Origin of the sequence: Photobacterium damselae, assembly GCF_003026815.1 — a bacterium.
In the GTDB taxonomy this organism is placed as follows: Bacteria; Pseudomonadota; Gammaproteobacteria; order Enterobacterales; family Vibrionaceae; genus Photobacterium; species Photobacterium damselae.
Genome location: NZ_PYOG01000025.1, coordinates 1 through 57,671 on the forward strand (window position 1 = coordinate 1; position 57,671 = coordinate 57,671).

Genomic DNA, 57,671 nt, shown 5'->3' on the forward strand with positions numbered 1-57,671 from the left:
TATCTCGGTAAACATTGCGGAAGTGGCGAAATTGGTAGACGCACTAGATTTAGGTTCTAGCGCCGCAAGGTGTGAGAGTTCAAGTCTCTCCTTCCGCACCATCTTTCTTTATGTTGTTTCATACAACTTAAAGTAACAATCTGAATACGCGGAAGTGGCGAAATTGGTAGACGCACCAGATTTAGGTTCTGGCGCCGCAAGGTGTGAGAGTTCAAGTCTCTCCTTCCGCACCATTATCTAGATTGTTGAAGAAATCTTAGTTATACTAAGAATTCGTTAGGTCTATCGCCAAGCGGTAAGGCAACGGGTTTTGATCCCGTCATCCCCTGGTTCGAATCCAGGTAGACCTGCCATATTTAAGTTTAACGAGTTATCTCGGTAGACATTGCGGAAGTGGCGAAATTGGTAGACGCACTAGATTTAGGTTCTAGCGCCGCAAGGTGTGAGAGTTCAAGTCTCTCCTTCCGCACCATCTTTTAAAACCCACCTTCTGGTGGGTTTTTTATGACCTGTCGATAATTCGATATGGCATTTATTGTTTAACAGCCTTTATATGATCGTATCTCTCTGGTTGTTAGCCGATGGTGTAAACCCTCGGCTTTTTCTTTATCTCCACTCTCAAATCCAATCTTAATTCTTATCGACCTACACTACCTATTGCTCTGGCTATATTGCACTACTTTAGGCATACAATAACTAGTCACAAAAAAACGGGTGAGCGATCTACCCAAATCATTAGGTATCCCATTCACCCGCTTTAATCGTGCGATTATTTGCCAAGTCTTGCCGTACTAAATGCCCATTGCATACTTAAGTACTTGTTTTTTTACTGGCCCAGCTTTATCAGCAAGTCGTAATCCCACATTTCGCAACAGTTGTAATGGCGGCAATGTGTTACTAAAGACGGTGTAAAATAAATCCATACCTGACTGCATTAATAAATTATCAGGTCGGCGACGACGTTCATAACGTTGATAGGTTGTCGCTTGAGCCCAATTTGCCCCCGCCTTTTCTACTTCATCAAGCAGAACAAGCACATCTTTAAAGCCTAAATTAACCCCCTGACCCGCTAGTGGGTTAATGGTATGAGCCGCATCACCAAGCAAAACAACACCCGATTGTGCGTAACACTGAGCGTGGCGACGAGTCAGAGGGAAAGATCCTCGATTAACAACCGTCACTTTGCCTAACTCAGCAGGGAAATGACGATAAATTTCTTGCTCTAGCTGCTCGGCAGGCATATGACTTAACTTTCGAATACGTTCTGGTGCGTCGTACCAAACTAGTGAGCCTTGATGCCCTGGTAATGGAAGAAAAGATCGTGGTCCTTGAGGCGTAAATTGCTGCCAAGTAATGTCTTGTTGTGCTAATTCAGTTTCAACATGAATCAGCATACAGTGTTGGCGATAATCCCACGCAGTGATCCCGATACCCGCTTGCTGGCGCACAAATGAATTCGCCCCATCAGCACCAATTAGAATCTTCGTTGAGAGTTGCTGCTCGTTATCGAGTAATAATTGGTAACCATTATCGACCGATTGCATCGTAACAATCTTATTTGGACACAATAGCGTTATATTCGGATAAGACTCAAATTGCTGCCATAACGCTAGCTGGATCACTCGATTCTCGACGATGTATCCAAGCCAAGGGACATTAAGCTCATCAGCATGAAAGCGTGTACGGCATTCAGGAGCATCCCACGTTTCTAAGCGCTTAAAAGGACAAACTCGCATGGCCATCACTGTGTCCCAAGCGCCTAACTGCTGTAATAAAGAGATAGAGTTAGGTGAGATTGCAGAGACTCGGAGATCGGCAGGCTGAGAGGAATGAAATGGGACAGGTTGATGACTTTCCACCACCGCCACACGAAAACCTTGTTGAGCTAGCCCTATTGCCGTTGCAGCGCCAACCATGCCGCCACCTGCAACAACAAAATCAAATGGTTCCATACTTTTACCTTTCTGTTATGCTCGGCAAATAAGAAATCTATCTAAAATTTTGAGAACAGACTCAGAATCAATAATAGATAGAATAAATTTTATCTGGTGCTATTTTACGAGAAATTATCGACTAAGGAACCATTTGTCGCATGCTGGATCGCATTAAACGTTATCTTCTCATTTTGCTGCTTAGCCTTCTGATCATTCCTGTTATTCAAATTGCGAGTCTAAAATATATCGATCCTCCATTTTGGGGCTGGCAAATTCACCGCAGCTTATTTCCACCAAAAGGCTATCCGACACATCGACAACACACTTGGGTCGACCTTAATCGAATATCAAAGAATATGCAGCTGGCGGTTATTGCCTCAGAAGATCAACTGTTTCCCTCTCATTATGGTTTTGATATCAATGCTATTTTGACGGTAATTAAACAGACAGGAGCCAATGGTCCCAAACGAGGCGCCAGTACGATTACGCAACAAACCGCTAAAAATGTCTTTTTATTTCCAGCCCACTCAATGATTCGAAAAGCGGTTGAGCTCTATTACGCTATTTGGATGGAAGTTATCTGGGGAAAACAACGTATTTTGGAAATGTATTTAAATGTCATTGAATTTGGTCCTGGTATTTTCGGGGTTGAAGCGGCAAGCCAACACTTTTTCAATACTAAAGCTCGCTATCTAACGGCTCAACAAGCGGCACAATTGGCTGCTGTTCTGCCCAACCCATATAAGTTAAAAGCCAATCCACCTAGTCGCTATGTTCTTGAACGTAGTCGCTGGATTCGCAAACAGATGCGTCAATTATCTATGGCGGCAGTGAACAAACTCAGTCAATAAACGAATACCCACAATTTATTCGGGGTGGTGATGATCTAGTCATAGTCGGCGTAAAGCAGTACAATACGCGGCTTGCTACAGGTCGCGGCCTTCTATGGGCTAAAAATCCTGTAAAATTGGCAATATGAATGCAATGTTAAACCACGATTAGTGAAGAGTTAGAGATGGCAAAGAAACTGCTTATTAAAACCTGGGGCTGCCAGATGAACGAATACGATTCATCAAAGATGGCGGATCTTCTTAATGCGGCTAACGGCTTCGAATTAACAGAAGACCCAGAAGAAGCAGATGTACTACTGCTTAATACCTGCTCTATCCGCGAAAAAGCACAAGAGAAAGTTTTCCACCAGCTTGGTCGTTGGAAAACGCTAAAAGATAAGAAGCCAGGTCTTGTAATTGGTGTGGGCGGCTGTGTGGCAACCCAAGAAGGTGACTCTATTCGCCAACGCGCACCTTATGTTGATGTAATCTTTGGTCCTCAAACCCTACACCGACTACCAGAGATGATTAAGCAGTCGCAATCAACTGAAGCTCCAGTAATGGATATCTCTTTCCCTGAGATTGAGAAGTTTGATAGCCTGCCAGAACCTCGCGCTGAAGGCCCAACAGCATTCGTATCTATTATGGAAGGCTGTTCAAAATACTGTACTTACTGCGTAGTACCATATACTCGTGGTGAAGAAGTTAGCCGTCCTTTAGATGATGTTCTATTTGAAATTGCACAACTTGCAGCACAGGGCGTACGTGAAGTAAACCTACTAGGTCAAAACGTAAACGCATACCGTGGTGCAACTTATGATGGCGAAATCGCAACATTTGCAGAGTTACTACGCCTTGTTGCGGCAATTGATGGTATTGACCGTATTCGTTATACCACAAGCCACCCAATTGAATTTACCGACGATATCATTGAAGTCTACCAAGACACTCCTGAACTAGTAAGCTTCCTACACTTACCAGTACAAAGTGGTTCAGACCGTATTCTAACTATGATGAAGCGTCCGCATACAGCAATTGAATACAAATCAAAAATTCGTAAGCTACGTAAAGCACGTCCTGATATCACTATCAGCTCAGACTTTATCGTAGGTTTCCCAGGTGAATCAGATCAAGACTTCCAAGATACTATGAAGCTGATCCGCGATGTGGATTTTGATATGAGCTTTAGCTTTATCTTCTCACCACGCCCTGGTACACCTGCAGCAGATTACCCATGCGATCTGACTGAAGAAGTGAAGAAAGAGCGTCTATACGAGCTACAGCAGCAAATTAACAGCCAAGCAATGCGTTTCTCTCGTCAAATGCTAGGCACTGAGCAGCGTATTCTTGTTGAAGGTCCATCGAAGAAAAACGTTATGGAGCTTCGCGGTCGTACTGAAAACAACCGTGTAGTAAACTTCGAAGGCTCAGCAGACCTAATCGGTCAATTTGTTGATGTTAAGATTACCGATGTTTTTGCTAACTCACTACGTGGTGAACTGATTCGTACCGAAGCTGAAATGGATCTTCGTGTTGCGATGTCACCAACAGAAGTGATGGAAAAAACACGTAAAGAAGATGATTTGGGTGTTGGCGTATATACACCTTAGTCGTTGCTGCTAACCTAATGTAGCAATAATTAAGTGGTGCCCAAGCAATTTGGGCACCATACGCTTGCCCAACAATTGGTTTTTGATCATAGTTATGAAAAACCCCTTGATGAGAGGCAACCTTGAGTAAGATTATTACAGAAGAACTGACTCTGGAACCCGCTAACAATCAGCGCCTTTCCAGCCTTTGTGGCCCTTTCGACGACAATATCAAACACCTTGAGCGCCGTTTGGGTGTAGAAATAAATCACCGTAGCAATTTATTTACTGTAGTGGGCCAGCCTCATACGGTCGCTGCAACAATCAACATCATAAAAAATCTGTATGTTGATACGGCTCCGGTACATAACAATATTCCAGATATTGAGCCTGATGCCATTCACCTTGCAATTAAAGAATCGGGTGTTTTGGAACAAAACGTGGAATCTTCTATTCCGTACGGTAAAGAAGTTCACATTAAAACTAAAAAAGGCATCATCAAGCCCCGCACACCGAATCAAGCACAATACATTACCAATATGGTCACTCATGACATTACATTTGGTATTGGTCCTGCTGGTACGGGTAAAACCTACTTAGCCGTTGCTGCCGCTGTTGATGCGTTAGAGCGTCAAGAGATTCGCCGTATCTTACTGACTCGTCCTGCGGTAGAAGCGGGAGAAAAGCTTGGCTTCTTACCAGGTGATTTAAGTCAGAAAGTGGACCCTTATTTACGACCACTGTATGACGCCCTGTTTGAGATGCTCGGTTTTGAGCGAGTTGAAAAATTAATTGAACGAAATGTCATTGAAGTTGCCCCATTAGCATATATGCGTGGCCGAACTCTTAATGATGCTTTTATTATTTTGGATGAAAGCCAGAATACGACTGTTGAGCAAATGAAAATGTTCCTAACTCGTATTGGTTTTAATTCAAGAGCCGTTATTACAGGTGATGTGACTCAGATCGACTTACCTCGTGGTGCTCGTTCAGGTCTACGTCATGCAATTGAAGTATTATCGGAAGTTGATGATATAAGCTTTAACTTCTTCCAAGCTAACGATGTTGTCCGTCACCCTGTCGTTGCACGAATCGTACAAGCTTATGAAGTCTGGGAAAGCGAAGATCAAAAACAGCGAAAACTTGCCGAGCAGCGTCGTCGCCAAGAACAAGAAGCCAAGCAAGCAGAGCAATTAGCGGTTGCTATGGCAAATATCCAGAATCCGGCTACTAAGCCAACAGAACCACAACAGAGTAACTAATGGCAATTTATCTCGATTTACAATATGCCACTGAAAGCGAAACAGGCTTACCAACAGAAGCTGATTTTCAATCTTGGTTAGAAGCGGCAATTACTCCGTTCCAAGCCGATGCTGAAGTGACCATACGCTTAGTTGATGAAGCAGAGAGTCACCAACTCAACTTAGAGTATCGAGGCAAAGATCGCCCAACCAATGTGCTATCCTTTCCTTTTGAAGCCCCTCCAGGCATGGAAATGGATCTCCTTGGTGATTTAGTTATTTGTCGTCAAGTCGTTGAACGTGAAGCTCCTGAGCAAAACAAAACGCTCACAGCTCACTGGGCACATATGGTGGTTCATGGTAGCTTGCATCTACTGGGTTATGACCATATTGAAGACGATGAAGCTGAAGAAATGGAAGCATTAGAGACGGAAATCATGGAAAAAATGGGTTTTCCTGATCCTTATGCAGCCGAAAAGCAGTAATATAGCTAACAGCGCCACTTGCCAAGGAGGTGAGTGGCATTTCCGTGGCACAGACCACATACTTTTGAAACTGAATAATGAACGACGATAACACGCAAAATTCTGAAGGTCCGAGTAGAAAATCCTTCTTTGAACGTATTGGCCAACTATTTCAAGGCGAACCACAAAATCGTGAAGAATTAGTTGAAGTATTCCGTGATTCAGAAGAAAACGCTTTAATTGATCACGATACCCGTGACATGCTTGAAGGCGTAATGGAGATTTCTGAAATGCGAGTTCGTGACATCATGATCCCGCGCTCACAGATGATTACCATTGAACGTTCTCAGAAGTTAGAAGATCTAGTAGATCTTATTGTTGATGCTCAACACTCCCGCTACCCAGTTATCAGTGATGATAAAGATCATGTTGAAGGTATTTTACTTGCTAAAGATCTTCTTCGTTATCTCCTTCCTGATAGTGACGCTTTTGATATCGATAAAGTCTTGCGCCCTGCTGTTGTTGTACCAGAGAGCAAGCGTGTGGACCGCCTACTAAAGGAGTTCCGCGAAGAACGTTATCACATGGCGATTGTAGTCGATGAGTTTGGTGGAGTATCGGGTGTTATTACCATTGAAGATATTCTTGAGCAAATCGTTGGTGAAATCGAAGACGAATTTGACGACGATGAAGAGCAAGATATCCGTCAGCTAAGCAAGCATACCTATTCGGTGAAAGCGCTTACTACCATTGAAGACTTCAATGAGCTGTTCCACACCAACTTCAGCGATGAAGAAGTGGACACCATTGGCGGTTTAGTGATGACAAGCTTTGGTCATCTGCCAAGTCGAGGTGAAGTGGTAGAGCTTGATGGTTATGCATTTAAAGTAACAGCTGCTGATAACCGTCGCGTTATTCAATTACAGGTTACTGTACCTAATGATGCGCAATTACCGACAACGTCTGCATAACAAAGAATGACAACAAAAAAACTTAATCTTCTGGGACGGCTGATTGCAGCTGTCCCTGCTGGTGCTCTAGCCACCTTCTCATTTGCGCCTTATAGCCACTGGTATTTGGCCCCTATTTCACTGATTTTATTTTTCCTATTGCTGCAAAAACAAACAATTAAACAGTCAACTTTGATTGGTTTTTTTTGGGGATTAGGAATCTTTGGTACTGGAATCAGCTGGGTTCACGTCAGTATTGATAATTTTGGTGGCATGCCTAAAATTGCCAGCGTGTTCTTAATGACGCTGCTTATTAGTTATCTTGCCCTCTATCCAGCCATCTTTGCTAATCTTTACCACCGATTTTTCCGCCAGAAACCTGTGTTGCAGTTGCTTGTTTCAGGCCCTGTTCTTTGGCTCTTACTCGATTGGTTTAGAGGTTGGTTCTTAACGGGTTTTCCATGGCTGTGGATGGGTTATAGCCAAATTGAAAGCCCCTTAAGAACCATAGCGCCAATTCTTGGAGTAGAAGGCATTACTTTAGCTCTGGTACTGATCAGTGGCGCCATTGTTGCAACTCTGTATTATCGAGCATGGAAAACTCTCCTAATCCCAGTGATTATCGTCGCAAGCTGTCTTGCTCTTAAACCTATCCAGTGGGTTAAGCCAGATCCTTCTCGAACTGTCTCGGTTGCCCTTATCCAAGGTAATATTCCTCAAGAGCTAAAATGGCTACCAAGTCAGCGATGGCCAACCTTGATGAAGTATATGGATCTGACCGAGCAAAACTGGGATGCCGATATTATTATTTGGCCAGAAGCGGCAATTCCGGCCCTAGAAGAGCAGATCCCAACGTTTCTTGAAAATCTGGATAAAACCGCTCGTGAGCATCACACTACGTTATTAACAGGAGTGTTGGATCAAAAAGCTGACGGTGAGTTTTTCAATAATATTCTCACTCTTGGCGTCAATCCGGCAGGCCCTTATAACTACGCAACCGCTCATCGTTATAGCAAACATCACTTACTGCCTTTTGGTGAATTTGTTCCATTTGGTGATTTACTAAGACCGATTGCGCCGTTTTTCAATCTGCCAATGTCATCGTTCAGTCGTGGCGCTTATATTCAACCGAACTTACAAGCCCATGGATTATCGATAGCGCCAGCACTTTGCTACGAAGTTGCTTTTAGTGAACAAGTTAGAGAGAACGTTCATCCTAACACTGAACTGCTGCTGACCTTATCCAATGATGCATGGTTTGGCCGCTCTATCGGTCCATTCCAACATATGGAAATTGCTCAGATGCGCTCGCTGGAATTAGGTAAACCTCTGCTACGTGCAACCAATACGGGTATCACCGCAGTGGTAGATGCAGATGGTAATATCACTAAAAAGATCCCACAGTTTGAGACTGCAGTATTGCGAGATAAAGTGGTCCCGACCTTAGGTACAACGCCTTACGGCCATATGGGTAGCTGGCCTCTCTATGTATATTGCGCCTTAATCAGTGTTATCGCCCTATTGTTTGGCCGAAAATACAGCCAGAAAAAAGCAGCGAAAGTGACAACGGAAGCTGAATAAAATCTGAAAAGGCGAAGTTTAACACTTCGCCTTTTTTATTTGTTATGATAAAAAACAGTATTAAATTGGAATAATGGAGCATTCAACCAGCTCCATAACAGTAAGGAATCGCCCAAATGAAACCAGTTTATCGACTCTTTTCTATGTTATGTGCAGCAGCTCTGTTGTGTATCTCATCACTCTCTCACGCCAGTAGTGACCCAGACACAGAAGCGGCATTAAATAAATTTAAACAAGCGCCGCAAACTTGGCCTTTCTTCCATTCATCATACGGCTATGCGATTTTCCCAAGTGTAGGTAAAGGTGGATTCTGGATTGGTGGAGCATACGGCTCTGGTACGGCCTATCGTGGAAATACCATTACAGGTTATGCCAAATTATACCAAGTCTCGATTGGCCTTCAGTTTGGTGGACAAGCTTACAGCGAAATCATCTTTTTCCAAGATAAACGCGCTTACGACCGTTTTACCAGTGGTAGCTTTGAGTTAGAAGCCCAAGCCTCTGCGGTTGCCATTACAGAAGGCGCTCAAGCCAAAGCGGGAACCACAGGTGTGAACGCAAGTGCTGGTAATGACTATGTTAATGCTAGCTATGTTAATGGCGTTGCTATCTTTACTCTGGCAAAAGGAGGCTTAATGCTAGAAGCCGCTATTGCAGGACAAAAATTTGATTATGAGCCGATTTCAGACATCACTCGAAAAGTAAAAGGTTTAGATGCACCATCGCCTGCAAAAGCTGCAAAACCAACCGCTCCAGTAGAGAAAAAATCGGAAGCTGCTGTGATTGTCGATACGGTAGAAGAGCTTCAATAAGTTATTTCATGTCTAGATAATAAAAAAACAAAAAGTGTAAAAACAAAAAAACGCAGCGAAATCATCGACTGCGTTTTTTATTAACTCTAATCAGAGAACGGTATTTTTCTCAATCGTTATGGCGCCAGTGGCTTACGAGTAAATTCAACGCCACCACATTTGATACAAGGCTCAATACGAGTTACATGAGTAATAACCTGTTTATGACCACATTTTTGGCAAACCAACTCACCTAATCCAATTAGCTCACCGGCTTTATACACGCCATGATGCTCAAGATCGGCGGTTACTTCATGCCATTCAACTTGAGTTTTATCGGTAATATCTGCCAAGCCTTGCCAAATGGATTCAGAAACCAATTTATAGAATGGACTCTCAGCAAAAGGCTCTGAGCTTTTTTCAACGTTATCGGCAAATTCTTTCATATCAGACTTTAGATAAGCTTTAATTAACGCCAACTCATCTTTGGTCATATCACTTGCCGCTTCACCATATTTTTCGGTTACTTCAAGAAACTCTTTGAGCTTTTCGGGGCTATGCTTAAGCGCCTCGGTAGCTTTCTCCAGTAATAGCTCATATTCAGCTTTTTGTTTTGGCATAGCATTTCTCCTTCGGCTATGGGCTGTTACGTTTTCACCGCCATATTTTGTTGTTACGTATGTAATAACATCGATTCACGGCTAAGCATACGATTTTTCGCTGTGAGTAATGCAATCTGAATCTGCCTTTTTGCAATAGAATCGCCATTGACTTAAACAGACCTTCAAATAGCTGGAGCAATGAAAAATCGTGCTACTCGCTTAAGTATCGCTCTAAATTACGACTTATATCCGGTTTATCGCTACAATTAATTGGGTGATTTGCCATCAGCTATTGTTGACACACCTCCCTTTCGCTATTCTATGTCGATTCTAAGTAATGTGTTTGTACTTAACTCACAAAATCCCGGATGTCATCGATGCAAGAACAATATCGTCCACAGGACATTGAACAGAAAGTTCAAGAACATTGGGACAACAACAAAACGTTTGTTGTTAGCGAAGATCCTAATAAAGAAAAATTCTACTGTCTCTCTATGTTCCCGTACCCAAGTGGTCGACTGCACATGGGTCACGTGCGTAACTACACCATCGGTGATGTAATTTCTCGTTACCAGCGCCTACAAGGTAAGAACGTAATGCAACCAATCGGTTGGGATGCATTTGGTCTTCCTGCAGAAAACGCAGCCGTTAAAAATAAGACTGCGCCAGCGCCTTGGACTTACGAAAACATCGAATACATGAAAAACCAGCTTAAACTGCTAGGTTTTGGTTACGATTGGAACCGTGAATTCGCAACATGTACCCCTGAGTACTACCGTTGGGAACAAGAGTTCTTCACTAAGCTGTATGAAAAAGGCCTAGTGTATAAGAAGACCTCTTCTGTGAACTGGTGTCCAAACGACCAAACCGTTCTTGCTAACGAGCAGGTAGAAGATGGTTGTTGCTGGCGTTGTGATACTCCAGTTGAACAAAAAGAGATCCCACAGTGGTTCATTAAGATCACTGAATATGCAGAAGAACTGCTAAACGATCTTGACCAACTAGATGGTTGGCCAGATATGGTAAAAACCATGCAGCGCAACTGGATCGGTCGTTCTGAAGGTGTAGAACTTGAATTTAATGTGGTTGGTCAAGACAAACCACTAGAAGTGTACACAACACGTCCTGATACACTAATGGGTGTAACATTCGTTAGTATCGCAGCAGGTCACCCTCTTGCGGCACAGGCAGCAGAAAACAACCCTGCACTTGCTGATTTCATCCACGAATGTCGTAACAACAAAGTGGCAGAAGCTGATCTTGCGACCATGGAAAAGAAAGGCATGGATACAGGTCTTACGGCTATCCATCCACTAGACGGTCGTGAAGTTCCAGTTTACGTTGCTAACTTCGTACTTATGGATTACGGCACAGGTGCGGTAATGGCGGTTCCTGCTCACGATCAGCGTGACTTTGAATTTGCAACTAAGTACGGCATCGACATCATGGCTGTTATCAAGCCAGAAGATGGTAGCGAGCTAGATATTTCAGAAGCAGCTTACACAGAGAAAGGCATTCTATTTAACTCTGGTGAGTTCGATGGTCTGGATTTCCAAGGCGCATTTGATGCTATTGCAGCGAAACTTGAAGCTGAAAACAAAGGCAAAAAGACTGTTAACTACCGTCTACGTGACTGGGGTGTATCTCGTCAACGTTACTGGGGTGCTCCAATCCCAATGCTAACCACTGAAGATGGCGAAGTACATCCAGTACCTGCTGATCAGCTACCAGTTATCCTACCAGAAGATGTGGTAATGGATGGCGTAACTAGCCCAATCAAAGCAGATAAAGAGTGGGCGAAAACAACGTTTAACGGTGAACCAGCACTACGTGAAACCGATACGTTTGATACCTTCATGGAATCATCTTGGTACTACGCTCGTTACTGTAGTCCACAAGCTGACGATATTCTTGATCCAGAAAAAGCGAACTACTGGCTACCTGTAGATCAGTACATCGGTGGTATCGAGCACGCTTGTATGCACCTACTATACTCTCGCTTCTTCCACAAACTGCTTCGTGATGCAGGTTATGTGACTTCTGACGAACCATTTAAGCAACTACTATGTCAAGGCATGGTACTGGCTGATGCCTTCTTCTACACCAATGAAAAAGGTGGTAAAGAGTGGGTTGCACCAACAGAAGTAACGGTAGAACGTGACGGTAAAGGTCGCATCACTAAAGCTGTAAACACTGAAGGTCGTGAAGTTGAACACTCAGGCATGATTAAGATGTCTAAGTCTAAGAACAACGGTATCGACCCACAAGAGATGGTTGAGAAATACGGCGCAGATACAGTACGTCTATTTATGATGTTCGCCTCACCTGCTGATATGACACTTGAGTGGCAAGAGTCTGGTGTTGAAGGTGCTAACCGCTTCCTAAAACGTGTTTGGAAACTGGTTCACGAACTAACAGCTGACGGTGCAATTGAAGCTCTTGATGTTGCTGCGCTAACAGGCGATCAAAAAGCACTTCGTCGCGATGTTCATAAGACTATTGCTAAAGTAAGTGATGATATTGGCCGTCGTCAAACATTCAACACAGCAATTGCTGCGATCATGGAGCTAATGAACAAGCTAACTAAAGCTTCTCTAGAATCAGCTCAAGATCGCGCTCTAATGGATGAAGCATTAAAAGCTATCGTTCGTATGCTTTACCCTATCACTCCACACGTATGTTTCACTATGTGGGAAGCATTAGGTGAATCAGATATCGACCACGCTGTATGGCCTCAAGCTGACGAAAAAGCATTGGTTGAAGATGAGAAGCTAATCATTGTTCAGGTTAACGGTAAACTACGCGCTAAACTGACCGTTGCAGCAGATGCAACTAAAGAGCAAGTAGAAGATCTAGGTCTTAACGATGAGAACGTAACGAAGTTCACTGATGGTCTAACTGTTCGTAAAGTAATTTACGTACCAGGTAAACTACTGAACATCGTAGCAAACTAATCTTTTAGCTACTGTAATACCCAAATCCCTGCCTAAGTGCGGGGATTTTTTTTATGTGCTCGGTTGGAACTCGCATCTTGAACAGGTTTGGGTATAATCACAACTATACCCCTTTTATACACTATTCATGGAGCTGACTTCAGTGACACGCTATTTCTCAATGAAACAGGCCAGCCGCTTTTTAATGGTAACGCTACTAGCTCTCGCTACGGCTTCTTGTGGTTTTCACCTTCGTGGTAACTATATGCTGCCAGAAGGTATTGCGAAGCTATCACTAACAAGTTTTGACCCATACGGCCAACTGACTCGACAAGTGAAATCTCAATTTAAGATGCACGGTATTCAGCAGGTAACTCCCGCTAAAAACGTACCAAACTTAAATATTGTTAGTGAATCAGATGGCGACCGCACTCTTTCTCTCTATCAAAATAATGGCCGAGCAGAATACGAACTAACTTATAGTGTGAACTACAGTGTATCAATTCCAAATCATGGCGTTGAAAACTTCACCACTCGAGTCACTCGTACTTTCCTTGATAACCCATTAACGGCTCTTGCAAAATCGGTAGAAGAGGACGAATTAAAACAAGTTATGCGTCAACAAGCGGCACAACAAATTATGCGCCAACTTGCTCGCTTAACGGTGACTTTCAATAAGATTGCCGAAGAAGAACACAACGATGCACTTGCTGACACTCTACCTGGTAAATCAAGCGTCACAACCGAGAAACTGTCAGATAAACAAGCTGCTGATACTATGTTCGCTCAGCCGCAATCGCAGTCACTACCACAAATTAATAGTATCTCCGAAGGCACCAACCTAGAATGAGAATCTATCCTGAACAACTGACGCAAACCTTAAATAAAGGCTTGCGTCAGGCCTTCTTATTATTTGGCAATGAGCCGCTACTCAAACTGGAATGCAGTGATGCCATTCGTCAATGTGCTGAGCAACACGGCTTTTTAGAACGACATAGTTTCATCGTTGATAATCAGCTCGATTGGAATCAGGTACTCGACTGCTGCCAAGCGCTCAGCCTTTTTTCCAGTCAGCAACTAATTGAGCTAGATATTCCAGAAACAGGGTTAACGCCAACTCAAACCAAAGCATTGCAGCAAGTTACCGCAGCGTTAAATCCAGATATCTTATTGGTATTAACCGGGCCGCGCTTAAACAAAAAACAAGAAGCGGCAAAATGGTTTAAAGAACTAGAGCCAAATGGTGTTTATATTCCATGTAATACACCAGAAGCAAAGTTCTTACCCCGCTTTATTCAAGGTCGTTGTCAGCAATTGGGACTCAAACCCGATCACGAATCGGTACAATTATTGGCCCAGTGGCACGAAGGTAATTTACTGGCTTTAGCGCAAAGTCTGCAAAAATTAACGTTACTCTACCCAGATGGTGAGTTAACCGTTATTCGATTGCAAGAAGCGTTAAGTCGAAATAATCACTACACCCCGTTTCAGCTAGTAGATGCATTACTTGCAGGTCAAGCCAAGCGTAGTCAGCGTATTTTACGTCAGCTCCAAGGTGAAGGTGTTGAGCCAACAATTTTGCTGCGAACCATTCAGCGTGAACTGACCCAGCTTTACAAAATGCAGGAGCTGGGGAAAAAAGGCACCTCATTGAATGTGATTTTTGAGCAGTTTCGAGTCTGGCAAAATCGTCGTGAAATTTATATTGGTGCATTTCAGCGCTTACCACTAACAACACTTATGCTATTGATAAAACGCCTAAGTTTGCTAGAAATAAAGGTGAAGACCGATTTTGATACCAATCCATGGCCTGAGCTAAGTGCGTTATGTGCTGAAATGTGTGGCATTAAGACGGTTATTTTTCATAACTCATAATGGCGCAGCTAACATTTTTTCATTTTGATGGTCGAAGAGAGAGAAAGCGATAAAATCCCATGAGATTTGCGCCTATTTGACTAGCAGCAGCCATAGAGCGTGATATACTGCGCCGCTCATAATTCCTTGCTTATGATTTAACATAAGCAAACCTAGTAACAACATCCAACTGAGGGAAATCCTTTGCAGGTTCAAGAATTACACGACTTCATCGTAGACAAAGTTGATGACATCAAAGCACAAGATATCGTGACTGTTGACGTACGCGGAAAATCTAGCATCACGGATATGATGGTTATTTGTACGGGTACTTCGAACCGTCACGTTGCATCTATTGCCGATCACGTGAAAAAAGAGTCAAAACTGATCGACTACCCTCCTTTTGGCATTAGCGGCGAAGAAGATGGCGAGTGGGTTATTGTTGATATGGGCAACGTAATGCTGCACGTAATGCAAGAAGACGCACGTCAGCTGTACCAACTGGAGAAACTTTGGGGCTAAGTTACGATGAAGCTTCAATTAATCGCCGTTGGCACCAAAATGCCCAAGTGGGTTGAAGAAGGCTACAAGGAATACAGTCGTCGCTTCCCGAAAGATATGCCACTAGAGCTTGTTGAAATTACAGCAGGTAAACGTGGCAAAAATGCTGATATTGCTCGAATTCTGCAAAAAGAAGGTGAAGCGATGCTGGCTGCTGTACCCAAAGGCAATCGCATTGTAACGCTAGATATCCCAGGTAAACGCTGGGATACCGAGCAACTTGCTGAACAGCTAGAGAGCTGGAAGCTTGATGGTCGTGATGTGTCTATCTTAATCGGTGGACCTGAAGGACTGGCTCCGGCTTGTAAAGCGGCAGCTGATCAGAGCTGGTCTCTATCGCCACTAACTCTGCCTCACCCTCTTGTTCGAGTGGTTATGGCTGAGAGCTTATACCGTGCATGGAGTATCACAGCTAACCATCCGTATCACAGGGAATAAGTCACAATGAGACAAAAGCGAACCCAGATCCGCGATCATCGGGCTGAGTCGGCTCTTTTCTTTCGTCGAGCTCTTGTCTCATTTATCGGCATCGCTGTGCTGGTAGGTGTTCTACTGACTAATCTTTACCATATTCAAGTTCAAGAACACGAAGACTACCAGACACGGTCGAACGATAATCGTATCAAGATCGTTCCAGTTTCCCCTAACCGCGGTTTAATCTACGACCGTAACGGGGTGTTACTGGCAGAAAACCGTCCAGTCTACTCACTCGAAATCACTTCAGAAAAAGTTCCAAACCTTGAAGAAACATTACTGGCACTTCAAGAAATTATGGGCGTAACTGAAGACGATATCACCAAATTCCAAAAAGAGCGCCGTCGTACCCGTCGTTTTAAATCGGTTCCAATTTTAGACCAATTAAACGAAGAGCAAGTGGCACTTTTTTCTGTTAATCAACACCGTTTCCCTGGTGTTGAAGTAAAAGCATACCTAAAACGTCACTATCCATACGGTGATGCGCTTACGCACGTATTAGGTTATGTAGCGAAAATTAATGACCGCGATATTAAACGGTTAGAAAAAGCAGAAAAACTCAGTAATTACAAAGCGACCCGAGACATTGGTAAGCTGGGTATAGAGCGCTATTACGAAGATCAACTGCATGGCACTTCAGGCTATCAAGAAGTTGAAGTCAATAGCCGTGGCCGTGTGATCCGAACCCTTAAATATGTCCCACCCATTCCAGGACAAGATCTTAAGCTCAATATAGACATCGCGCTGCAACTGTATGTGCAAAAATTACTGACCGAGCGCTCTAAAGATCCAGAAACAGGCGAAGAGGTGGTAAAACACAAACGTGGCTCTGTTGTGGTTCTTGATCCAAAAGATGATTCAATCTTAGCCATGGTATCGAGCCCAAGCTACGACCCGAACCTGTTTGTAAAAGGTATTTCAGGGAAAAACTACCGAGAACTGCTCAATAACCCAGATCGCCCACTGGTAAACCGAGTCACTCTTGGTATCTACCCACCAGCATCAACGGTTAAACCTTTGATCGCGGTTGCCGCATTAACAGAAGGGGTTGTGACCACTAAAACCACTCGAAATGACCCGGGTTGGTGGGTGATCCCAAATTCAACCAGTCGTAAATTCCGAGATTGGCTACGTTGGGGTCATGGCTCAGTAAATATCTATAAAGCGATTGAAGAGTCAGTGGATACTTACTTCTATCAAGTAGCTTACGATATGGGTATCGACCGTCTGTCAACTTGGATGAATAAGTTTGGTTATGGCGAATACACAGGTGTTGATATTCACGAAGAGAGTAAAGCCAATATGCCAACTCGTGAGTGGAAACAAGCTCGTTATCGTCAACCTTGGTATCAAGGCGACACCATTCCTGTCGGTATTGGCCAAGGCTATTGGACTGCAACGCCACTACAAATAGCGAAAGCGACATCAGTTTTGGTTAATAATGGTGTCGTTCATCGCCCGCACTTACTGCAAAGTACCATAGAAGATGGCGTTGAAACGAAAACCGAGTTTAAAGATTTCCCACCTATTACAGGGGTAAAACAGTCGACTTGGGATGTCGCCAAAGAAGGTATGCATCGTGTGCTTTACGGTCATCGTGGTACGGCACGTAAAGCCTTCTATCACACTCCATATCAAGCTGGCGGTAAATCAGGTTCAGCTCAGGTATTTGGTCTGGCTGAAAACCAAAAATATAACGCAGATGAGTTAGAAGAGCGCTTGCGTGACCATGCGCTATTTACTGCTTTTGCGCCATTTGAAGATCCGAAAGTTGTGGTTTCTATGGTTTTAGAGAACGCAGGTGGTGGTTCAAGTAATGGTGGTCCGATTGCTCGTAAGATATTTGATCACATGTTATTGGAACCAAGTGCCGTAAATGATCTCTCAAAGACTGAGAATAATAAAACCGCAAGTACTGAGGAGACTCAATGAGTATCATGGCGGAAACGGGTAACAAGCGCACACTAAGTGATCGCTTACATATTGATGTCCCGTTACTTCTAGGACTTTTAACATTAATGGGCTTTGCCCTTGTGATCATGTGGAGTGCCAGTGGCCAAAACTTGCCGATGATGGAACGCCAAGGGATGCGCATTTTGCTCTCTCTTGCCATCATGTTTGCTTTGGCTCAAGTGCCGCCTCGTCATTATGAGGCTTGGGCTCCCTATCTGTTTGGTGTCGGGCTTGTACTCCTTGTCGGGGTACTGGCCTTTGGTGAAGTATCCAAAGGGGCACAACGTTGGTTGAACTTAGGATTTGTTCGCTTTCAGCCATCAGAATTGATCAAACTGGCCGTGCCTTTAATGGTGGCACGATTTATTGGTAACCGACCGCTACCACCGAGTTTTCGAAACTTAGTAATTGCGCTGGTTATGATTTTTGTGCCCACGATTTTGATCGCAAAACAGCCCGATTTAGGCACCTCGATTCTAATTGCCGCATCCGGTATTTTTGTGCTGTTTTTATCAGGCATTAGCTGGCGCATTATTTTAGCGGCCTGTTTACTGCTTGGTGCCTTTGTGCCAATTTTGTGGTTCTTCTTAATGCACGATTATCAGCGAACCCGTGTTATGACGCTGTTTAATCCAGAATCAGACCCCTTAGGTGCCGGATACCATATTATTCAATCCAAAATTGCGATTGGCTCAGGTGGATTACACGGTAAAGGTTGGCTACATGGTACTCAGTCACAATTAGAATTTGTGCCAGAGCGACACACTGACTTTATTTTTGCCGTAATTGCTGAAGAATGGGGCCTATTAGGGGTGCTATTTTTACTTGGCGTTTACCTATTTATCATAGGTCGTGGGTTATTATTGGCAAGTCGAGCTCAAACTGCATTCGGTCGAATGATGGCAGGTAGTATCGTCTTAAGTTTCTTTGTTTATGTTTTCGTAAACATTGGTATGGTAAGTGGCATTTTACCCGTAGTTGGTGTCCCACTGCCGTTGGTAAGTTATGGGGGGACATCCATGGTGACCCTTATGGCGGGATTTGGCATCTTGATGTCGATTCACACTCATAGAAAAATGCTGTCTAAGGCAACATAAATGCGTTCAATATTTTTAATTTTTCTTCTTATTTTGGCGGGTTGTAGTTCATCACCAGAAACTACCGAACAGTCAAAAGCCGATAAACCTGAAGTGACTCAGCCGCCGAAAAAGCATGATCCAGATAATATGGATCCCAATGCGGGCCGCTACTCCTTAGAGCATGATAAAGCACCAGATGTTATTCCTGTGTTGAAAAACATCAAAGATGCAGTACCACGTTATGAACCGCGTAGTTTAGCCGGAAACAAAGACTATACGCTTCGTGGTAAGCGCTATCACATCATTAAAAATCCAAAAGGCTTTACTCAAACGGGTTATGCTTCTTGGTATGGTATGAAGTTCCACGGCCATAAAACAGCCAATGGTGAAACATACGATATTTATGATATGACAGCAGCGCACAAAACGTTGCCGATCCCAAGTTATGTCAAAGTGACCAATACACGTAATGGCAAAACCGCTATTGTTCGCGTTAATGACCGCGGTCCATTCCACGATGGTCGTATCATCGATTTAAGTCTTGCTGCGGCAACAAAATTGGATGTGGTAAATCACGGTACAGCACCAGTTAAAATCGAAGTAATTTCAGTACCAAAACCCACAACAGTTCAAGGTTGGCATGCAGTAACACCACATTACTATTATGTTCAACTTGCGGCGGTAGCAGGTGAAAGCAAAGCTGAAGAGATGAAAGCAAGCCTACGTAAAAAGTATGGTGTGCCAGTAAATACTCAACGTGTTAATACCTCAACAACATATCGTGTACGCTTAGGCCCTTATTTGGATCACGATGCGGCACAACATATGTTAGATCGCGTTAAAGTGAACCAATATCCAAAAGCATTCATCACTACAGTGAATCGCTAGCAGGGAACAAAATACGTTTCTACTGCTCTAACTAACCGACTTATATTGTGCTGCAATATTAAGTCGGTTTTTTTGTATCCGAATCACTTGGATATCTATGTCGCCTATGCACGCTATTTATGCTCATTTTATGTCAAGATTTGGGAATCTTCTCTGCCCTCGGGTGGCTGATATTTTTCAATCTGTTATAGTGTGTAAGAATTTTTCACCTTTAAACCGATTAAGTTACAACACCATGAAAAAATCTGCTGCACTTTTCTGTTCTGTTGCCGTTTCAGCATCTTTGCTGGCTTCAGCTACTGTTGCTGCTTCTCCAGCTGTAGTACCTGAAGCACCACAAATCGCAGCCAAGGGCTATGTTCTTGTCGACTATAACTCTGGCAAAATCATCGCAGGTCATAATGAGTATGAAAAACTGGCTCCGGCAAGTTTGACAAAAATGATGACCAGCTATGTGATTGGCCAAGAGATTAAAAGTGGCAATATCTCACCGGATGATACGGTTGTTGTAAGTAAAAATGCGTGGGCTAAGAATTTCCCAGGCTCATCCAAGATGTTCCTAGAGGTGGGCAAAACAGTTAAAGTTTCTGACCTTAACCGCGGTATTATTGTTGATTCAGGTAACGATGCCTGTGTTGCAATGGCAGAGCACGTTGCCGGCTCTCAAGAGTCATTTGTCGACCTAATGAATGCATGGGCAAAAAATGTTGGCATGAAGTCAACTCACTATGCAAATGTCCACGGTTTAGATAATCCAGATCTTTACACAACACCGTACGATCTATCACTGCTGGCTCGCGCTATTATTCGTGATACACCAAACGAATTTAAAATCTACAGCGAAAAATCATTCACCTACAACGGCATTACTCAATACAACCGTAACGGCCTATTGTGGGATAAAAGCCTTAATGTAGATGGCATGAAAACAGGCCATACCAACAATGCAGGCTACAGCCTAGTTAGTACAGCAACCGAAGGCAAAATGCGCCTGATCTCTGTTGTTATGGGTACTAAGAGTCCAAATGCACGTAAAGCTGAGAGTAAAAAGCTCCTCAACTACGGCTTCCGTTTCTTTGATACTGTTTCACCAAACAAAGCTAATGCCCCACTAGTATCAGAAAAAGTGTGGATGGGTGATACCGATACCGTTGAGCTAGGTGTAACAAAAGATACCTATGTGACACTGCCTCGTACTCAAACCAAAGATCTAAAAGCAAGCTTTGTGATCAACAAAGAGCTACGCGCACCAATTAAGAAAGGTGAGCAGCTAGGTACACTATACTACCGCGTTGGCGATCAAGATGTGGCTCAATACCCATTGGTTGCACTTAACGATGTCAATGAAGGTAGCCTATTTAGCCGTCTTGTTGACTATGTGATGATGCTATTCCAAAGCTGGTTCAACTAAGCTCACAGCTTAACAAAATCTCCCCCAAAGGCAGCCATTGTGCTGCCTTTTGTTTTTTTATCCATCGGCGACGAACGGTTTATACGGTCTAAACTTGTTTTGCGGCTTACAACCCATTAATATTCAGCCATTGATGCAAATCATTTTTTGATGAGTTTGTATTATTGCTAATCTCAACGAACCTTGGAGTTCACGATGCAAAACGAACAACCAAAACTACGAGATCTTCTGGAATTCCCTTGTAAGTTCTCATACAAAGTCATGGGTGAAAACAAGCCAGAACTCGCGGATCTTGTTGTTGAAGTAATTCAACGCCATGCCCCAGGTGATTACCTACCAACGGTTAAGCCAAGCGCAAAAGGCAACTACAGCGCTGTGTCTGTAACCATTAATGCAACTCATATCGACCAAGTTGAAACGCTATACAAAGAATTAGCTGAAATCGACATCGTTCGCGTTGTATTATAACCCTCATAAATTTAGCGGCTGAATACTTAGCCGCTAAATTTTATGTCGCAGCAGAGATAATCTAGGCTGCACCGCTCTTCGAGCACACCAGGATAACCCAATTTATCAAGGTGATAATTTTGCAAACATCTCTAATCGTTAGAAACCTAGGTCGCCAAGATTATGCGACTACGTTTCAAGCTATGCATACTTTTACTAATGAACGTTCATCAGAAACGACCGATGAAGTATGGCTAGTTGAACACAATCCTGTTTTTACTCAAGGACAGGCAGGCAAAGAAGAACATCTGCTCAACACGGGTGATATTCCTGTAGTTCAAAGTGACCGAGGTGGACAGGTAACTTACCATGGTCCAGGTCAACAAGTTGCTTATGTGTTAATCGATTTGAGAAGGAAAAAACTCGGTGTTCGTGATTTAGTCACTCACATTGAAAACACAATAATCAACACCCTATCCCGCTTTGGAATTACGGCAGTTTCGCGCCCAGATGCACCAGGAGTGTATGTGAACGGCAGTAAAATCTGTTCACTTGGACTTCGTATTCGCCGCGGGTGTTCATTCCATGGGCTGGCACTCAATATTAATATGGATCTCGCTCCATTTTTGCGAATTAACCCATGTGGTTATGCGGGTATGAATATGACTCAAACCGCGCAATTAAATGGTCCAACGACACTTACGGAAATACAGCCAGTACTCGTTGAAGAATTAACTAAACTACTCGACTATCAAAATATCGAGTGGCAGACGGAAAGCAAAGAATAATGAGCAAACCAATTAAAATAGAGCAAGGCGTCAAATACCGCGATGCCGACAAAATGGCGCTAATCCCAGTACGCAACGTTGCAGAAGAAGCACCAAAAGAAGTGTTACGTAAGCCAGAATGGATGAAAATCAAACTTCCATCTGATAGCCAGCGAATCCAAGATATTAAAGCGGCTATGCGTAAAAACAAACTCCACTCTGTGTGTGAAGAAGCCTCTTGCCCTAACCTTGCAGAGTGCTTTAACCACGGTACTGCAACCTTTATGATCTTAGGTGCTATCTGTACCCGCCGTTGCCCATTTTGTGATGTAGCCCATGGCCGCCCACTTCCTCCTAGTGCTGAAGAGCCAAGTCATCTAGCACAAACTATTGCGGATATGAATCTTCGCTATGTTGTAGTGACATCGGTTGACCGTGATGACCTTCGTGATGGCGGTGCAAAACACTTTGCCGATTGTACTCGTGAAATCCGAGCGAAAAGCCCTAACATTCGCATCGAAACTCTAGTTCCCGATTTCCGTGGCCGTATGGATCGCGCCCTAGAAGAGTTGCAAGACAATCCACCGGATGTGTTTAACCACAACTTAGAAACGGCTCCGCGCCTATACCGCAAAGTGCGCCCAGGTGCGAACTATCAGTGGTCGCTTGATCTGTTGAAAAAATTCAAAGAGCAACATCCTGAGATCCCAACTAAATCGGGACTAATGATGGGCCTAGGTGAAACCAAAGAAGAGATTGTTGAGGTACTTAAAGACCTTCGAGCTCATGGTGTAACTATGCTAACTCTAGGTCAGTATCTTGCTCCTAGCCGTCACCATCTGCCTGTTGAACGTTATGTTCCACCAGAAGAGTTTGATGAGCTAAAACAAATTGCTCTTGATTTAGGCTTTACTCACGCAGCATGTGGTCCATTTGTTCGTTCGTCTTACCATGCCGATCTTCAGGCTCAAGGTGTTGAAGTTAAGTAATTTTTTAACCAAACGCAATTGACGAGATACAAAAAAACCGCTGTGTAACTGACAGCGGTTTTTTATTATCTCAATAGCGCTTATTAGTTTGAGTGAGCTAATTGCGCAGCAAGAACAGGTGCTAATGATTGTAACGCTTGAGCCGTTACTGGCTTACCGTCATCATCATTCACGCTGATAGAAGTACGGTTACCTAAATCACCTACCTGAATCTTGTAAGTGTCATTATCCAAGTTGATTGGCTGCACACCGAGTTTTTCCCAATAATCATCATCTGGTGCACTGTACTTAACGGTCATAGTGCCTTGTGATTCGTTTTTATCTTCCACACTAAAGCCTAATTGCTCTAATACTGTTGGAAGTCGATCCCAGAATAGATTGTATGGCGCACGAGCGATAATTACAGGAAGACCTGCGTTATCGGTACTCATTGTAATTGGTACGTGTTTTAGCATTTCCTGTGCACGAGCAGCGGCTTCATCGCGTAGCTGTTGATCGTATGCTACAGACACAATGTTCGCTACCGTAATACTTGAACGAGCTTGAATTGCTGGGGTAATCGCAACATCTTTACCATCTTGTTGCATTGCCGCTAGCTTAACTCGGAAACTGTTTTCAGCTGGTGAACGAACAATATCAAAACGGCTGCTGATCTTGGCATCTTTTTCTTCATCGGTCCAAGATACCCAATCGGTCTTGATTTCATTGGTTGTATCAGACAATAGCTTCACATCACGTTTGGTGATCATCTGCTTTGTTACATTCCACAAACGGTTCATTTCCGCAGAACTTGGTAACAACATTGTTACCCCTTCCTGATCGTGGAAACTACGAGCGCCAGGGATCAGATTCAAAATTTCAGCTGGCGGACGAATATCCACTTGCGAGCCGATCTCACCAGAAAATGACTGAGTTGGGATAGCATAAACATTAGTGTCAAATGCTCTTGCCCCTTCAGGCTGAGTCCAACTTTCTAACGGTTGTGTGTCCAAGTAATTAAAGTCGTTATTTGCCTGACGGCGACGATCTGCGCTTGAACACGCAGTCAAAGTGGTAACAATAACAGCTGCGATTGCTAGCTTATAATTATGATTCATTTATGCTCCTGCGCTCCTACGCTTTAGCAGTTTACAGCAAGTTGGCATCCTTAAGAGCCTGTTTCACAACAGGTTGCGCTGTTGCACTTAATTCGGTTAACGGTAGACGAAGTGTACCATTATTAATCATTCCAAGCTGCAATGCTGCCCACTTAACTGGAATTGGGTTAGCTTCTACAAACAACTTTTCATGAAGAGGCATTAACTGTTGGTTGATGTGCTGAGCTTGCTCAAAATCACCATCTAGAGCAAATTGGTACATCGCAGCCATTTCTTTCGCTGCAATATTGGTTGTCACAGAAATCACTCCATGACCGCCTTCAGCCATAAACTCAATACCAGTCGCATCATCGCCGCTTAGTTGGATAAAGTCAGGGCCACAAAGTTCCCGAGTTTTCTTCACTCGCGCTAAATCAGCGGTCGCATCTTTAATGCCGATAATATTATCTAACTTAGCTAAACGTGCAACGGTTTCAGGTAATAGGTCAACTCCGGTACGGCCTGGTACATTATAAAGAATTTGCGGAATCTCTGTCGCTTCTGCAATCGCTTTATAATGCTGATACAAACCTTCTTGAGTTGGCTTATTATAATATGGTGTCACGCTTAGGCACGCAGCAACGCCTGTACCAGCGAACAGTTTCACCATAGTAACAGCTTCATGAGTTGCATTAGCGCCAGAGCCTGCAATGACAGGGATTCGACCATTGGCAAACTCGATAGTTTTTAATACAACTTTAATGTGCTCATCAACGGTTAGTGTTGCTGACTCACCTGTTGTACCGACGGCCACAATGGCTGTAGTGCCCGCTGCAATATGATATTCAACCAATGACCTTAAATTGTCATAGTCAACTTCGCCTGCCGCATCTAATGGCGTAATAAGCGCTACTATGCTTCCTGAAAACATGACTATTTATCCCCTTTGACTGATACCCAAACCATTCTCAGTTTGAACTTATGTTTATAAAAATACTTTGGGTATATCCCATCCATGGTACTTTTGCCTGTAGATAAACTCAAGCATACAAGGAGGTTAACGATTTGATGAACCATGTTTATCGAAATTACACCACTTTTTGGCTTATTCTTTAATCACATCACAAATTTTAAGCTCATTCTCTTAGCTCTTGATAAGATGCTAAATACCTCTTTCTCATCGGCTTGTCTGTGCTACCATGACAAAATAAGTCAATAACATATGTGTATTAGTATGGAACATTACCTTGTTATCACTGCCGTGGGTACCGATAGACCGGGAATCACAAATGAAGTGACCCAGCTCGTAACTCAATGCGGCTGTAATATTGTCGATAGCCGAATTGCTCTATTTGGTTCCGAATTTACGCTTATCATGCTGTTATCTGGCAACAACAATGCAATAACTCGGGTCGAATCAACTTTACCGCTTAAAGGTCAAGAGCACGATTTGATCACGGTCATGAAGCGAACTAATAAGCACAAGCCCCGCTTTTTCCCTTATACCGCCGATTTCTATATTGAAGCCCGCGATACTCCGGGGCTCATTGAGCACTTTACCAAGTTTATGGCTTCTCGCCAGCTTGATATCTCATCATTGAGTGCTCATACCCAAGAAAATCAAGATCCTAGTTGCGATTTTGATACGCTCATTCTACAAATTTACTCGAATCTGCCAGAGAGCTGTAATACCGAGTTTCTTGAGCAAGAATTTCAAGCGCTATGCCACCAACTAGAGGTGATCGGTTCCATTAATATTACCGAACACCAACAAATTCATAGCGATAATTAAAAAGTCAAAGAAAGGAAGTTTTCCACCATGCAAACATTAACAGCAGGTACTCCAGCGCCGCAATTTAGTTTACCTAATCAAGATAATGAGATGGTGAGCTTAAGTGACTTTAAAGGCAAAAAAGTCTTAGCTTATTTTTACCCAAAAGCGATGACTCCGGGCTGTACGGTGCAAGCTTGTGGACTGCGTGATAGCAAGAGTGAACTGGATGCTCATAATGTTGTGGTTCTTGGTATCAGCATCGATCCCGTTAAGCGTCTGCCTAAGTTTATTGAACGAGACCAGCTAAACTTTACCCTACTTTCTGATGAAGACCATGCAGTTGCCGATCAGTTTGGAGTCTGGGGCGAGAAGAAGTTCATGGGCAAAGTGTACGATGGTCTACACCGCATCAGCTTCTTAATTAATGAAGATGGCGTGATTGAGCATGTGTTTAATAAATTTAAAACCAAAGATCACCATGAAGTGGTTCTAGGCTACCTGAATAGCAAGTAATTTAGATTTTTATCACAGGGGCTATTAATGATTGCCCCTTATTCTGCTTAAAGCTTTTATTCATAACATTTGTAGTTATTTCTATTTATCCAAACTTATCTAATGTTTCACTTTGTATTTAACCTTTTGACTAGGTGAGAATAATGAATTTGAGCGATCCGAATGATGTATTGAATTTATTCAATACCTTGATAATGAAGATTGTTGAGGAAACTAAAAAACCCACAGAAAATTTAGACTTAAACGAGCGCTTCTATAAGCAGAATATGGGACAAATTGCTCAGATAGACGTATCAATTCTTTATCTACGTTTGTCTTCTATCTTCGAACAAATCAACGAATTGAAAACAACCATAGCCTTAGAAAATGAACTTCATACTTGTCAATCTGATTATCAAACTCAACTACGACAGTTTTGCGATGATTATCAGGATATTGTAAATGTTGCGTCATCTATAAAGAGTTGTTTAGACCAACGGTCTGGTCTACTTGGTTTTTTCAAGGGATATGGTAATCCGATCGAAACAATATTAAGCGGTAAAAGCTATCAATTAAACTACCAACAACTGCGTAGCAAATTTTCTTATCATGCGGTGGTTCTTCAACAATCTGAAAAGAAAATGTTGAATGTTATCGCAAAGGATTTAGATGATTTTATGGTTAGCTTTATTCGGTGACATAAATGTTCCATCCGCTACAAAATTCTTAGTCACGCTTGGATTTTCTATATTTAAACTTATTTATTAGTCGCTAAATTAGTAAAGCAATTGACTTTCTTCTGCTCAACTTCGTGCAGCCTTTTCGTCTGGCATATTTATACTCCAAGTTTGTTCGCTACTGGATCGCTTCCAAATAAAGTATGTACCACAGATAATAGTTCTATGCTAAAAAGAAAAGCACTACAAGACCCTGAGGTAAAGGAAGCTTATGACGATCTAAGTGCTGAGTTTGAATTGATCAGTTCTTTGATTTCGATGAGAGAACAATCAGGCTTAACTCAAGATGAAGTTGCAGCCAAAATGGGAACAAAAGCCCCAAACATTTCACGCTTAGAATCTGGACGCTCAAACCCTAGTCTAAAAACATTAATCAGTTATGCTCAAGCATGTGGGTTTAAACTCAATCTTGGTTTTAAACATATCTAATAAGCTTACCTTCAAAAGGTAAAACGAGCGACATGATACGATCAACACAAAAAAACCGAGGGATCTCATCAATCCTCTCGGTTCTTTGTTCGCTATTGATCACCTACAAGCGTAATCAAATATTGAAAATCACGACTTAGCGGAATAGTCAGAACTTATAGGTTCAAGATCAGGCAATGCGCCCCACACCGCTTTCACCAATGTTGCTAATGGAATAGCAAAGAACACACCCCAGAAGCCCCATAAGCCACCAAATACAAGTACCGCGACAATGATTGCAACAGGATGTAGATTCACCGCTTCTGAGAACAAAATCGGCACTAATACGTTACCATCTAGAGCTTGAATGATGCCGTAAGCAACCAGCAACCACCAAAACTCTGGTGTTAGTCCCCACTGAAATAATGCCACCATCGCCACAGGTACGGTAACTGCTGCTGCACCAATGTAAGGGATCAGAACCGATAAGCCCACCAGCACACCAAGTAATACCGCATACTGCAAACCAAGCAGGACAAAAGTGATATAACTGACAATACCAACAATAAAGATTTCAGTTACTTTACCGCGAATATAGTTTGAGATTTGCTCATTCATCTCAACGCCCACTTTACTGGCAAGGCGACGGTTTTTAGGTAACAGGCCACGCAGCATATTGAGCATTTCTTCTTTATCTTTTAATAAGAAGAACACCAACAGCGGCACTAAAATTAGGTACACCCCTAACGTTGCCAAACTCACTAAAGAAGAAAGAGAACCTTTAACTACGCTTTCACCCAAGCCAAGCACTTTACCTTTTAGGGTATCCATAAACATACCAACCTGGTGCGGCTGCACAAATTCAGGATAGCGTTCAGGCAAGCTTGAAATGTAGTTTTGGAAACCGTTAAACATATTCGGTACATCTGCCAGCAAGTTACTGACCTGATGCCAAATAGTTGGAACCAAACCGAAGATTGCCATTACCATAAGGCCAGCAAACAGAACGAGCACCACAGCCACGGCAATGGTTCTTGGCATACCCAAACGGTTTAAGCGCATTACCGGCCATTCAAGCAGATAGGCAAGCACAATCGCAACCAGTAAAGGCGCAATTAAATGGCCGAAAAAGTAGATAGTTAAAAAACCACCTAGAAGAATCATCACCAGACTGACAGCATGTGGGTCTGAGAATCGGCGCTTATACCAGCGATTAAGCATGTCGATCATAGTTAGGAGTTGTCCTTTGAAACTTGAATAATGAGCTTATCTTGAGTGTCCGTTATTATCGTCACTACAACTTGTTGTTCCGTTAAGAAGCGCAGGATATCGCGCCTTGAACCAGAATCAGCAATAGAAAGTTGTAAAGATTGATGAATGCCTAAGGTATGGAGAGCACGTTTAGCAAGTAAAAGTGCCATAGGACAAGAAGTTGTCGTCAGATCTAACTCTTCCATTTGCATACTGACAATTAAGATTCATCGGGTTATTGTATACTTAAATGGCTGCAATAAGCGAGATGTAAGCCAAATCGCAGCTTAACAAAAGCGTGTTTTTGCGGGTAAGCTCGGAAACCTGTTCTGTATTTTGTTGTCTTAATTTTAATTAATAATAAAAATCAACAAAATCAATACACTATTATATTTAAGGCGGTTTATAGGGATCATGTTTCGATTAAAGAAAGCTCCAGTGTACACCCTGATCACCAGCTTACTATTAGGCTCTGTACCCAATATTGCGCTGGCAAGTAACAGCATCATGCTGCCAGACATGGGGACAACTGCCGCCTCAACCTTAACCATAGATAAAGAACTTGAGTATGGCGATGCGTATATGCGGATGCTGCGCTCAAGTAAACCTATTATTAACGATCCGGTATTAACTGAATATGTGCAGGATCTCGGTCATAAGTTAGTGGCCAATGCCAGCGATGTACGCACCCCATTTACTTTCTTTTTAATTCGCGACAAAGAAATTAACGCCTTTGCTTTTTTTGGTGGTCACGTAGCCATTCATTCTGGCCTATTTCTTTATGCGCAAAACGAAAGTGAATTGGCCTCGGTTCTGGCACACGAAATTGCTCACGTTACGCAGCGTCACTTAGCCCGTAGTATGGAAGAGCAAGCCAAACGATCTCCTGCTACGATGGCGGCGTTAGTCGGTTCATTAATGTTAGCCATTGCCTCACCAGAAGCTGGTATTGCAGCAATGCAGGCAACCACAGCGGCATCAATGCAGGGGCAGATTAACTATACCCGTAGTAACGAAAAAGAAGCAGATAGAATCGGAATTGCTACGCTAGCAAAAGCAGGATTTGATCCTAAAGCCATGCCACGATTTTTCGAGCGATTAGCCGATCAATATCGCTATGTCAGTAAGCCACCACAAATGCTACTGACTCACCCATTACCAGAGTCACGTATTACCGATAGTCGTCAACGTGCCAGCCAATATCCTACGGTTCGGCTGCCACCATCAGAAAACTATCTACTGGCTCGATCACGCATTGTCGCTCGCTACGCTAATTTTAGTGAAAATGCAGCACTCGCTTGGTTTGGTCATCAATTGAAAAAATTCCCTGCTCAACGAAAAGAGCTCAACTATGGTAAAGCGCTCGTCTATATTGATAATGGCAAATACAAAGAAGCAAACGGATTGCTCACCCCGCTGCTTGCCGCAGAGCCTAATAATCCGTTTTATATTGATGCCATGACAGACCTTGACCTATATCAGCAGAAGTTTACCCCTGCGATTCAACGTCTAAAAACAGCCATTGAGCAAAATCCAGATAGCACAGTGCTGCGCTTAAATTATATTAATGTGTTGCAAGAACAAGGCAAATATCAGCAGACTATTCCACTGTTAGTTCGCTATACCTATGACCAACCTGACGATATTAACGGTTGGAGTATGCTAGCCAAAGCCTTCGCCAAAACACGTCAGCGTCCAAGCGAACTTGCAGCCTTAGCCGAAATTTATGCTCTGCGAGCGCAGTGGGATAAAGCCATTACGAACTATATGCAGGCCAGCCAATTGGCTCCGCTCAACTCTATGGATCAAGCGCGTTTTGATGCCAGAATTGACCAATTGCGCCGTGCCAAAATGACATTTGATAATTTAAAAAACTAAGGAAGAGTATGTCAGTTACGATTTATCATAATCCTCGTTGCTCTAAGAGCCGCCAAACTTTGGCATTACTGGAAGAACAAGGCGTAACCCCAGATGTTGTCAAATACCTTGACACACCACCGAGCGTTGATGCCTTAAAAGCTCTATTTACTCAACTGGGTTTTGCTCAGGTTCGCGATATGATGCGCACCAAAGAAGATATCTACAAAGAACTCAATCTGGGTGATGCAAGTATTACCGATGAGCAATTGTTTGAAGCCATGCACAGTCATCCAAAACTGATTGAACGTCCAATTGTGGTGAACAACAACCAAGCGGCAATGGGTCGTCCACCCGAGAACGTATTGAGCGTACTATAGATGCTAAAAATTCTGATCTTGTATTACAGCCAACACGGTAACACACGTCAGTTGGCACGACATATCGCCCGCGGCGTTGAACAGATTGCAGAGTGCGAAGCTGTTTTACGCACGGTTCCGACGTTAGAAAATGGTCAACTGCAACAACAGAGCACTACCGACCCTTTTGTCTGTAAACAAGATCTAGAGCAGTGTGCAGGGTTAGCTTTAGGCAGCCCTGTCCACTTTGGTAATATGGCAGCGCCACTGAAATGGTTTATCGACTCCACCAGCAGCCAATGGTTAGCTGGCACCTTAATTGATAAGCCAGCCTGTGTTTTTACCTCATCCAGCTCTCTTCACGGAGGGCAAGAAACCACACTACAATCGATGATGTTACCGCTGTTTCATCACGGAATGATGGTATTAGGATTACCTTATAGTGAGCCCGCCCTGCATCATACACAAGCAGGTGGCACGCCTTATGGTTGCTCTCATGTTAATCATGGGATTCGTCAATTGGACTCTAGCGAAATTACACTAGCACAAGCGATGGGAAAGCGCCTGGCTCAAACAGCGAAAAAACTGGCTTTATAATTACTGTTATTTTTGATCAACCAGCAACAAGGAGTGTTTGATGGTTAATCTTACTGATTCAAGTCGCCGTTGGTACTACCTTGCCTTTAGTACCCATTTGGGATTGCTTCTTTGGGTGATCATTTGGCAATTCTGGCTCTCACCTCATCCTCATTTCAATGCCATCACTATGACTTTGCTTTGGGTCGCACCGCTATTACTACCGATCAAAGGTATGCTAAAAGCCCAACCTTATACCTTTGCTTGGGCCAATTTCATTTTGATGCTCTATTTTCTTCATGCTCTCACTTTACTGACATTAGCAGGAGAGCAAATTTTTGCGGCTGTTGAATTAGGATTATGCTTAGGGGCTTTTGTCGCCAATATTGTCTTTGCCCGTATCCGTGGTCGAGAGTTGAAAACTCACTTACCACGCCTATCTCAAGTTGAGAAAGAAGAGCAAGAGCGTTTTTCAAGTCACTCTCAGTACTAACAGTTAACACAAGCAAATAGAAATATAGAAATCGCTAATACAAAAATGGCTTGCGATATCACAAGCCATTTTAATATTTGAACTCTATTTACTGTAATGATCTTTTATTACAGTTGATATAACTAGTTCCAAATAAAGGTATTTTCAGGCGCTATCTGTAAAGTCGGTGCGGTTTGAGTCGCCGTTATATCTACCTGATTAGGATCGGTTGCAGTATCGACCGGAGTGGGTGCCTGAGTATTAGCTTGATAAGCTTGAACATGACGATTATTCATCAGCTCACGGCGAAATGCATCTTCAGAGCCCAATAGATTCACATCAAAGATCACCTCATCACCCTTTAATTGCACAACATTAACAGAACCTACCGTGGTCATTTGCTCAAGCAGACGCTCTAAACTGAAGAAATCGTCACTGCTGCGAATATTATGTACCGCAATATCAAAATCGCCCGCCGCTTTGGTACCTGACTGTACTGCGTATTTCTGAGCTAAAGCATCAGCAACTTGGTTGATCATTTTATTTGCCGCACTGCTATCACTACCGATAGCCGTACCAGCTAAAGGAGCAGAAGTGTTTGCTGCAAGATTATTGATATTTTGCGTAAATAGCTGCCATTTCAGTGCAATTTGACCATTATCAGCAGCTTGTTCTTGCACTAATAAAATCGCATCAGGGTGATAACGTTGACTTGCTTTGGTTATTGGATCAGCAAATCCACCCCAAAGATCTGATGCGCTAATAGCAGTCACATCGTCAAAATCGCCAATCGGTAGAGTCAACGGAAGACCGCGTTCTTTCGCCATTTGACGCATATCGGTAAGTGCAGCATTCGAGCTTTGATCCCAAACAATTTGACGATCTTGGTGCGCATCATCAACCATCCAAACTAACACATTTGGACGCTGATTCCAGATAGGAGCACGAGCACTACTTAATAACTTTTGAATATCACTCTGACTAAAAGCCAAGTTTAACACTCGTTGCCCTTGCTGTTGAGCGTAACCGTACTGGCTAATATAGCTGTCAGGCTTTGCCATCGCTTTTTTGATATAGCTATTTTTTGCAATATCACGCTGGCCAGACACCTTAATCAAAACCTGCTCTAACCCCTGCTGGCGTGCTTGAGTATCGGCTTGCTGATCATTACTTGGCAATACTACCTGCGCGTTATACAGATCAGTTACTGTTGCAGCTTTTAGCGGAAGTGCGATTACCGCAAGCAACAGAAATAAAATTCGCAACATATATTTTTCACTTCTTATAATGATAGATAGCGCTAACGCCATCCTAACCTTTTATCACTGGCGCTAATCATACCAATAGCGTCGCTTGGTGTAATCGGACAAATAAAAATAAATCATACAAGTTAAACAAAGGTTGAATTTCATCCCATTTCCTCGTTATTACTATATACCCAAGTGACTTCAAGATGCAGGATTCAGAGCGTTGTCACTGATTCAAGTTCAAGACAAACAATGCAGTGTAATAGCTCGCTATTTCCAAATTGTTTGACGATGAAATTGTGTCTGTGACACGCTCCCAAAGGGCGAGTTAATTTGCTTCACATACTGCGTTAACGATTTTTAATTTAGAGCCACTAGATCTTCAAATCGTTGCCTTGCCTGTAAACCAAATTATTCTCGCTGAACCTCGCATCTTGAGGTTACTTGTGTATATCCATTTAATTGCATACAATTTACAAAACAACATTCGTGCCAGTATCCAAATTTTTTTACTTTTCACTCTAGGTAATCGATTGCATCTGTGATAGCATTCCGCGATTTTTATTTTTGATAGGTGGAAAACGACATGTTGCAGGTCTTACAAGGCGCACAGATGCTATTCGTCGCATTCGGTGCATTGGTTCTTGTCCCTCTTTTAACCGGACTCGATCCTAACGTTGCCCTCTTTGGTGCTGGTGTGGGTACCCTCCTTTTCCAACTTATTACTAAACGTTCTGTTCCTATCTTCCTCGCTTCTTCCTTCGCTTTTATTGCTCCTATTCTTTACGGTATTCAAACTTGGGGTGTTCCTAGTACCCTTGGTGGTTTAATGACTGCAGGTGTGGTTTACGTCATTCTTGGTGGAATCATCAAAGTACGAGGCGTAGGTTTTATTCATAAACTATTACCGCCTGTCGTTGTTGGTCCTGTCATTATGGTGATCGGTCTTGGTCTTGCCCCTTCTGCTGTCAATATGGCAATTGGTAAAACAGGTGATGGTGCGGCTCAACTGATTAACCACGATACAGCTCTTTGGATCTCCGCTATTTCCCTTCTTGTAACAATCACTTTAAGCGTATTTGCCAAAGGCATGCTGAAACTGGTACCGATTATGGGTGGTATCGTTGCCGGCTATGTAACCAGCCTTTTCTTCGGGGTCGTTGATTTTGCTCCGGTTCGTGAAGCCAGTTGGTTAGCACTTCCTAACTTCACCTTCCCAGAATTTAACATCAATGCGATGCTATTTATGATTCCGGTTGCGATTGCTCCAGCGGTTGAGCACGTAGGTGATATGTTGGCTATTTCGAATGTGACCGGAAAAGATTATCTGAAAAAACCGGGCCTACACCGTACTATGGCGGGTGATGGTGTTGCGACAATCTTTGCATCTATGTTTGGAGCACCGCCAAATACCACTTATTCAGAAGTAACAGGTGCGGTAATGCTAACTCGCGCATTTAACCCTGTAATCATGACTTGGGCTGCAGTAACTGCGTTAGTTTTAGCTTTTGTGGGCAAGCTTGGCGCTATCTTACAAACTATTCCTGTGCCTGTAATGGGTGGCATCATGATCTTACTGTTTGGCTCAATTGCCACAGTTGGTCTCAATACTCTGATCAAAAACCAAGTAGATCTGCACAAAGCACGTAACCTTGTTATTGTGGCGGTAACTTTGGTATTTGGTATCGGTGGTATGGCATTTGGTATTGGCGAGTTTAGCCTACAAGGTGTTAGCCTATGTGGTATCGTTGCGATTTTGCTAAACCTTGTACTGCCACACGATTTAGGTGAAAACCACGTGGTAGATAATGCTCAGATGGAAGAAGCGGCTATCGAGCCAGAACACAAATAATTGAATCATCACTCGGCTATTTATAACGACTTATAGCAACGCGTTATACAAAAACGGCAACCATTTGGCTGCCGTTTTTTATTATCTATCGTCTGTTATCAATTACTGCTCTGCTTTTTTACGAGTAAACAGTTTGGTAATTAAAACAAAGAATAATGGCACGAAGAAAATCGCCAGCACAGTGGCCGAAATCATACCGCCCATTACCGATGTACCAATCGCATGACGTGAGTTAGCGCCCGCACCAGAACTCATAACCAGAGGTAATACCCCCAAAATAAAGGCCAGAGAAGTCATGATGATTGGACGTAGACGCATACGACACGCTTCGACCGTTGCCTCAATCAGTCCCATCCCTTTCTCATGCAGCTCTTTAGCAAACTCTACAATCAAGATGGCATTTTTCGCCGCTAAACCAATTGTGGTTAACAAGCCAACTTGGAAATAGACGTCGTTTTCAAGTCCTCTAAACATAGTGGCAGCAAGTGCACCGAGTACACCAAGCGGAACAACTAAAATAACCGCAATAGGTACCGACCAGCTCTCATATAACGCGGCAAGACAGAGGAATACAACTAGCATTGATAGCGCATACAACATTGGCGCTTGAGAACCGGCTAAACGTTCTTGGTATGACATACCCGTCCAGCTTACAGTTATACCTTCTGGTAACTTAGAGGCGATTTGTTCAATTGCCGCCATCGCTTCACCCGTACTGTATCCCGGTGCCGCTTCACCTAAGATCTCAAACGACGAGTTACCGTTATAACGGGCTAATCGTGGTGAACCAAAGCCCCAGTGCGATTGGCTAAAGGCACTAAATGGCACCATTTCACCTTTATTATTTCGCACATACCAATCACTGATATCTTTTGGAGACATGCGATAAGGAGCATCTGCCTGAACATACACTTTCTTAATACGACCACGATCAATAAAGTCATTGACGTAACTTGAACCCCAAGCAATCGACAATGTTTTATTAATATCGTTAATATCAATACCTAGTGCTTTGGCTTTTTCATAGTCTAAATCGATAAAAAATTGTGAGTTATCTTCAAGACCATTCGGACGCACTTTTTGTAAAGCAGGATTTTGATTGGCCATACCAAGCAACTGATTACGCGCTTGTAGCAATTTCTCATGACCAAGGCCGGCACGATCTTCTAAGAAAAAGTCAAAACCAGAAGCCTGACCCAGTTCTCGAATAGCAGGTGGGTTAACGGCAAAGATCATCGCATCTTGATTGTCTTTAAAATGGATCATGGCACGTTTAATAATGGAATTTACATCGGTTCCGGGCGCTGTTCGCTCAGACCAATCTTTTAACCCAACAAACGCCATACCCGCATTTTGTGCCTGACCAACAAAACTAAAACCAGAGACAGTAAAGACAGACTCTACAGTTGATTTTTCTTCGGTTTCGAAATAATGCGTTACCTCATCCATAACCTTTTGCGAACGCTCTAAAGAAGCACCCGGCGGTAGCTGCACCATCACCATAAAGTTACCCTGATCTTCATTGGGTAAAAATGAGCTTGGAATAGATTTAAACATCCAGCCAATCACAGGTAGCAGAAGCAAGTAGACAATGACAAAGCGACCAGAGCGCTTTAGGATCCCAGCAACAGAACTTTGATAACCATTTGCGGTACGATCAAAGATTCGGTTAAACCAACCAAAGAAACCTTTTTTCTCTCCGTGATCCGCATCTCCAGCTTTTAGCATCGTAGCACACAGGGCTGGAGTTAAAATCATCGCAACAAGAACAGACAGCACCATAGCCGCTACAATGGTTAACGAGAACTGACGATAAATCGCACCTGTTGAACCTGTCATAAAGGCCATAGGGACAAATACCGCAGAAAGAACCATAGCAACACCCACCAGTGCGCCACTGATCTGCCCCATGGATTTCTTGGTCGCTTCAACAGGTGATAAACCCTCTTCGCTCATCACACGTTCAACATTTTCTACCACAACGATGGCATCATCCACCAGCAAACCAATCGCCAACACCAAACCAAACATGGTTAAGGTGTTAATGGTGAAGCCACAAGCGGCCATAACACCAAAAGTACCTAACAACACAACAGGTACTGCGATGGTTGGAATTAAAGTAGCGCGGATATTCTGTAGGAACAGGTACATAACTAAGAAGACCAAGACAATAGCTTCAAACAGAGTTGAAACCACTTCTTCAATCGACAGCTTCACAAATGGATTGGTATCCATCGCCTTATACATTTTAAGGCCTTGTGGGAAGTTAGCCGAAAGTTCTTCTAATTTCGCATCAACCGCTTTTTGGGTATCGAGCGCATTGGCACCTGTTGCTAATTTAATACCGATACCAGAGGCTGGTTTACCATCAAAGCGGGTAATAAAGTCCGAACTTTCACCGCCAAGTTCAACACGAGCGACATCTTTAATGCGAATTTGAGAACCGTCTTTGTTTACTCGCAATAAGATGTCTTTAAATTGCTGAACGCTTTCAAGACGGTTACGAGCGGTGATCGTTGCATTGATCATCTGCCCTTTTACCGCTGGCGCACCACCAATTTGGCCCACTGTTACCTGAGTATTTTGCTGTCTGATTGCATTAACAATATCGATAGGTGTTAAGTTATAGCTATTCAGTTTGGCTGGATCGAGCCATATACGCATCGCATACTGAGTACCGAACACCATCACATCACCAACACCTGCAACACGGCTAACAGGATCTTTCACTCGTGAACTTACATAGTCCATGATGTCTTGACCTGTCATGCTGTTATCGGTTGACACAAAGGCCGTCACCGACATAAAGCTTGAAGTACTCTTACGCACGCTGATACCTAACTGTTGTACCTCTGTAGGTAACTGGCTAGTTGCGCGTTGTAAGTTATTTTGCACTTGTACTTGAGCAATATCAGGGTCGGTTCCAGCTTCAAAGGTTAGAGTGATTGATGCATTACCCGATGAATCACTGGTTGAAGACATGTACATTAAGTTATCAAGGCCTGTCATGTTCTGCTCAATAACCTGAGTCACACTGTCTTCTACGGTTTTTGCTGATGCACCTTGATAAGTCGCACTAATTTGGATTGCTGGTGGAGCAATGGTTGGATACTGGGCAACAGGCAATGTTAAGATCGCCATCGTACCTGCCAACATAATAATAATCGCGATCACCCAAGCAAAAATTGGGCGTCCGATAAAAAATCTGGACATACTATTCCTACTGGGATTAACCGTGATTCACTTTAGCTTGAGAAGGTGCGGATGTTTGAGTCGTAGCCGCTTGGGTATCATCTGCCGTAATAGCCACTTTCATACCCGGTTTAATACGCATTAGGCCACGTGAGATCACTTGATCCCCAGCATTTAGACCGCTAAGTACTAACCAATCACTTTTGATCGACTGACCCACATTAATGGCTCGACGCTCTACTTGGTTTTGTGGATTAACAACATAAACAAAGGCTTTACCCTGCTGATCGCGTTCAACACTTTGTTGTGGAACCAACAGGCTTGTTTGTGCCATAGGCTGAGGAAGTTGAGTACGAACAAACATACCCGGCAATAATTCATTATCTGGATTTGGCACAATGGCGCGCAGAGTTACGCTGCCTGTTGATTCGTCAACAGTAACGCCCGAGAATGCCAATTTACCTTTATGACCATAGACAGAACCATCTTCTAACTTCACAGTGACGGGTAATTTACCATTATCATCAAGTTTATTGGCCATGCCCCGCTTGAGTTTGATCATTTGCGTCGACGATTGCGTCATATCAACGTAAATAGGATCTAACTGCTGAATTGTAGTTAAGTAATTAGCTTGATTTGCAGTAACCAATGCCCCTTCTGTTACTTCAGATAAGCCGATACGACCAGAAATAGGAGCCTTTACTTTAGTATAAGAGAGCTGGATTTTTGCGTTATCTAAATTTGCTTGAGCAACACCAACCTGAGCCTTTGCTTGCTGCCACTTTGAATAAGCGGTATCAAAATCTTGTTGACTGATCAGTTTACGTTTCACCAAGTCGGCATAGCGTTGCTCAGTTTTATAAGCGCTAGAAGCATCGGCTTTCGCTTTATTCACTTCAGCAACAGCACTATTAACAGCAGCTTTGTATGTAGCAGGATCAATTTGATACAGCACATCGCCTTCTTTTACATCACTACCTTCGGTAAAAAAGCGATGCAAAATAATGCCTGAAACCTGAGGACGAACTTCTGCAATCTTAAATGCAGAGGTTCGCCCCGGTAGTGCCGATGATAACTGGATTGACTGTGGCTCCATGGTTACCACACTCACCTTGGGTGCACTTCCCGCCATGGCCGCCTGCGGATTAGCGCCTGTATTTGATTCATTACATCCGGTTAGCGCCAAAGCAACGCACAAGGATACACAACGCAACGAGATATTAGGTTTGCGCATAAAGACTTTCACCATTTTAAACTGTTTTGTGATTTATTTATGATTATCCCCGTACTTTATACGATATAAGCCAAACCAATACTTAACAGTGTTAACAAAAAATGATGCATACAGACATATACCCATTAGGTAAAATGATTTAAAAACATAAACCATTAAATACAATAATGAATGATGAGAAGAAAATTGAGTTAGTAAAAGAGCTGGCTCGACTGATGATGGTGACTCGTTCACAAATTCAACAGCAGATGAAGCGTCATGATCTTCCTTGTAATGTTGAATCTGTTCGAACGCTTGATGAGCTACTCAACCATCCGGGGATTAATAGCCATCAACTGTGTCAATTAACTGGATTTGATAAAGCTCACATAGCAAGAAAAGTAACTGAATTTGAACAGAAGCAGCTGGTATATCGCCAAAAAGATCAAAAAGATAAACGGATAACCCAACTTTATCTGACGGCTGAAGGAATGGACGTTGCGCGCTGTTGTATTACATTGAGAAACCAGACTGTTTTAGAGTTAATGGCAGGTATTCAACCTAACGCGTTAGAAAGCTTAAATATTTTTCTTGAGAGTTTTAAAGCAGAAAATCAAAAGTGAAACCAAGAAAAAAGCCGAACCTCAATAGGCTCGGCTTCAAAAATTAAATCAGTTGTAATAACTTATTTAGTACCAAAGATCTTATCGCCTGCGTCACCAAGACCAGGAACAATATAACCCTTGTCATTTAGCTTCTCATCAATCGCCGCTGTGTATAGCTCGATATCTGGGTGTGCTTTTTCAAGTGCAGCAATACCTTCAGGTGCAGCAACAAGAACAAGAACTTTAAACTGCTTACAGCCGTGCTCTTTTAGTAGATCTAGAGTTGCGATCATTGAGCCACCCGTTGCTAACATAGGGTCAACAACCAGAGCAATACGCTCATCAATATTTGAAGCCAGCTTGTTAAAGTATGGTACAGGCTCTAGAGTCTCTTCATCACGGTAGATACCAACAACACTGATACGTGCACTTGGCATATGCTCAAGTACGCCATCCATCATGCCTAAACCAGCACGTAGAATTGGTACTACAGTTACTTTTTTACCTTTGATCTGATCAATTTCAACTTGACCATTCCAACCTTCAATAGTAACCTTTTCCGTTTCGAAGTCTGAAGTCGCTTCATAAGTCAGCAAGCTACCTACTTCCGTTGCTAATTCACGGAAACGCTTAGTGCTGATATCGCCCTCGCGCATAAGACCAATCTTATGTTTAACCAGTGGGTGTTTAACCTCAACGACTTTCATGCCTGACTCCTAAGCAAACTCTGTATAAAAAAATCGCGATATTATATACCAATTTATCACTAGACTGGTAGCCCGATTTAATCGTTTGCTTAACTTTTGCACAACTGAAAAAATTGACGCAAACGTTTTCCTTTACGCCACATCTGCTGTTATCATACTGCCAGATTTTTTCTTTAATACGTTGAGGGACCCTCCTGTGAGCGACAAAAACTCTTCTCTTAGTTACAAAGATGCTGGTGTTGATATCGATGCAGGCAATGCATTAGTGGATCGTATTAAAGGCGTAGTTAAGCGCACCCACCGTTCGGAAGTGATGGGAAATATAGGCGGTTTTGGTGCTCTGTGTGCCCTACCAACTAAATATAAAGAGCCTGTTTTGGTATCAGGCACTGATGGGGTTGGCACAAAACTTCGTCTTGCAATGGATCTAAAACAACATGACACCATTGGTATCGATCTAGTGGCAATGTGTGTAAACGATCTGATTGTTCAAGGTGCTGAGCCACTCTTTTTCTTAGATTACTACGCAACAGGTAAATTGGATGTTGATACTGCTGCAAGTGTTGTAACAGGCATCGGTGAAGGTTGTTTGCAATCTGGCTGTGCTCTTATCGGGGGTGAAACAGCAGAAATGCCAGGCATGTATCATGGTGAAGACTATGATGTCGCTGGTTTTTGTGTTGGTGTGGTCGAGAAAGCTCACATCATTGATGGCACAAAAGTTGCTGCGGGTGATGCGCTAATTGCAGTAGGTTCTAGTGGCCCTCATTCTAATGGTTATTCATTAATTCGTAAGATTATTGAAGTATCACAAGCCGATCTTAACCAAGAGCTACATGGTCGCACTTTGGCTGAGCACCTACTTACTCCAACAAAAATCTATGTTAAATCAGTCCTTAACCTGATGGAACAGTGTGATATCCATGCGATTTCTCATATTACAGGCGGTGGCTTCTGGGAAAATATTCCACGAGTACTGCCTGACAATACGAAAGCGGTCGTTGATGGCAGCAGTTGGCAATGGCCGGCAATCTTTAATTGGCTACAAGAAGCCGGTAATGTTGATACTTACGAAATGTATCGTACCTTTAACTGCGGCGTAGGTTTAGTTATTGCTCTTCCACAACAACAAGCACAGCAAGCGATTGATATCTTAAATGCACAAGGTGAAAACGCTTGGCTATTGGGCCATATTGATCAGGCCACTGATGGTGAAGAGCAGGTGGAGATTCGCTAAGCCATGAAAAATATTGTGGTCTTGATTTCAGGTAATGGCAGTAATTTACAAGCTATTATGGACAGTTGCGCTAATGGCACGATTAAAAATGCTCGTGTTGCAGCCGTAATTGCCAATAAAGCTGATGCCTATGGTTTAACACGCGCCCAGCAAGCAAATATTGATGCTGTCACTTTGTTGGCTTCAGATTTTGCCGATCGCCAAGCTTATGAGCAAGCATTGGCAAAGACCATCGATGGTTATCACCCTGATGTAGTGGTGCTCGCAGGATTTATGCGAATATTAGATTCTGCGTTTGTTCACCATTATCAAGGCCGCATATTTAACATCCACCCTTCACTCTTTCCAAAATATCCGGGGCTTAATACCCACCAGCGAGCTCTGGAAGCAGGTGATAGTGAACACGGCACTACGGTTCATTTTGTGACCCCAGAGCTTGATGGTGGCCCTGTTGTATTGCAGGCCAAGGTCCCCATTTTTCCACAAGATAGTATTGCGGAAATTGAACAGCGAGTTCAACAGCAAGAATATGCTATCTATCCATTGGTTATTAATTGGTTTTTAAGCCAACGGTTAGTAATGGATGAAGCGGGAAAAGCGCTATTAGATGGACACAGCTTACCTCTAAACGGCTATGCCAGTGATGACTGATGTAAACAATAACTATCATCCAAGATAAGCATCAAGAGCAAGCCTAAAAAGCGGCGTAAAGAACCAATAATATAAATAAAAACGGCTGAGTTTATGCTCAGCCGTTTTTCATTCTTTCGATTTTGCCATTAAGCTTGGGCTTGATAAACAACTTCACCAAAATAGAAGACGTTAAACTCACCCGGTTGCATTTTATGCCACTGTTCATTATTGGTTAGAGGCTGAGTAGCAATCACAGTTACAACATCATTTGGCGTAGTCTCTTGCTGAAAATCAATCGTAACATCTTCATCGATTAATGATGCACAACCAAATGGTGCCCGACGGGTAATACTATGTAAGTTGTTAGTACAGAAAGTAAGTACATACTCACCATCACTCAACAGCATATTATAAACGCCTAATTGACGTAGTCGCTCACAGCACTGATGAATAAACGCAAACGCCTCCGCCATATCCTGAGGTGGTTTAGGATATTTAGCTTCAACTTGATTAAGCAACCAACAAAATGCAATCTCACTGTCGGTATCGCCTACCGCCTGAAAACGCCCCGTATCTAAAGCATCATATCCTGTTAATTGACCATTATGGGCAAAAGTCCAATAACGCCCCCATAACTCACGGGTAAAGGGGTGGGTATTTTCAAGATTGACGCCACCGCGGTTCGCTTGGCGAATATGGCTGATCACAGCACAGCTTTTTATCGGATATTCTTGCACTAATTCGGCAATACGAGACTGACAACTTGGGTTTGGATCTTTAAAGGTACGGAAACCCTTTCCTTCATAAAATGTAATACCCCAACCATCGCGATGTGGGCCAGTATTACCACCACGCTGCATTAACCCAGTAAAACTAAAACAAATATCCGTTGGAACATTGGCACTCATGCCAAGCAATTCACACATAATAAGCGATACCTACAACTTACTTTGCCCTTTGGCTTAACGAAGAAATAACGAGCTTACTTAGCCATCTCTTTTTCAACTAACATAATAAGGATATGGATAATCTTAATATGCACTTCTTGAATGCGGTCTGCATAACCAAAATGAGGAACCCGAATTTCCACATCAGCCAGTCCAGCCATTTGACCGCCATCTTTACCCGTTAAAGCAATCACCTTCATGTCTTTTGCACGAGCAGCTTCAATGGCTTTAAGAATATTGCCAGAATTACCAGAAGTAGATAGGCCAAAGAGAACATCGCCTTCACGACCGACCGCTTCAAGATAGCGCGAAAATACGTACTCATAACCGAAGTCATTACTTACACACGATAAATGGCTTGGGTCTGAAATCGCAATACCAGCATAACCAGGGCGATTATCACGATAGCGACCTGTCAGCTCTTCCGCAAAATGCATTGCATCACAGTGAGAGCCACCATTACCGCACGATAAAACTTTACCGCCTTGCTTAAAAGACTCAGCCAGTAATTTTGCGGCCGCTTCAATATCAGCAAGGTTTTTATCATCGCTAAGAAAACGATTAAGAACCTCTGCAGCCTCAGTCAGTTCAGCTCGAATCAAATCCTGATACATAAGTCTTTCTCACTTTATAGTTAATAGATAAAAAACAAGCGGGTATATTACCCGCTTGTTTTTTGATTATCTGTGCAGTTTACATAGAAACTGGAGAAAGTGTCGACTTATCTGCAGAGTTATTTTCATGGCTCAAGGTTAAATGACTACGCAGTGCCTCAGTTGATGAGAACACGCGGACATTTTGAGCATTGAATATACCTGCATTACGTAATTTCTTCTCAACATGAGGAGCAACACCAAGTAAACACACAGGGAAATCACTTAGACGATCCAATGCTGCTTCAAAAGCATGAATCGCAGTAATATCAATCGTAGTAACATCACTAAAATCTAATACCACGGCACGAGTGTCAATAGTTGAGTGCTCAATTGCAGAGAATGCACGCTCACTGGCTGCAAAAAATAGTGGGCCATTAATATCGTACACCACTACATCGGGGCCAAAATCTAAATGCTCTTGCTTATCTTGAACCACGGTAACCGTAGTCAAACTTGCAATACGCTGAATAAATAGCAGACCAGCTAGCAATAGACCCACAACTACAGCGACAACCATATCAACTACAACAGTCAAAATGAAGCAGGTTAATAGAACCGCAACATCACGACGAGGGGCAACTTTTAATGTGTGAACAAAGTGAGGGGCTTCAGACATGTTCCAAGCCACCATAATTAGCAAACCAGCTAGTGCACACATAGGTACATAAGAGAGCACTGGTGCTAGCGCGATCATTGCCGCAAGTACAAAGAGTGAGTGTACGATTGCAGAGATTGGAGAGAATGCACCGGCACGAATATTGGTCGCTGTACGTGCAATTGCTGCTGTTGCTGGAATACCACCAAAGAACGGCACGATCATATTCGCCAAACCTTGACCAACTAATTCCGCATTAGGGTTGTGCTTAGTACTGGTCATACCGTCAGCAACAACCGCACACAATAATGACTCAATACTGCCTAGCATTGCGATAGTGAAAGCTGCAGGTAATAGCTCAACAATTAACGACCAATTAAGACCATCGTGTTGCCATAATGGTACAAACTGAGGTAACACCTGAGGAATACCATGGCCTACTAAGTCGCCAATATGGTAACTGAATTTCTCACCTAAAAGGCTAACATGTACAGGACCAAATTTATTGATAACAAGCGCTAACACTGTACCCACAACCAAAGCCACTACATGTGGTGGAATGCGGTTTTTCAACTTAGCCCAACCAATAAAGGTAAAGATAGTTACCAAACCTACCGCAGCATCAGCATAGTTAATAGATGGTAGTGCATCGACATATGCCATTACTTTTTCTGGAAAATGAATTGGACTGGTTAATACATGTAGTCCTAGTAAATCTTTAAGCTGCAGAAAAGCAATAACAAAACCCACACCCGCGGTAAAACCGGTTGTTACTGGATAAGGTACATATTTTACTAATTGGCCTAAACGAAAGACCCCCATTAGTAACAGAATAATACCCGACATCATGGTCGCAACCATCAAGCCTGTTAAGCCATACTTTTGTGTAATCGGTAATAAGATAACCACAAAAGCCGCCGTTGGCCCAGTAATATTAAAGCGAGAACCACCTAATAATGCAGCTAAAAAGCCCGCAATAATTACGGTATAAAGACCATGCTGAGGAGGAACCCCAACCGCAATAGCCAACGCCATACCAAGAGGGATCGCTACGATACCAACGGTAATACCTGAAATAATATCAGAACGAAATTTTGAGAAGGAATAACCATCCTTCCAGGCTTCAGATAAAGCTTGAAATAACAACACGACAAACTCCTGCACTTTACGTACATACAAAAACAGGAATAGCTGTCATCCCGAATGAGGGATCCGGCGGGCATGTGTCAGTCGGAGATCGGGAAAGGCAACAAATGAATAACGACCATCCACGGCATGATTGCTCAAAAATCCATCAGAGCAATTACGTGAACTATATCACAATGGGGCCCTATGTTAATCACATTTCATAAATTCGCAACAATAAATATGTCTGTGCCTGATCTTGATCAACCATAGAGATTTCAAGGCGTCTCACGCAATTGGTCATTAACCAAGAAATTTCATGCGAGAAAATCATTTTACATTTCATTAAAAAAAGAATTACACTTGTAACAAGTGGTAAGACCTCTTACCTAATAAAAATGTACCCAACTTATTACAATAAAGCATCAAAGCGATAACCAAATAAAAGCGGAAACAATTGCATTGGATGAAAAGCGATTTATTGGTGTGGAGTTGAAACAATAAATCAGGTGTCCAGTTTAGTTTGGTTATCCCCGACAAGGAGAATCAACATGGTCACGCTCGCGTATTTATTAGGGTGTATCTTGGCTATCGCAATATTGGCTTATCATCGCGTTGGCCTAAAGATATTTACCGCAGCCATTACATTGCTTCTGGTATTAGGGACGGCTTTGTCTATCACAGGAGTAATGAGTTGGATCATTTTTGCTGCTATTGCACTTCCCCTTAATCTACCGCAAATCCGTAAGCCTTATTTGACAGCCCCTGCTCTGCGCGCTTTTCAAAAAGTCATGCCTGAAATGTCCTCTACAGAAAAAGAAGCCATTGATGCAGGTACCGTGTGGTGGGAAGCCGATCTCTTTCAAGGTCAGCCTGATTGGCGCAAACTCCATGATATCCCAGCTCCAAGTCTCACTGTAGAAGAACAAGCCTTTCTTGATGGCCCCGTAAATGAAGTTTGTCGCATGGTAAATGACTACCAAGTCACTCATGAACTTGCCGATCTCCCACCTGAAGTATGGCAATATTTAAAAGATCACAAGTTCTTCGCTATGATCATTAAAAAGCGCTACGGCGGGCTTGAATTTTCCGCTTATGCTCAATCTCTCGTACTACAAAAACTAACTGGGGTTTCTGCTGTACTCTCTTCCACTGTCGGCGTACCTAACTCTCTTGGTCCAGGCGAACTCCTGCAACACTATGGTACGGAAGAGCAAAAAGATTATTACCTACCTCGCCTTGCTCAAGGATTGGAAATTCCTTGTTTTGCGCTAACCAGTCCAGAAGCGGGATCCGATGCTGGAGCTATTCCTGATTTTGGTGTGATAAAAACGGGGTTATGGCAAGGAGAAGAAGTGCTGGGTATGGAATTAACTTGGAACAAACGCTACATCACCCTAGCCCCTATCGCCACCGTGCTGGGCTTAGCTTTTAAACTTTACGATCCAGATCATCTATTGGGCGATCAAGAAGAGCTTGGGATCACCTGTGCTCTGATCCCAACCGATCTTGATGGTGTAATCATTGGTCGTCGTCATTTCCCTCTAAATGTGCCTTTCCAAAATGGTCCAACTCAAGGCAACAAAGTTTTTGTACCTCTCAGCTTTATCATCGGTGGACAAGAGATGGCAGGACAAGGTTGGCGCATGCTGGTTGAGTGTCTCTCCGTTGGCCGAGGAATTACACTGCCTTCCAACTCAACCGGAGGCTTAAAAACTGCAGCGCTTGCTACAGGGGCTTATGCTCGCATTCGTCGTCAGTTCAAAATGCCAATTGGTAAAATGGAAGGAATAGAAGAGCCACTAGCTCGTATAGTGGGTAATGCATATGTTATGGATGCTGCGAGCGCTTTCACCGTAACAGGTATCGATCTTGGACAAAAACCTGCAGTGATCTCTGCCATTGTAAAATACCATTGTACCCATCGTAGCCAACGTGGTGTTATTGATGCGATGGATATTGTTGGCGGTAAAGGTATTTGCATGGGGCCTAGCAACTTTTTAGCTCGCGGTTATCAAGGAGCACCGATTGCAATTACCGTAGAAGGGGCCAATATTCTTACCCGCTCTATGATTATATTCGGTCAAGGGGCTATTCGCTGTCACCCTTATGTATTAGATGAAATGGCAGCAGCTTATAATCCAGATCAAAAACAAGCACTCGATCAATTTGATCAAGCCTTGTTTAAGCACATTGGTTTTGTGATCACCAATATGACTCGATCTTTCTGGCTTGGCTTAACCGATGGCCGAGGATCGTCTACTCCATACCAAGATCCTACCGCTCGTTATTATCAGCAACTCAATCGTTACAGTGCCAACCTTGCGCTACTGGCTGATATTTCTATGGCAGTCTTAGGCGGCTCACTCAAACGTAAAGAACGTCTTTCTGCTCGCCTTGGTGATGTATTAAGTCAACTTTATTTAGCCTCTGCGACACTAAAACGCTTTAGTGATGAAGGCCGACAAGTTCATGATCTGCCATTAGTACATTGGGGGATGCAAGATGCATTATACCAAACCGAACAAGCGTTACTGCAGTTTTTGGCTAACTTTCCAAATGCCATCATTGGAAGCACATTAAAATGGTTAATGTTCCCACTTGGAAGTTGCCGCCACCAGCCAAGTGATACCTTAGATCATCAATTGGCGCGCATTGCACAAACCCCATCAGAAACACGCTCTCGCCTCGGTCGAGGACAATATCTTGAAGCGCAGCCAAATAACCCTGTCGGTATGATTGAACAAGCTCTTCAGGATATTCTCGCCGCCGAACCGATTTACGATAAGCTCTGTCAGCATGTAGGGCACAAGCTTCCTTTTATGCAGTTAGGTAAAATTGCCCAATGGGGATTGGATGAGCAGGTTATTTCAGAACAAGAAGCACAAGTTCTTCGCCAAGCAGAAGAGAGTCGTTTACGAACCATTAATGTCGATGACTTTGAGCCAGAAGAGCTTGCGGCAAAACCAACATCTAAATTGAATATGGGTAATGCCGCTTAAGTCGATATAGCGTAAAAATTAAGGGAAACTAAGGCAGCATTAAATCATCTAATTTGTGCTGCCTCTTCTTTTTCCACCAACGAAGTCCGTACCAACCAATCAGTATCACAAGTACCATCACGCTATTACCAACAATCAACCATAACAACGCATCATCTCGTTGTTTTGCTTCAGCCAATTGTTGCTGCTTTATTTTCTCTTGCTGCTGTTTTACCAACTCTTCTTGTTTGAGCTGTTGCAAATCTTTTGTCAGTTGCATTTGAGCGGCAAGGGCAAAACTACGCTTTGGCAAAGAAAATATGAGTTCTCGTTGGTTAAAATTATCCGTTGCGTACAGCCAGCCATACCAACGATAACGCCCAACCTTATCCATTGCAGGAAACGTCAAGTTCAGTTGCTTCTCTTCATCCTGAGTGGTCCCTTGAACTATATATTCTTTACCACTAGGACCTTTTACCGCGATATGCCCAGCAAGAGAACCGGCTTGAAGCTGATCATCTGTTACTTTTGCGACAAATTCACTGTTGTCTTTGACCGTCTCTCCTGCCATAAAGCTGTAAGTTAACGGGGTTGGATATACTAAAACCGTTTGTTCTAACTGACGTAAAAATACCCCATTCTCGGTCGCTATCGTTGCTTGATAACGACCAGGAGGAATATCCACATTAAGATTGGCGGTAAAAATACCATCTCCTACCCGTTCATCTCTTTTCTGACCATCATCGAAGAACTCAGCCAAAACAATTGCGGGAAGAATCTGCCCATCTTTGGGTTTTGAAGTTAGATCGGTAAAACTGATTTTTAATTTAACGTGAGATAAATACGCAGCTAATTGTAGAGGTTCGTTTCCTTGCCAAAGTTGCGCACTAAATTTGAGGGTTTCCCCTTGATATAAACGCTGGGGTAACTGCTGAGCACTGAGGTGAACATCAGATAATACCGTAATGCTATTATGAGGCGAAATCTTGCCTAACGCCTGCCATGGACCAGCCATTGGCTTTTCTATAGAGACGATATCTAAATCAGGCTGCTGATACCAAGTGACATTATTGGGATGACGCCATGCATAGTATTTTTGACCATCAGGACGCACTAAGATGGCCGCTTCACTTGATTTCTGGCGATGAATAATAAAAGAAACCGATTGCACATCTTGATCAATACGAAAGCGATTATCCAGCAAACTCATGCTTGTGCTATCTTGAGCCCAAGAAAATGGGGATATCCATATTAATAACAGCAATAACCGCTTAAGTACGCTCATATTATATTCGCCAAATTACGTCCGCTTTTTTACCAATAAGATCCAATCTATCTTCATGGGCTGCTATTTCATCGGCCGATGCACGAATAACCTTTAGCGCTTTTCGTCCAGAAGTTAAACGACGGATTTCATTTTCTGCCCCAGCAGCACTCGATTCACCAGAACTTAATTGCAACGATGTCTGGCCACCGGTCATCATTAAGTAAACGTCGGCAAGGATCTCGGCATCGAGTAATGCCCCGTGGAGAGTACGGTGTGAGTTATCAATGCCATAACGGGAACACAAAATATCTAAGTTATTGCGTTTACCCGGGAACAGACGTTTCGCCATGTCTAAGGTATCGGTAACCTTACACATCTCGTCAGTCTTAAGATCTTTGAGTCCTAGTTTACGAAACTCATAGTCCATAAAACCGATATCGAAGGGCGCGTTATGAGCAACAAGCTCAGCCCCTTGAATAAAGTCCATAAACTCCTGATGAATCTCAGCGTAAGTAGGTTTACCCACTAAGAACTCATCAGTGATACCATGGACTTCAATCGCTTCAGGATCAATGGCACGATCTGGTTTAATATATACGTGGAAGGTGTTTCCCGTTAATTTTCGATTAATGATTTCCACGGCACCAATTTCAATAATCCGGTGCCCTTCATAATGAGGACCGGACATATTCATACCCGTGGTTTCTGTATCGAAAACAATAATTCGTTCGTTAGTGGCTTTCATAGTGGCTAATATGTGAGACAAACAGTTAATTAAAGGTTAATACTACCAAATATGATGAAACAGGTAGAAATTTTCACCGATGGTTCTTGCTTAGGGAATCCAGGTCCAGGAGGCTATGGCGCGGTATTACGCTATAAACAACACGAAAAAGAACTCAGCGCAGGCTTCTATCGTACCACGAATAACCGGATGGAGTTATTGGCAGCTATCGAAGGTTTGGCAAGTTTAAAACAATCTTGTCAGGTGGATCTTACCACCGATAGCCAATATGTTCGTCAGGGTATTACCCAATGGATCCATAATTGGAAAAAACGAGGCTGGAAAACCGCAGATAAAAAGCCAGTAAAAAATGCAGACTTATGGAAGCGCTTAGATACAGAAACCCAACGCCATCAGGTAAGTTGGCATTGGGTTAAAGGACACGCTGGACACCCTGAGAATGAGCGCTGTGATGAGTTAGCACGTTCTGCCGCCGAAGCACCCACTCAAGATGATACTGGTTATCAAGAATAGTTAGCTTGATGCTTCTTTAGAATCAGATGAAAGTGACGATTGAGGTAATAATTCATTCGTCATTTCTTTTACTTGGGTTCGACAATTCACTCCAATTGGTGCCAAATGACGACGTAATTTCCAGGTCGGTTTAATCGGCTTCAATGGACATGTTCGCTTTCGAGCTACCATAAAATAAAAACTACCGAACGCATTCAATGGTTCAGCAATCATATTTTCAAGCCATGCTGCACACGCACTATGTCGAGCAGAAGGCAAGATAGCAAAATCATCATGATAGATGACCTCATAATTGAGCAAAGCCAACCAATCTTGAACTCTCGCAGGCAAAAACATCCGCCCTAACCATGGGTTCTTCTTTCGATTCCATGGTAATAAACCTTGAAAGCCAAGCAGACTTAATGGATTACTGCCACTTAAAATTAAATAACCATCATCGACCATCACTCTGTCAATTTCTCGTAATAATCGATGTGGATCGGTGCAATAGTCTAGCTGATGCAGCAAAATACAGGCATCAAACGACTTTTCAATAAATGGCAACTGGAAATAGTCGGCCACGAGCGTTCGATAATCACTGCATTTATCAATACATACTTGATGTTGAATGCTACAATGCTGGCTAGAAACTTCACCACTTAAGCCACCCAGCTTTAACATATGATAACCAAAAAGCTTGGGACTCCACTCATCAAGTCGAGTCTGAAGCAATTCAGCTACCCATGTCCCGTTGGTCACATCAGACCAAGAATGTGGTGGCTCGATATGTTCTAATGTACGTGCTGGTTTCATAAGTCAATGCTCAACACCTAACCTAGGCTGGAGACAATAATATGCTAACGGTTCAAAGCATACCCGCATTTAAGGACAATTACATTTGGCTACTTCAAAGTCCAGAGAAACATTGCATCGTTATTGATCCAGGGGATGCCAAACCAGTTATCGAGGCTATCGAAAAACAACAACTCACTTTAGATGCTATCCTAATTACTCATCACCATAATGATCATTGTGGCGGTATTAGCGAGCTAAAACGTCGTTACCCATCAATTAATGTTGTTGGCCCTCAAAACGATCCCATTCCAGGCCTCACCCAATCGGTTGAAGATGGCGATCAGGTCGATATCTTTGGTGAACGTTTTATGGTGTTAGCGGTACCAGGTCATACTCATGGCCATGTCGCTTATGTTGGTGACGAGAAACTGTTTTGTGGTGATACGTTATTTTCCGCAGGTTGTGGACGTATATTTGAAGGCACACCAGAAGAGATGTATGCCTCTTTACAAAAAATTGCTGCTCTGCCCGATGAAACCGAAATTTATTGTGCCCATGAATATACCGCAGGCAACATCGCTTTTGCCTTAGTTGCAGAACAAGATAATCCTCACCTTCAACGTTACCGAGAAGAAGTGAATCGCCTACGAGCTAATGGCGAAAGCACTCTACCTTCTACGCTGGGTAAAGAGAAATTGGTTAATCCATTTTTACGATGTGATCAGCCAAGTATTAAAAAAGCGGTGGCAGATAAAGCAACAGATAGCTCAGATCTTGCAACTTTTACCGCTCTAAGAAGCTGGAAAGACGATTTTTGACCTAGGTCACTTGTAACAACTGTGGTTGGGCAAGTATTATCAGCAGCTATTTTGGCTAAAGACAGACCTTATGAAATCGCGAATTTTATTAGCGAGTGCGCTATTACTGGCTGGTTGCCAAAGCACGCAACAAGTTAATGCCCCAAGCACAACGACAAAAAAGACCATAATTATTGAGAAGCCGGTAACAACAGTACCGACTTCTCCTTCTTCAGTATTTGAAACACAATCACATCAAGTACCAAAGAAAACCACACCTCAGCTGTCACCACAACAACAGCAAGATTTGTGGGATCGCATCGCAATGCAAATCGACACTCCTATCCCAGAGAATAAACGCATTCGTTACTACCGTAATTGGTACTTAAAGCATCCTCGTAACTTACAAATTATTGCAGAGCGTTCTAAGCCTTTCTTGTATTACATCACACAAGAAGTCGAAAAACGCAATATGCCATTAGAACTTGCGCTTCTTCCTATTGTTGAAAGTTCGTTTGACCAATACGCTTATTCATCAAGTGCCGCAGCAGGGCTATGGCAGATTATTCCCGATACAGGTCGCCGCTTTGGGTTAACCATTAACTCATGGTATGACGGGCGTCGTGATATCGTAAAATCAACTCAAGCGGCTCTAAACTTACTAGAGTATCTTCATAACAAGTTTGGTAACTGGCAATACGCTCTTGCAGCTTACAATACAGGTGAAGGTCGGGTATTTAATGCCATAGACAAAAATAAGCGCCTAGGTAAATCGACCGATTATTGGAATCTTGACCTACCGGATGAAACCAGTGCTTATGTACCAAAACTGTATGCGGTTGTAGATATCCTTCGCGATCCACAAAAGTACGGTATTCGTATTCCTGCGGTAGCCAATAAACCTGTACTGCAAGAGATCAATCCAGGTGTTCAAATGGATCTGGCCGTAGCTGCTCGTTTTGCTGGAATTTCAACGCAGGAACTCAAAGATCTCAACCCGGCATATCATAAGTGGGCAACAGCGCCAAATGGTCAATATCACCTATTATTGCCAATCAATAAAGTGAAAAGCTTTAAGGTTGCATTAGCCAATAATAAACGTGAAAACCTACGCACTGTTCGCCATACAGTTCGAAGCGGAGATACTCTTGGCGCCCTTGCAGTTAAATACAACACCACGGTTAAAGACATTCAGCGGGCTAACAACTTAAAATCGACTCAATTGCGCATTGGACAGCACCTCTCTATCGGCGTTAAAGGTGCCAGTTTAGTCTCTAAGCCTAAGGTTTCGCCTTCTCATACATCTTCACGTACTCATACCGTGAAATCTGGTGAGTCACTGTGGAATATTGCGAAGAAATACAATACAAATGTAGCGAACTTGCGCCGTTGGAATAACTTAAGCGCAAATTCAACACTGCGTATCGGTCAGAAATTAACGGTAAAACACTCTGTATCTAACACCTCTACGAAACAGAGCAGTGTGCGTTGGACACAATACAAAGTGCGTTCTGGAGACAGTTTAAGTGTTATTGCTCAGCGCCACGATGTCAGCGTTTCAGAACTTATGAAATGGAATAACATCAGTAAACGCCACTACATTAAACCTGGACAGACGTTAAAGTTACGTACAAAAGCTTAAGGGAAAAGTATCACCATGACGCCATCTAAAAATCCATTAATTGCTGTATTGGATTTATTTCGCTCTCCTATCGACTGTTTTGCTGCAGTTTATGAGCGACCTAAATGGGCATTTTTTGCTTATTTGATCATTATTTTTGGCCCATTTATTTTATGGGGCGGCTATTTTGATCATGTTGATATGCCATGGCTACAACAATCGCTGGCAGCCCAACTCAGTAATGTTGACCATGAAATTCAACAAGCTTGGATGACAAAAGAAGTTTTATTAGCAGGAGAAGTGTTTAGTGATGTGCTAGGCCGAACTGCGATGATTTTTTTATTAGCGTTATGGTTGTACTTTTCAACAAAAGCAAGCACCTACTCACATGGATACGGTAAGTGGTTAGCAGCATCATGTTTTATCATGCTGCCAGCATTTTTAGGTGATATCGCAAGTTATGTGAATATTCTATTCAATACTCACAATATCCTACCAAATGCTGCAGATCTAAACAGTTTAAATGGTTTACTTAAGTTACCACTAAACAGCCCATGGTCACCATTTGCCACCACAATACCACTCTTAACCCCTTGGTATATTGCACTCACCTATGCAGCAATCACCGCTTGGACCGACTATGACCGAGCCAAAGCAGTGATTGTGGCACTATTACCTTGGGTTATGACTATTATTATTTGGCCAATTATGATTTTGGTTAGCCGTTAATCTACTGTTGCAGCGCTTCTTAGACGAAACGTTGCAATAATTGGATTATGATCAGAGGCATCGGTTTTGGGTGCCTCTGCTGTTTCTAAAACAAGTCCACGATAGAATAGGTGGTCTAACGGTTTACCAAAAACTTTAATTCTCTGATCTTGTCTAAATTGGACTTCTTTTAGCCCTAATTGATGAGCAAATTGCTTTACCACATCCATTCGGCCTTTACGCCAAGTATTAAAGTCACCCGCCAAAATAACAGGCCCAACATGCTTTTGTAAGGCCGAAGCTAAGCTTTTAAACTGCGCCTTATACTCTTCTAGCCCCATTGCAAAGTTAACCCCGTGTAGGTTCACTACGGCAAGAGTCTGACCATTAGACAGCGCAAATTGTGACAATAATGCAGATTTAGGCAAACGTAGCCAAGGTTCCATTGCCAGATAAGCACAAGTCTTCATTGCCTCGACTTTAGACAAATTCATAACGCCTGCTGGTGTATCTAAAAATCGGAAAGCGTTAGCCATTCGAACTTTCCATGGCTTGTCTTGTAGATACTGTTTTAACTCAGGCTTTAATGTTGCTTCTTGTAATAGCACCAATTCACTATGTTGAGAAATATTATCCAGTGCTTGCTGCCAGTTTGGTCGCTGCTGCTTATAAATATTCCATACTGACACGGTCAATTGCCCATCATGATCCAGAGGCTGAACACCATGAGCTTCCATACAGTGGTAAGAAAACTTAGGAGCGATGATTTCGTTGGTCACTTCAGGTTCTGGAGCTACATCAAAAGTGGAATTAAATGCGGTAAAGCCCAGAGCACCAGCAACCACGCTGATCCCTGCAACAACCTTTGCATAACGAGCCATATACTATTTATACCCTTAAACAAAAACAGCCCATTCTTAGAATCGGCTGTCCATAACACTTCATACTATTCCACAGTTTGAAACAGTATCTCATTCCCAGTTTTAAATTTTAAACTCTGGTACTTATCAATTAATAATGTTCACCATTATCGTAATAAGCGGCAGGCGTTAGGGCTGTAAATATAACCGCTACGTCTTGCTCTGGCGCGTCCATGGCTTTACGTACTGCTGCTGTGATTGCTTTAGCTACGCTATCTTGGGTCTCTTGACCTCGATGGAACCAAAACACCTCAACAAATGGATAAGCTTCAGAAACGTCTCCATCAAAGATAAAAGAAGCTGGAATATGCTCTAGAGTAAAGTCTTCGCGAGGGCAGTCCATTAATGGTTGCAACTCATCAACAAGCTCAGTAGAAAGCGCTTTTACTGTATCAAAGTCAATGGCGCGAAAACGAAGGTGAGGCATATTAACTCCTATAATTTCTGAATATTTAACCTAACTACCATACCACTGTTCCCTGTTTAGGTGCAGTATTTTATTCATCAATTGTCAGAAATGATTCAGTCTTTATACATCATAACCATCAAAATAGATGGTAAAAAGAGCGTTGATAAAAAATCGAAAGAGAAAGTAATAAGCCATTACCAAACTAGAAAAAACTTGATAATTAAGAGTCAATTACGAAAAGAAAGTTAAGATCAAACAGCACATCTGCAGTAATCATTATCTACATAATGCTATTTTTAATGACAAGTATTAAGGTAATTTTTACACCTATAGCAAAAAGGCTCATATCTTTCGATATGAGCCTTCTTAAATATGGCAGGGGTGGAGAGATTCGAACTCCCAACACGCGGATTTGGAATCCGCTGCTCTGCCAATTGGAGCTACACCCCTGTTGTTCGTATTTAATGAGACGACTCTCAAATAAGTGGCGGAGCGGACGGGACTCGAACCCGCGACCCCCGGCGTGACAGGCCGGTATTCTAACCAACTGAACTACCGCTCCGACGAACATGGATGTTCTAATATCG

General features: G+C 42.9%; 54 protein-coding genes and 6 tRNA genes. 40 read left to right on the forward strand and 20 right to left on the reverse strand.

Features of this window, described 5'->3' with window-relative positions; all coding sequences use genetic code 11:
* The first annotated feature begins 16 nt into the window (after positions 1-16).
* The 4 genes from CTN07_RS17325 (at position 17) to CTN07_RS17340 (ending at position 472) form a co-directional block, all read left to right on the forward strand.
* A tRNA-Leu gene (locus tag CTN07_RS17325) sits at positions 17-101 on the forward strand.
* A gap of 47 nt (positions 102-148) precedes the next feature.
* Positions 149-233: transfer RNA gene (locus tag CTN07_RS17330), tRNA-Leu, on the forward strand.
* Between the two features lie 45 nt (positions 234-278).
* A tRNA-Gln gene (locus tag CTN07_RS17335) sits at positions 279-353 on the forward strand.
* 34 nt (positions 354-387) lie between these two features.
* A tRNA-Leu gene (locus CTN07_RS17340) sits at positions 388-472 on the forward strand.
* Positions 473-791: 319 nt separating this feature from the next.
* Here CTN07_RS17340 and CTN07_RS17345 read toward each other — a convergent pair.
* Entirely contained in the window at positions 792-1,952 is a 1,161-nt protein-coding gene (locus CTN07_RS17345; RefSeq protein WP_005298066.1) for a 2-octaprenyl-3-methyl-6-methoxy-1,4-benzoquinol hydroxylase, read from the reverse strand.
* 140 nt (positions 1,953-2,092) lie between these two features.
* Here CTN07_RS17345 and mtgA point away from each other — a divergent pair, with 140 nt between their 5' ends.
* The 7 genes from mtgA (at position 2,093) to CTN07_RS17380 (ending at position 9,401) form a co-directional block, all read left to right on the forward strand.
* Complete coding sequence (gene mtgA / locus CTN07_RS17350) at positions 2,093-2,785, forward strand: monofunctional biosynthetic peptidoglycan transglycosylase (protein WP_005298065.1); 693 nt, start codon at positions 2,093-2,095, stop codon at positions 2,783-2,785.
* Positions 2,786-2,949: 164 nt separating this feature from the next.
* A complete protein-coding gene (miaB, locus tag CTN07_RS17355; RefSeq protein WP_005298064.1) occupies positions 2,950-4,374 on the forward strand; it encodes a tRNA (N6-isopentenyl adenosine(37)-C2)-methylthiotransferase MiaB in 1,425 nt (474 codons plus the stop codon).
* A 122-nt stretch (positions 4,375-4,496) separates the two neighbouring features.
* Entirely contained in the window at positions 4,497-5,615 is a 1,119-nt protein-coding gene (locus CTN07_RS17360; protein WP_005298062.1) for a PhoH family protein, read from the forward strand.
* Positions 5,615-6,079 (forward strand): rRNA maturation RNase YbeY, encoded by a 465-nt coding sequence (gene ybeY / locus CTN07_RS17365; RefSeq protein WP_036763359.1) that lies wholly within the window; start codon positions 5,615-5,617, stop codon positions 6,077-6,079. Before CTN07_RS17360 ends, ybeY begins: the two co-directional genes overlap by 1 nt.
* A 77-nt stretch (positions 6,080-6,156) precedes the next feature.
* Positions 6,157-7,029 carry a CNNM family magnesium/cobalt transport protein CorC gene (gene corC / locus CTN07_RS17370; RefSeq protein ID WP_005298057.1) on the forward strand — a complete coding sequence of 291 codons (873 nt, stop codon included), beginning with the start codon at positions 6,157-6,159 and terminating at the stop codon, positions 7,027-7,029.
* A 6-nt stretch (positions 7,030-7,035) separates the two neighbouring features.
* Entirely contained in the window at positions 7,036-8,589 is a 1,554-nt protein-coding gene (gene lnt, locus CTN07_RS17375) for an apolipoprotein N-acyltransferase (protein WP_005298054.1), read from the forward strand.
* A gap of 116 nt (positions 8,590-8,705) precedes the next feature.
* The gene (locus CTN07_RS17380; RefSeq protein WP_005298052.1) at positions 8,706-9,401 is read left to right on the forward strand and encodes a lipid-binding SYLF domain-containing protein; all 696 of its coding nucleotides are present in this window, start codon (positions 8,706-8,708) and stop codon (positions 9,399-9,401) included.
* 116 nt (positions 9,402-9,517) lie between these two features.
* Here CTN07_RS17380 and CTN07_RS17385 read toward each other — a convergent pair whose 3' ends face one another.
* Positions 9,518-10,000, reverse strand: a complete 483-nt coding sequence (locus CTN07_RS17385; RefSeq protein WP_005298050.1) for a zinc ribbon-containing protein — start codon at positions 9,998-10,000, stop codon at positions 9,518-9,520.
* A gap of 359 nt (positions 10,001-10,359) precedes the next feature.
* On the opposite strand from CTN07_RS17385, the gene leuS reads away from it, so the two are divergent.
* From leuS to lipA, 12 genes are all read left to right on the forward strand, one after another.
* Positions 10,360-12,936, forward strand: a complete 2,577-nt coding sequence (gene leuS / locus CTN07_RS17390) for a leucine--tRNA ligase (RefSeq protein ID WP_005298048.1) — start codon at positions 10,360-10,362, stop codon at positions 12,934-12,936.
* Positions 12,937-13,063: 127 nt separating this feature from the next.
* Positions 13,064-13,765, forward strand: coding sequence for an LPS-assembly lipoprotein LptE (locus tag CTN07_RS17395; protein WP_036763355.1), 702 nt, complete (start codon positions 13,064-13,066; stop codon positions 13,763-13,765).
* A complete protein-coding gene (gene holA, locus CTN07_RS17400; protein ID WP_005298043.1) occupies positions 13,762-14,790 on the forward strand; it encodes a DNA polymerase III subunit delta in 1,029 nt (342 codons plus the stop codon). Before CTN07_RS17395 ends, holA begins: the two co-directional genes overlap by 4 nt.
* Before the next feature lie 183 nt (positions 14,791-14,973).
* Positions 14,974-15,291 (forward strand): ribosome silencing factor, encoded by a 318-nt coding sequence (gene rsfS, locus CTN07_RS17405; RefSeq protein ID WP_005298041.1) that lies wholly within the window; start codon positions 14,974-14,976, stop codon positions 15,289-15,291.
* Between the two features lie 6 nt (positions 15,292-15,297).
* Complete coding sequence (gene rlmH / locus CTN07_RS17410; RefSeq protein WP_036763353.1) at positions 15,298-15,768, forward strand: 23S rRNA (pseudouridine(1915)-N(3))-methyltransferase RlmH; 471 nt, start codon at positions 15,298-15,300, stop codon at positions 15,766-15,768.
* A gap of 6 nt (positions 15,769-15,774) precedes the next feature.
* Positions 15,775-17,736 (forward strand): penicillin-binding protein 2, encoded by a 1,962-nt coding sequence (mrdA, locus tag CTN07_RS17415; RefSeq protein ID WP_005298037.1) that lies wholly within the window; start codon positions 15,775-15,777, stop codon positions 17,734-17,736.
* The gene (gene mrdB, locus CTN07_RS17420; protein WP_005298036.1) at positions 17,733-18,854 is read left to right on the forward strand and encodes a peptidoglycan glycosyltransferase MrdB; all 1,122 of its coding nucleotides are present in this window, start codon (positions 17,733-17,735) and stop codon (positions 18,852-18,854) included. The genes mrdA and mrdB overlap by 4 nt, the downstream gene beginning before the upstream one ends.
* Positions 18,855-19,724 carry a septal ring lytic transglycosylase RlpA family protein gene (locus CTN07_RS17425; protein ID WP_005298035.1) on the forward strand — a complete coding sequence of 290 codons (870 nt, stop codon included), beginning with the start codon at positions 18,855-18,857 and terminating at the stop codon, positions 19,722-19,724.
* Positions 19,725-19,959: 235 nt separating this feature from the next.
* Positions 19,960-21,135: a serine hydrolase gene (locus tag CTN07_RS17430; protein WP_036763351.1), complete on the forward strand. Its 1,176-nt coding sequence runs from the start codon at positions 19,960-19,962 to the stop codon at positions 21,133-21,135.
* Between the two features lie 195 nt (positions 21,136-21,330).
* Positions 21,331-21,603, forward strand: coding sequence for a DUF493 family protein YbeD (ybeD, locus tag CTN07_RS17435; protein WP_005298032.1), 273 nt, complete (start codon positions 21,331-21,333; stop codon positions 21,601-21,603).
* Between the two features lie 119 nt (positions 21,604-21,722).
* The gene (lipB, locus tag CTN07_RS17440; RefSeq protein ID WP_005298031.1) at positions 21,723-22,370 is read left to right on the forward strand and encodes a lipoyl(octanoyl) transferase LipB; all 648 of its coding nucleotides are present in this window, start codon (positions 21,723-21,725) and stop codon (positions 22,368-22,370) included.
* A complete protein-coding gene (gene lipA / locus CTN07_RS17445; RefSeq protein ID WP_036763347.1) occupies positions 22,370-23,338 on the forward strand; it encodes a lipoyl synthase in 969 nt (322 codons plus the stop codon). Before lipB ends, lipA begins: the two co-directional genes overlap by 1 nt.
* An 83-nt stretch (positions 23,339-23,421) precedes the next feature.
* On the opposite strand, the gene bamC is transcribed toward lipA, so the two are convergent.
* A complete protein-coding gene (gene bamC / locus CTN07_RS17450; RefSeq protein ID WP_005298028.1) occupies positions 23,422-24,435 on the reverse strand; it encodes an NlpB/DapX family lipoprotein in 1,014 nt (337 codons plus the stop codon).
* A 31-nt stretch (positions 24,436-24,466) separates the two neighbouring features.
* Positions 24,467-25,345, reverse strand: coding sequence for a 4-hydroxy-tetrahydrodipicolinate synthase (dapA, locus tag CTN07_RS17455; RefSeq protein ID WP_005298025.1), 879 nt, complete (start codon positions 25,343-25,345; stop codon positions 24,467-24,469).
* Positions 25,346-25,648: 303 nt separating this feature from the next.
* Here dapA and CTN07_RS17460 point away from each other — a divergent pair, with 303 nt between their 5' ends.
* The 4 genes from CTN07_RS17460 to CTN07_RS17475 all read left to right on the forward strand — a co-directional run bounded on the left by CTN07_RS17460 (position 25,649) and on the right by CTN07_RS17475 (position 27,846).
* The gene (locus tag CTN07_RS17460) at positions 25,649-26,206 is read left to right on the forward strand and encodes an ACT domain-containing protein (protein ID WP_005298023.1); all 558 of its coding nucleotides are present in this window, start codon (positions 25,649-25,651) and stop codon (positions 26,204-26,206) included.
* Positions 26,207-26,233: 27 nt separating this feature from the next.
* Complete coding sequence (gene bcp / locus CTN07_RS17465; protein ID WP_036763345.1) at positions 26,234-26,701, forward strand: thioredoxin-dependent thiol peroxidase; 468 nt, start codon at positions 26,234-26,236, stop codon at positions 26,699-26,701.
* Positions 26,702-26,844: 143 nt separating this feature from the next.
* The gene (locus CTN07_RS17470; protein ID WP_036763336.1) at positions 26,845-27,378 is read left to right on the forward strand and encodes a hypothetical protein; all 534 of its coding nucleotides are present in this window, start codon (positions 26,845-26,847) and stop codon (positions 27,376-27,378) included.
* A gap of 204 nt (positions 27,379-27,582) precedes the next feature.
* On the forward strand, positions 27,583-27,846 hold the full coding sequence (locus tag CTN07_RS17475) for a helix-turn-helix domain-containing protein (RefSeq protein WP_036763334.1): 264 nt from the start codon (positions 27,583-27,585) through the stop codon (positions 27,844-27,846).
* A gap of 129 nt (positions 27,847-27,975) precedes the next feature.
* Here CTN07_RS17475 and CTN07_RS17480 read toward each other — a convergent pair whose 3' ends face one another.
* Both CTN07_RS17480 and CTN07_RS17485 read right to left on the reverse strand, forming a co-directional pair.
* Positions 27,976-29,055 carry an AI-2E family transporter gene (locus CTN07_RS17480; RefSeq protein WP_005298020.1) on the reverse strand — a complete coding sequence of 360 codons (1,080 nt, stop codon included), beginning with the start codon at positions 29,053-29,055 and terminating at the stop codon, positions 27,976-27,978.
* A gap of 2 nt (positions 29,056-29,057) precedes the next feature.
* A complete protein-coding gene (locus CTN07_RS17485) occupies positions 29,058-29,282 on the reverse strand; it encodes a sulfurtransferase TusA family protein (RefSeq protein WP_157132356.1) in 225 nt (74 codons plus the stop codon).
* Between the two features lie 208 nt (positions 29,283-29,490).
* Here CTN07_RS17485 and bepA point away from each other — a divergent pair, with 208 nt between their 5' ends.
* From bepA to CTN07_RS17505, 4 genes are read left to right on the forward strand one after another with little or no spacing between them, the layout of a single operon-like run.
* Entirely contained in the window at positions 29,491-30,954 is a 1,464-nt protein-coding gene (gene bepA / locus CTN07_RS17490; protein WP_005298019.1) for a beta-barrel assembly-enhancing protease, read from the forward strand.
* Positions 30,955-30,962: 8 nt separating this feature from the next.
* A complete protein-coding gene (arsC, locus tag CTN07_RS17495; RefSeq protein WP_036763328.1) occupies positions 30,963-31,313 on the forward strand; it encodes an arsenate reductase (glutaredoxin) in 351 nt (116 codons plus the stop codon).
* The gene (gene wrbA, locus CTN07_RS17500) at positions 31,314-31,889 is read left to right on the forward strand and encodes an NAD(P)H:quinone oxidoreductase (RefSeq protein WP_005298017.1); all 576 of its coding nucleotides are present in this window, start codon (positions 31,314-31,316) and stop codon (positions 31,887-31,889) included.
* Positions 31,890-31,929: 40 nt separating this feature from the next.
* On the forward strand, positions 31,930-32,361 hold the full coding sequence (locus CTN07_RS17505) for a DUF2069 domain-containing protein (protein WP_036763327.1): 432 nt from the start codon (positions 31,930-31,932) through the stop codon (positions 32,359-32,361).
* Positions 32,362-32,483: 122 nt separating this feature from the next.
* Here CTN07_RS17505 and CTN07_RS17510 read toward each other — a convergent pair whose 3' ends face one another.
* Positions 32,484-33,608, reverse strand: a complete 1,125-nt coding sequence (locus CTN07_RS17510) for a DUF2066 domain-containing protein (protein WP_036764833.1) — start codon at positions 33,606-33,608, stop codon at positions 32,484-32,486.
* Between the two features lie 565 nt (positions 33,609-34,173).
* Here CTN07_RS17510 and CTN07_RS17515 point away from each other — a divergent pair.
* Positions 34,174-35,439, forward strand: coding sequence for a uracil-xanthine permease family protein (locus CTN07_RS17515; RefSeq protein ID WP_036763326.1), 1,266 nt, complete (start codon positions 34,174-34,176; stop codon positions 35,437-35,439).
* A 102-nt stretch (positions 35,440-35,541) separates the two neighbouring features.
* Here the strand turns inward: CTN07_RS17515 and CTN07_RS17520 are convergent, their stop codons facing one another.
* Both CTN07_RS17520 and CTN07_RS17525 read right to left on the reverse strand, forming a co-directional pair.
* Entirely contained in the window at positions 35,542-38,652 is a 3,111-nt protein-coding gene (locus CTN07_RS17520; RefSeq protein WP_005298015.1) for an efflux RND transporter permease subunit, read from the reverse strand.
* Between the two features lie 16 nt (positions 38,653-38,668).
* Positions 38,669-39,865, reverse strand: coding sequence for an efflux RND transporter periplasmic adaptor subunit (locus tag CTN07_RS17525; RefSeq protein ID WP_005298013.1), 1,197 nt, complete (start codon positions 39,863-39,865; stop codon positions 38,669-38,671).
* A gap of 167 nt (positions 39,866-40,032) precedes the next feature.
* On the opposite strand from CTN07_RS17525, the gene CTN07_RS17530 reads away from it, so the two are divergent.
* Entirely contained in the window at positions 40,033-40,467 is a 435-nt protein-coding gene (locus CTN07_RS17530) for a MarR family winged helix-turn-helix transcriptional regulator (protein ID WP_050787747.1), read from the forward strand.
* Between the two features lie 62 nt (positions 40,468-40,529).
* Here CTN07_RS17530 and upp read toward each other — a convergent pair whose 3' ends face one another.
* The gene (upp, locus tag CTN07_RS17535) at positions 40,530-41,156 is read right to left on the reverse strand and encodes a uracil phosphoribosyltransferase (RefSeq protein WP_005298011.1); all 627 of its coding nucleotides are present in this window, start codon (positions 41,154-41,156) and stop codon (positions 40,530-40,532) included.
* A gap of 196 nt (positions 41,157-41,352) precedes the next feature.
* On the opposite strand from upp, the gene purM reads away from it, so the two are divergent.
* Together purM and purN are read left to right on the forward strand one after the other, a co-directional pair.
* Entirely contained in the window at positions 41,353-42,393 is a 1,041-nt protein-coding gene (gene purM, locus CTN07_RS17540; RefSeq protein ID WP_005298008.1) for a phosphoribosylformylglycinamidine cyclo-ligase, read from the forward strand.
* 3 nt (positions 42,394-42,396) lie between these two features.
* Positions 42,397-43,044, forward strand: a complete 648-nt coding sequence (gene purN, locus CTN07_RS17545; RefSeq protein ID WP_005298006.1) for a phosphoribosylglycinamide formyltransferase — start codon at positions 42,397-42,399, stop codon at positions 43,042-43,044.
* A 128-nt stretch (positions 43,045-43,172) separates the two neighbouring features.
* Here the strand turns inward: purN and CTN07_RS17550 are convergent, their stop codons facing one another.
* The 3 genes from CTN07_RS17550 to dauA form a co-directional block, all read right to left on the reverse strand.
* Positions 43,173-43,952 (reverse strand): class II glutamine amidotransferase, encoded by a 780-nt coding sequence (locus tag CTN07_RS17550; protein WP_005298005.1) that lies wholly within the window; start codon positions 43,950-43,952, stop codon positions 43,173-43,175.
* A 56-nt stretch (positions 43,953-44,008) separates the two neighbouring features.
* Positions 44,009-44,587: a D-sedoheptulose 7-phosphate isomerase gene (gene lpcA / locus CTN07_RS17555; RefSeq protein ID WP_005298003.1), complete on the reverse strand. Its 579-nt coding sequence runs from the start codon at positions 44,585-44,587 to the stop codon at positions 44,009-44,011.
* A gap of 79 nt (positions 44,588-44,666) precedes the next feature.
* Positions 44,667-46,388, reverse strand: a complete 1,722-nt coding sequence (gene dauA / locus CTN07_RS17560; RefSeq protein ID WP_080551707.1) for a C4-dicarboxylic acid transporter DauA — start codon at positions 46,386-46,388, stop codon at positions 44,667-44,669.
* 512 nt (positions 46,389-46,900) lie between these two features.
* Between dauA and fadE the strand changes: the two genes are divergently transcribed.
* Positions 46,901-49,351 (forward strand): acyl-CoA dehydrogenase FadE, encoded by a 2,451-nt coding sequence (gene fadE, locus CTN07_RS17565; protein ID WP_005297999.1) that lies wholly within the window; start codon positions 46,901-46,903, stop codon positions 49,349-49,351.
* Positions 49,352-49,379: 28 nt separating this feature from the next.
* On the opposite strand, the gene CTN07_RS17570 is transcribed toward fadE, so the two are convergent.
* Positions 49,380-50,615 (reverse strand): TIGR03503 family protein, encoded by a 1,236-nt coding sequence (locus tag CTN07_RS17570; protein WP_005297997.1) that lies wholly within the window; start codon positions 50,613-50,615, stop codon positions 49,380-49,382.
* 1 nt (position 50,616) lies between these two features.
* Positions 50,617-51,342 carry a DNA polymerase III subunit epsilon gene (dnaQ, locus tag CTN07_RS17575; RefSeq protein ID WP_005297995.1) on the reverse strand — a complete coding sequence of 242 codons (726 nt, stop codon included), beginning with the start codon at positions 51,340-51,342 and terminating at the stop codon, positions 50,617-50,619.
* A 51-nt stretch (positions 51,343-51,393) separates the two neighbouring features.
* On the opposite strand from dnaQ, the gene rnhA reads away from it, so the two are divergent.
* The gene (gene rnhA / locus CTN07_RS17580) at positions 51,394-51,855 is read left to right on the forward strand and encodes a ribonuclease HI (protein WP_036763325.1); all 462 of its coding nucleotides are present in this window, start codon (positions 51,394-51,396) and stop codon (positions 51,853-51,855) included.
* On the opposite strand, the gene CTN07_RS17585 is transcribed toward rnhA, so the two are convergent.
* The gene (locus CTN07_RS17585; protein ID WP_005297993.1) at positions 51,856-52,647 is read right to left on the reverse strand and encodes a class I SAM-dependent methyltransferase; all 792 of its coding nucleotides are present in this window, start codon (positions 52,645-52,647) and stop codon (positions 51,856-51,858) included. It lies immediately after the preceding gene.
* 41 nt (positions 52,648-52,688) lie between these two features.
* Here CTN07_RS17585 and gloB point away from each other — a divergent pair, with 41 nt between their 5' ends.
* From gloB to CTN07_RS17600, 3 genes are all read left to right on the forward strand, one after another.
* A complete protein-coding gene (gene gloB / locus CTN07_RS17590) occupies positions 52,689-53,447 on the forward strand; it encodes a hydroxyacylglutathione hydrolase (protein ID WP_005297992.1) in 759 nt (252 codons plus the stop codon).
* Between the two features lie 70 nt (positions 53,448-53,517).
* Entirely contained in the window at positions 53,518-55,068 is a 1,551-nt protein-coding gene (locus CTN07_RS17595; protein WP_005297991.1) for a lytic transglycosylase, read from the forward strand.
* A gap of 15 nt (positions 55,069-55,083) precedes the next feature.
* The gene (locus CTN07_RS17600) at positions 55,084-55,776 is read left to right on the forward strand and encodes a YIP1 family protein (protein ID WP_005297990.1); all 693 of its coding nucleotides are present in this window, start codon (positions 55,084-55,086) and stop codon (positions 55,774-55,776) included.
* On the opposite strand, the gene CTN07_RS17605 is transcribed toward CTN07_RS17600, so the two are convergent.
* The 4 genes from CTN07_RS17605 to CTN07_RS17620 form a co-directional block, all read right to left on the reverse strand.
* The gene (locus CTN07_RS17605) at positions 55,773-56,636 is read right to left on the reverse strand and encodes an endonuclease/exonuclease/phosphatase family protein (RefSeq protein WP_005297989.1); all 864 of its coding nucleotides are present in this window, start codon (positions 56,634-56,636) and stop codon (positions 55,773-55,775) included. The genes CTN07_RS17600 and CTN07_RS17605 overlap by 4 nt on opposite strands.
* Positions 56,637-56,766: 130 nt before the next feature.
* Entirely contained in the window at positions 56,767-57,102 is a 336-nt protein-coding gene (locus CTN07_RS17610; protein ID WP_005297988.1) for a DUF1904 domain-containing protein, read from the reverse strand.
* A gap of 355 nt (positions 57,103-57,457) precedes the next feature.
* Positions 57,458-57,534 (reverse strand) — tRNA-Trp (locus CTN07_RS17615).
* 35 nt (positions 57,535-57,569) lie between these two features.
* Positions 57,570-57,646 (reverse strand) — tRNA-Asp (locus tag CTN07_RS17620).
* Between the last annotated feature and the right edge of the window lie 25 nt (positions 57,647-57,671).

What these genes read in the sequence shown, in the direction of transcription:
- CTN07_RS17345 (WP_005298066.1), bottom strand. Translation starts at nt 1,952, where the DNA reads ATGGAACCATTTGATTTTGTTGTTGCAGGTGGCGGCATGGTTGGCGCT.
- mtgA (WP_005298065.1), top strand. Translation starts at nt 2,093, where the DNA reads ATGCTGGATCGCATTAAACGTTATCTTCTCATTTTGCTGCTTAGCCTT.
- miaB (WP_005298064.1), top strand. Translation starts at nt 2,950, where the DNA reads ATGGCAAAGAAACTGCTTATTAAAACCTGGGGCTGCCAGATGAACGAA.
- ybeY (WP_036763359.1), top strand. Translation starts at nt 5,615, where the DNA reads ATGGCAATTTATCTCGATTTACAATATGCCACTGAAAGCGAAACAGGC.
- corC (WP_005298057.1), top strand. Translation starts at nt 6,157, where the DNA reads ATGAACGACGATAACACGCAAAATTCTGAAGGTCCGAGTAGAAAATCC.
- lnt (WP_005298054.1), top strand. Translation starts at nt 7,036, where the DNA reads ATGACAACAAAAAAACTTAATCTTCTGGGACGGCTGATTGCAGCTGTC.
- CTN07_RS17380 (WP_005298052.1), top strand. Translation starts at nt 8,706, where the DNA reads ATGAAACCAGTTTATCGACTCTTTTCTATGTTATGTGCAGCAGCTCTG.
- CTN07_RS17385 (WP_005298050.1), bottom strand. Translation starts at nt 10,000, where the DNA reads ATGCCAAAACAAAAAGCTGAATATGAGCTATTACTGGAGAAAGCTACC.
- leuS (WP_005298048.1), top strand. Translation starts at nt 10,360, where the DNA reads ATGCAAGAACAATATCGTCCACAGGACATTGAACAGAAAGTTCAAGAA.
- CTN07_RS17395 (WP_036763355.1), top strand. Translation starts at nt 13,064, where the DNA reads ATGGAGCTGACTTCAGTGACACGCTATTTCTCAATGAAACAGGCCAGC.
- holA (WP_005298043.1), top strand. Translation starts at nt 13,762, where the DNA reads ATGAGAATCTATCCTGAACAACTGACGCAAACCTTAAATAAAGGCTTG.
- rlmH (WP_036763353.1), top strand. Translation starts at nt 15,298, where the DNA reads ATGAAGCTTCAATTAATCGCCGTTGGCACCAAAATGCCCAAGTGGGTT.
- mrdA (WP_005298037.1), top strand. Translation starts at nt 15,775, where the DNA reads ATGAGACAAAAGCGAACCCAGATCCGCGATCATCGGGCTGAGTCGGCT.
- mrdB (WP_005298036.1), top strand. Translation starts at nt 17,733, where the DNA reads ATGAGTATCATGGCGGAAACGGGTAACAAGCGCACACTAAGTGATCGC.
- CTN07_RS17425 (WP_005298035.1), top strand. Translation starts at nt 18,855, where the DNA reads ATGCGTTCAATATTTTTAATTTTTCTTCTTATTTTGGCGGGTTGTAGT.
- CTN07_RS17430 (WP_036763351.1), top strand. Translation starts at nt 19,960, where the DNA reads ATGAAAAAATCTGCTGCACTTTTCTGTTCTGTTGCCGTTTCAGCATCT.
- ybeD (WP_005298032.1), top strand. Translation starts at nt 21,331, where the DNA reads ATGCAAAACGAACAACCAAAACTACGAGATCTTCTGGAATTCCCTTGT.
- lipA (WP_036763347.1), top strand. Translation starts at nt 22,370, where the DNA reads ATGAGCAAACCAATTAAAATAGAGCAAGGCGTCAAATACCGCGATGCC.
- bamC (WP_005298028.1), bottom strand. Translation starts at nt 24,435, where the DNA reads ATGAATCATAATTATAAGCTAGCAATCGCAGCTGTTATTGTTACCACT.
- dapA (WP_005298025.1), bottom strand. Translation starts at nt 25,345, where the DNA reads ATGTTTTCAGGAAGCATAGTAGCGCTTATTACGCCATTAGATGCGGCA.
- CTN07_RS17460 (WP_005298023.1), top strand. Translation starts at nt 25,649, where the DNA reads ATGGAACATTACCTTGTTATCACTGCCGTGGGTACCGATAGACCGGGA.
- bcp (WP_036763345.1), top strand. Translation starts at nt 26,234, where the DNA reads ATGCAAACATTAACAGCAGGTACTCCAGCGCCGCAATTTAGTTTACCT.
- CTN07_RS17470 (WP_036763336.1), top strand. Translation starts at nt 26,845, where the DNA reads ATGAATTTGAGCGATCCGAATGATGTATTGAATTTATTCAATACCTTG.
- CTN07_RS17475 (WP_036763334.1), top strand. Translation starts at nt 27,583, where the DNA reads ATGCTAAAAAGAAAAGCACTACAAGACCCTGAGGTAAAGGAAGCTTAT.
- CTN07_RS17480 (WP_005298020.1), bottom strand. Translation starts at nt 29,055, where the DNA reads ATGATCGACATGCTTAATCGCTGGTATAAGCGCCGATTCTCAGACCCA.
- CTN07_RS17485 (WP_157132356.1), bottom strand. Translation starts at nt 29,282, where the DNA reads ATGGAAGAGTTAGATCTGACGACAACTTCTTGTCCTATGGCACTTTTA.
- bepA (WP_005298019.1), top strand. Translation starts at nt 29,491, where the DNA reads ATGTTTCGATTAAAGAAAGCTCCAGTGTACACCCTGATCACCAGCTTA.
- arsC (WP_036763328.1), top strand. Translation starts at nt 30,963, where the DNA reads ATGTCAGTTACGATTTATCATAATCCTCGTTGCTCTAAGAGCCGCCAA.
- wrbA (WP_005298017.1), top strand. Translation starts at nt 31,314, where the DNA reads ATGCTAAAAATTCTGATCTTGTATTACAGCCAACACGGTAACACACGT.
- CTN07_RS17505 (WP_036763327.1), top strand. Translation starts at nt 31,930, where the DNA reads ATGGTTAATCTTACTGATTCAAGTCGCCGTTGGTACTACCTTGCCTTT.
- CTN07_RS17510 (WP_036764833.1), bottom strand. Translation starts at nt 33,608, where the DNA reads ATGTTGCGAATTTTATTTCTGTTGCTTGCGGTAATCGCACTTCCGCTA.
- CTN07_RS17515 (WP_036763326.1), top strand. Translation starts at nt 34,174, where the DNA reads ATGTTGCAGGTCTTACAAGGCGCACAGATGCTATTCGTCGCATTCGGT.
- CTN07_RS17520 (WP_005298015.1), bottom strand. Translation starts at nt 38,652, where the DNA reads ATGTCCAGATTTTTTATCGGACGCCCAATTTTTGCTTGGGTGATCGCG.
- CTN07_RS17525 (WP_005298013.1), bottom strand. Translation starts at nt 39,865, where the DNA reads ATGCGCAAACCTAATATCTCGTTGCGTTGTGTATCCTTGTGCGTTGCT.
- CTN07_RS17530 (WP_050787747.1), top strand. Translation starts at nt 40,033, where the DNA reads ATGAATGATGAGAAGAAAATTGAGTTAGTAAAAGAGCTGGCTCGACTG.
- upp (WP_005298011.1), bottom strand. Translation starts at nt 41,156, where the DNA reads ATGAAAGTCGTTGAGGTTAAACACCCACTGGTTAAACATAAGATTGGT.
- purN (WP_005298006.1), top strand. Translation starts at nt 42,397, where the DNA reads ATGAAAAATATTGTGGTCTTGATTTCAGGTAATGGCAGTAATTTACAA.
- CTN07_RS17550 (WP_005298005.1), bottom strand. Translation starts at nt 43,952, where the DNA reads ATGTGTGAATTGCTTGGCATGAGTGCCAATGTTCCAACGGATATTTGT.
- lpcA (WP_005298003.1), bottom strand. Translation starts at nt 44,587, where the DNA reads ATGTATCAGGATTTGATTCGAGCTGAACTGACTGAGGCTGCAGAGGTT.
- fadE (WP_005297999.1), top strand. Translation starts at nt 46,901, where the DNA reads ATGGTCACGCTCGCGTATTTATTAGGGTGTATCTTGGCTATCGCAATA.
- CTN07_RS17570 (WP_005297997.1), bottom strand. Translation starts at nt 50,615, where the DNA reads ATGAGCGTACTTAAGCGGTTATTGCTGTTATTAATATGGATATCCCCA.
- dnaQ (WP_005297995.1), bottom strand. Translation starts at nt 51,342, where the DNA reads ATGAAAGCCACTAACGAACGAATTATTGTTTTCGATACAGAAACCACG.
- rnhA (WP_036763325.1), top strand. Translation starts at nt 51,394, where the DNA reads ATGATGAAACAGGTAGAAATTTTCACCGATGGTTCTTGCTTAGGGAAT.
- CTN07_RS17585 (WP_005297993.1), bottom strand. Translation starts at nt 52,647, where the DNA reads ATGAAACCAGCACGTACATTAGAACATATCGAGCCACCACATTCTTGG.
- gloB (WP_005297992.1), top strand. Translation starts at nt 52,689, where the DNA reads ATGCTAACGGTTCAAAGCATACCCGCATTTAAGGACAATTACATTTGG.
- CTN07_RS17595 (WP_005297991.1), top strand. Translation starts at nt 53,518, where the DNA reads ATGAAATCGCGAATTTTATTAGCGAGTGCGCTATTACTGGCTGGTTGC.
- CTN07_RS17600 (WP_005297990.1), top strand. Translation starts at nt 55,084, where the DNA reads ATGACGCCATCTAAAAATCCATTAATTGCTGTATTGGATTTATTTCGC.
- CTN07_RS17605 (WP_005297989.1), bottom strand. Translation starts at nt 56,636, where the DNA reads ATGGCTCGTTATGCAAAGGTTGTTGCAGGGATCAGCGTGGTTGCTGGT.
- CTN07_RS17610 (WP_005297988.1), bottom strand. Translation starts at nt 57,102, where the DNA reads ATGCCTCACCTTCGTTTTCGCGCCATTGACTTTGATACAGTAAAAGCG.